This window comes from Pseudomonas sp. DY-1 (assembly GCF_003626975.1).
GTDB lineage: Bacteria > Pseudomonadota > Gammaproteobacteria > Pseudomonadales > Pseudomonadaceae > Metapseudomonas.
On sequence record NZ_CP032616.1, the window covers coordinates 5148740 to 5206410 of the forward strand.

41 protein-coding genes, 4 tRNA genes and 6 rRNA genes (2 of these 51 running past the window's edge) are annotated in these 57671 nt (G+C 60.3%); 36 read left to right on the forward strand and 15 right to left on the reverse strand.

From position 1 onward, the window contains the following. The 5 genes in view from D6Z43_RS24145 to dksA are tightly spaced (at most 60 nt apart) and all read right to left on the reverse strand, a layout consistent with a single transcriptional unit that may run on beyond the window. A protein-coding gene (locus D6Z43_RS24145) for a sigma-54 dependent transcriptional regulator (protein WP_120654535.1) crosses the window boundary here: on the reverse strand, positions 1 to 1168 show its 5' portion. 260 nt of this gene lie to the left of the window's left edge; only the first 1168 of its 1428 coding nucleotides appear in the window; its start codon is at positions 1166 to 1168; the stop codon falls past the left edge of the window. A gap of 22 nt (positions 1169 to 1190) precedes the next feature. Further along, positions 1191 to 4145 carry a sensor histidine kinase gene (locus tag D6Z43_RS24150; RefSeq protein WP_162945871.1) on the reverse strand — a complete coding sequence of 985 codons (2955 nt, stop codon included), beginning with the start codon at positions 4143 to 4145 and terminating at the stop codon, positions 1191 to 1193. Continuing rightward, positions 4129 to 4305, reverse strand: coding sequence for a hypothetical protein (locus D6Z43_RS24155; protein ID WP_003095129.1), 177 nt, complete (start codon positions 4303 to 4305; stop codon positions 4129 to 4131). Before D6Z43_RS24155 ends, D6Z43_RS24150 begins: the two co-directional genes overlap by 17 nt. Positions 4306 to 4365: 60 nt before the next feature. Then, positions 4366 to 5250: a tRNA glutamyl-Q(34) synthetase GluQRS gene (gluQRS, locus tag D6Z43_RS24160; RefSeq protein WP_120655351.1), complete on the reverse strand. Its 885-nt coding sequence runs from the start codon at positions 5248 to 5250 to the stop codon at positions 4366 to 4368. 48 nt (positions 5251 to 5298) lie between these two features. Continuing rightward, entirely contained in the window at positions 5299 to 5742 is a 444-nt protein-coding gene (gene dksA, locus D6Z43_RS24165; RefSeq protein ID WP_120654536.1) for an RNA polymerase-binding protein DksA, read from the reverse strand. Positions 5743 to 5935: 193 nt separating this feature from the next. Between dksA and D6Z43_RS24170 the strand changes: the two genes are divergently transcribed. Together D6Z43_RS24170 and sfsA are read left to right on the forward strand one after the other, a co-directional pair. Beyond that, the gene (locus D6Z43_RS24170; RefSeq protein WP_120654537.1) at positions 5936 to 7111 is read left to right on the forward strand and encodes a pyridoxal phosphate-dependent aminotransferase; all 1176 of its coding nucleotides are present in this window, start codon (positions 5936 to 5938) and stop codon (positions 7109 to 7111) included. After that, positions 7108 to 7815: a DNA/RNA nuclease SfsA gene (gene sfsA / locus D6Z43_RS24175; RefSeq protein ID WP_120654538.1), complete on the forward strand. Its 708-nt coding sequence runs from the start codon at positions 7108 to 7110 to the stop codon at positions 7813 to 7815. The genes D6Z43_RS24170 and sfsA overlap by 4 nt, the downstream gene beginning before the upstream one ends. A gap of 3 nt (positions 7816 to 7818) precedes the next feature. Here the strand turns inward: sfsA and D6Z43_RS24180 are convergent, their stop codons facing one another. Together D6Z43_RS24180 and D6Z43_RS24185 are read right to left on the reverse strand one after the other, a co-directional pair. Further along, positions 7819 to 8142: a Rieske (2Fe-2S) protein gene (locus D6Z43_RS24180; RefSeq protein ID WP_120654539.1), complete on the reverse strand. Its 324-nt coding sequence runs from the start codon at positions 8140 to 8142 to the stop codon at positions 7819 to 7821. 222 nt (positions 8143 to 8364) lie between these two features. Continuing rightward, entirely contained in the window at positions 8365 to 10662 is a 2298-nt protein-coding gene (locus D6Z43_RS24185) for a TonB-dependent hemoglobin/transferrin/lactoferrin family receptor (RefSeq protein ID WP_120654540.1), read from the reverse strand. A gap of 226 nt (positions 10663 to 10888) precedes the next feature. Here D6Z43_RS24185 and D6Z43_RS24190 point away from each other — a divergent pair, with 226 nt between their 5' ends. The 6 genes from D6Z43_RS24190 (at position 10889) to D6Z43_RS24215 (ending at position 16390) form a co-directional block, all read left to right on the forward strand. After that, positions 10889 to 11605: an energy transducer TonB gene (locus D6Z43_RS24190; RefSeq protein ID WP_120654541.1), complete on the forward strand. Its 717-nt coding sequence runs from the start codon at positions 10889 to 10891 to the stop codon at positions 11603 to 11605. A gap of 17 nt (positions 11606 to 11622) precedes the next feature. Beyond that, positions 11623 to 12687: a hemin-degrading factor gene (locus tag D6Z43_RS24195; protein ID WP_120654542.1), complete on the forward strand. Its 1065-nt coding sequence runs from the start codon at positions 11623 to 11625 to the stop codon at positions 12685 to 12687. 99 nt (positions 12688 to 12786) lie between these two features. Further along, positions 12787 to 13686, forward strand: a complete 900-nt coding sequence (locus D6Z43_RS24200) for a hemin ABC transporter substrate-binding protein (protein WP_120654543.1) — start codon at positions 12787 to 12789, stop codon at positions 13684 to 13686. Then, positions 13683 to 14720, forward strand: a complete 1038-nt coding sequence (locus D6Z43_RS24205; RefSeq protein WP_120654544.1) for an iron ABC transporter permease — start codon at positions 13683 to 13685, stop codon at positions 14718 to 14720. Before D6Z43_RS24200 ends, D6Z43_RS24205 begins: the two co-directional genes overlap by 4 nt. Further along, positions 14720 to 15487 (forward strand): heme ABC transporter ATP-binding protein, encoded by a 768-nt coding sequence (locus tag D6Z43_RS24210; protein WP_120654545.1) that lies wholly within the window; start codon positions 14720 to 14722, stop codon positions 15485 to 15487. Before D6Z43_RS24205 ends, D6Z43_RS24210 begins: the two co-directional genes overlap by 1 nt. Positions 15488 to 15505: 18 nt before the next feature. Then, entirely contained in the window at positions 15506 to 16390 is an 885-nt protein-coding gene (locus D6Z43_RS24215) for a ChaN family lipoprotein (protein ID WP_120654546.1), read from the forward strand. Positions 16391 to 16652: 262 nt separating this feature from the next. Here the strand turns inward: D6Z43_RS24215 and D6Z43_RS24220 are convergent, their stop codons facing one another. From D6Z43_RS24220 to D6Z43_RS24230, 3 genes are all read right to left on the reverse strand, one after another. Further along, positions 16653 to 17453 (reverse strand): Crp/Fnr family transcriptional regulator, encoded by an 801-nt coding sequence (locus D6Z43_RS24220; protein WP_120654547.1) that lies wholly within the window; start codon positions 17451 to 17453, stop codon positions 16653 to 16655. A gap of 105 nt (positions 17454 to 17558) precedes the next feature. Next, a complete protein-coding gene (locus D6Z43_RS24225; protein ID WP_120654548.1) occupies positions 17559 to 17831 on the reverse strand; it encodes a TfoX/Sxy family protein in 273 nt (90 codons plus the stop codon). 272 nt (positions 17832 to 18103) lie between these two features. Then, on the reverse strand, positions 18104 to 19663 hold the full coding sequence (locus tag D6Z43_RS24230) for an AAA family ATPase (RefSeq protein WP_120654549.1): 1560 nt from the start codon (positions 19661 to 19663) through the stop codon (positions 18104 to 18106). A gap of 115 nt (positions 19664 to 19778) precedes the next feature. On the opposite strand from D6Z43_RS24230, the gene mrcB reads away from it, so the two are divergent. From mrcB to D6Z43_RS24245, 3 genes are read left to right on the forward strand one after another with little or no spacing between them, the layout of a single operon-like run. Then, a complete protein-coding gene (mrcB, locus tag D6Z43_RS24235; RefSeq protein WP_120654550.1) occupies positions 19779 to 22097 on the forward strand; it encodes a penicillin-binding protein 1B in 2319 nt (772 codons plus the stop codon). 16 nt (positions 22098 to 22113) lie between these two features. Then, positions 22114 to 22887, forward strand: coding sequence for a M48 family metallopeptidase (locus tag D6Z43_RS24240; protein ID WP_120654551.1), 774 nt, complete (start codon positions 22114 to 22116; stop codon positions 22885 to 22887). Then, on the forward strand, positions 22887 to 23216 hold the full coding sequence (locus tag D6Z43_RS24245; RefSeq protein ID WP_120654552.1) for a YqcC family protein: 330 nt from the start codon (positions 22887 to 22889) through the stop codon (positions 23214 to 23216). The genes D6Z43_RS24240 and D6Z43_RS24245 overlap by 1 nt, the downstream gene beginning before the upstream one ends. A gap of 9 nt (positions 23217 to 23225) precedes the next feature. Here D6Z43_RS24245 and D6Z43_RS24250 read toward each other — a convergent pair whose 3' ends face one another. Continuing rightward, positions 23226 to 23684, reverse strand: a complete 459-nt coding sequence (locus D6Z43_RS24250; RefSeq protein WP_120654553.1) for a DUF4124 domain-containing protein — start codon at positions 23682 to 23684, stop codon at positions 23226 to 23228. Positions 23685 to 24092: 408 nt separating this feature from the next. On the opposite strand from D6Z43_RS24250, the gene D6Z43_RS24255 reads away from it, so the two are divergent. Both D6Z43_RS24255 and ilvN read left to right on the forward strand, forming a co-directional pair. Then, positions 24093 to 25817: an acetolactate synthase 3 large subunit gene (locus D6Z43_RS24255; protein WP_120654554.1), complete on the forward strand. Its 1725-nt coding sequence runs from the start codon at positions 24093 to 24095 to the stop codon at positions 25815 to 25817. Positions 25818 to 25819: 2 nt separating this feature from the next. Next, complete coding sequence (gene ilvN / locus D6Z43_RS24260) at positions 25820 to 26311, forward strand: acetolactate synthase small subunit (RefSeq protein WP_028630051.1); 492 nt, start codon at positions 25820 to 25822, stop codon at positions 26309 to 26311. A gap of 51 nt (positions 26312 to 26362) precedes the next feature. On the opposite strand, the gene ilvY is transcribed toward ilvN, so the two are convergent. Further along, positions 26363 to 27244, reverse strand: a complete 882-nt coding sequence (gene ilvY, locus D6Z43_RS24265; protein ID WP_120654555.1) for an HTH-type transcriptional activator IlvY — start codon at positions 27242 to 27244, stop codon at positions 26363 to 26365. Between the two features lie 83 nt (positions 27245 to 27327). Between ilvY and ilvC the strand changes: the two genes are divergently transcribed. The 17 genes from ilvC to D6Z43_RS24355 all read left to right on the forward strand — a co-directional run bounded on the left by ilvC (position 27328) and on the right by D6Z43_RS24355 (position 45977). Beyond that, entirely contained in the window at positions 27328 to 28386 is a 1059-nt protein-coding gene (gene ilvC / locus D6Z43_RS24270) for a ketol-acid reductoisomerase (RefSeq protein WP_256660915.1), read from the forward strand. Between the two features lie 142 nt (positions 28387 to 28528). Next, positions 28529 to 29344, forward strand: coding sequence for a CDP-diacylglycerol--serine O-phosphatidyltransferase (pssA, locus tag D6Z43_RS24275; RefSeq protein WP_120654557.1), 816 nt, complete (start codon positions 28529 to 28531; stop codon positions 29342 to 29344). Between the two features lie 60 nt (positions 29345 to 29404). Then, entirely contained in the window at positions 29405 to 30409 is a 1005-nt protein-coding gene (gene msrP / locus D6Z43_RS24280) for a protein-methionine-sulfoxide reductase catalytic subunit MsrP (protein ID WP_120654558.1), read from the forward strand. Next, positions 30409 to 31041, forward strand: coding sequence for a protein-methionine-sulfoxide reductase heme-binding subunit MsrQ (gene msrQ / locus D6Z43_RS24285; protein WP_120654559.1), 633 nt, complete (start codon positions 30409 to 30411; stop codon positions 31039 to 31041). Before msrP ends, msrQ begins: the two co-directional genes overlap by 1 nt. 504 nt (positions 31042 to 31545) lie before the next feature. Then, a 16S ribosomal RNA gene (locus D6Z43_RS24295) occupies positions 31546 to 33082 on the forward strand. Between the two features lie 65 nt (positions 33083 to 33147). After that, positions 33148 to 33224, forward strand: a tRNA-Ile gene (locus D6Z43_RS24300). Positions 33225 to 33256: 32 nt separating this feature from the next. Continuing rightward, a tRNA-Ala gene (locus tag D6Z43_RS24305) sits at positions 33257 to 33332 on the forward strand. A gap of 227 nt (positions 33333 to 33559) precedes the next feature. Next, positions 33560 to 36448, forward strand: a 23S ribosomal RNA gene (locus D6Z43_RS24310). A 136-nt stretch (positions 36449 to 36584) separates the two neighbouring features. Further along, positions 36585 to 36700 (forward strand): 5S ribosomal RNA (rrf, locus tag D6Z43_RS24315). Between the two features lie 396 nt (positions 36701 to 37096). Next, positions 37097 to 38632 (forward strand): 16S ribosomal RNA (locus D6Z43_RS24320). A 65-nt stretch (positions 38633 to 38697) separates the two neighbouring features. Further along, a tRNA-Ile gene (locus D6Z43_RS24325) sits at positions 38698 to 38774 on the forward strand. A gap of 32 nt (positions 38775 to 38806) precedes the next feature. Beyond that, a tRNA-Ala gene (locus D6Z43_RS24330) sits at positions 38807 to 38882 on the forward strand. A 227-nt stretch (positions 38883 to 39109) separates the two neighbouring features. Next, positions 39110 to 42000 (forward strand): 23S ribosomal RNA (locus D6Z43_RS24335). Between the two features lie 136 nt (positions 42001 to 42136). After that, positions 42137 to 42252: ribosomal RNA gene (gene rrf, locus D6Z43_RS24340) — 5S ribosomal RNA — on the forward strand. The 16S, 23S and 5S rRNA genes sit together here with 4 tRNA genes alongside, the layout of an rRNA operon. Before the next feature lie 168 nt (positions 42253 to 42420). Beyond that, positions 42421 to 43083, forward strand: coding sequence for a paraquat-inducible protein A (locus D6Z43_RS24345; RefSeq protein WP_120654560.1), 663 nt, complete (start codon positions 42421 to 42423; stop codon positions 43081 to 43083). Continuing rightward, positions 43070 to 43693: a paraquat-inducible protein A gene (locus D6Z43_RS24350; RefSeq protein WP_120654561.1), complete on the forward strand. Its 624-nt coding sequence runs from the start codon at positions 43070 to 43072 to the stop codon at positions 43691 to 43693. Before D6Z43_RS24345 ends, D6Z43_RS24350 begins: the two co-directional genes overlap by 14 nt. Beyond that, positions 43686 to 45977 (forward strand): PqiB family protein, encoded by a 2292-nt coding sequence (locus D6Z43_RS24355; protein WP_120654562.1) that lies wholly within the window; start codon positions 43686 to 43688, stop codon positions 45975 to 45977. Before D6Z43_RS24350 ends, D6Z43_RS24355 begins: the two co-directional genes overlap by 8 nt. A gap of 58 nt (positions 45978 to 46035) precedes the next feature. Here the strand turns inward: D6Z43_RS24355 and mksF are convergent, their stop codons facing one another. Genes mksF through mksB form a run of 3 tightly spaced genes read right to left on the reverse strand, consistent with a single transcriptional unit; the run spans position 46036 to position 50836 of the window. Then, a complete protein-coding gene (gene mksF / locus D6Z43_RS24360; RefSeq protein ID WP_120654563.1) occupies positions 46036 to 48870 on the reverse strand; it encodes an Mks condensin complex protein MksF in 2835 nt (944 codons plus the stop codon). Further along, positions 48867 to 49577 carry an Mks condensin complex protein MksE gene (gene mksE, locus D6Z43_RS24365; protein WP_120654564.1) on the reverse strand — a complete coding sequence of 237 codons (711 nt, stop codon included), beginning with the start codon at positions 49575 to 49577 and terminating at the stop codon, positions 48867 to 48869. The genes mksF and mksE overlap by 4 nt, the downstream gene beginning before the upstream one ends. Continuing rightward, a complete protein-coding gene (gene mksB, locus D6Z43_RS24370) occupies positions 49577 to 50836 on the reverse strand; it encodes an Mks condensin complex protein MksB (protein ID WP_120654565.1) in 1260 nt (419 codons plus the stop codon). The genes mksE and mksB overlap by 1 nt, the downstream gene beginning before the upstream one ends. Positions 50837 to 51072: 236 nt before the next feature. On the opposite strand from mksB, the gene D6Z43_RS24375 reads away from it, so the two are divergent. The 6 genes from D6Z43_RS24375 to D6Z43_RS24400 all read left to right on the forward strand — a co-directional run. Further along, positions 51073 to 51681 carry a hypothetical protein gene (locus D6Z43_RS24375; RefSeq protein ID WP_120654566.1) on the forward strand — a complete coding sequence of 203 codons (609 nt, stop codon included), beginning with the start codon at positions 51073 to 51075 and terminating at the stop codon, positions 51679 to 51681. 174 nt (positions 51682 to 51855) lie between these two features. Next, positions 51856 to 52902 (forward strand): DUF6160 family protein, encoded by a 1047-nt coding sequence (locus D6Z43_RS24380; RefSeq protein WP_256660916.1) that lies wholly within the window; start codon positions 51856 to 51858, stop codon positions 52900 to 52902. A 2-nt stretch (positions 52903 to 52904) separates the two neighbouring features. Then, the gene (locus tag D6Z43_RS24385) at positions 52905 to 53933 is read left to right on the forward strand and encodes a hypothetical protein (protein ID WP_120654567.1); all 1029 of its coding nucleotides are present in this window, start codon (positions 52905 to 52907) and stop codon (positions 53931 to 53933) included. Beyond that, positions 53923 to 54531 carry a DUF6160 family protein gene (locus D6Z43_RS24390; RefSeq protein WP_120654568.1) on the forward strand — a complete coding sequence of 203 codons (609 nt, stop codon included), beginning with the start codon at positions 53923 to 53925 and terminating at the stop codon, positions 54529 to 54531. Before D6Z43_RS24385 ends, D6Z43_RS24390 begins: the two co-directional genes overlap by 11 nt. Positions 54532 to 54541: 10 nt before the next feature. Beyond that, positions 54542 to 56866 carry a DUF6160 family protein gene (locus D6Z43_RS24395; protein ID WP_120654569.1) on the forward strand — a complete coding sequence of 775 codons (2325 nt, stop codon included), beginning with the start codon at positions 54542 to 54544 and terminating at the stop codon, positions 56864 to 56866. Positions 56867 to 57139: 273 nt separating this feature from the next. Then, positions 57140 to 57671 carry the beginning of a 2-isopropylmalate synthase gene (locus tag D6Z43_RS24400; protein ID WP_120654570.1) on the forward strand. Its footprint extends 1019 nt past the window's final position, so 532 of the gene's 1551 nt are visible here — the first part of the coding sequence; the start codon lies at positions 57140 to 57142; the stop codon falls past the right edge of the window.

Here is a 57671-nt window from a genome sequence, read left to right on the forward strand (position 1 = left end):
TACCCAGCAGCTCCGCCGAAATGTCCGGGCTCTCGCACAGGATCACTGCACGCTCGATGGCGTTTTCCAGCTCGCGTACGTTACCCGGCCAGTTGTAGTGGCGGATCGCTTGTTCGGCATCCGCTGCGAAGCGCAGGCTTTCGCGCCCCATCTGGGAGCACTGACGAGCCAGGAAAGAGCGAGCGATCTCCAGTACGTCGTTGCCGCGCTCACGCAGGGCGGGCAGTTTCAGGGAAATGACGTGCAGGCGGTAATAGAGGTCCTCGCGGAACTGGCCAGTTTTGGCCAGGGTCTTGAGGTCGCGGTGGGTGGCGGCGATGAGGCGCACGTCGACCTTCTGCGACTGCACCGAGCCAACGCGGCGGATTTCGCCTTCCTGCAGAACCCGTAGCAGACGCGCCTGGGCTTCCAGCGGCAACTCGCCGATCTCGTCGAGGAACAGGGTGCCGCCGTCGGCGGCTTCCACCAGACCGGCACGGCCGGCGGTGGCGCCAGTGAAGGCGCCTTTCTCATGGCCGAAGAGTTCCGACTCGATCAACGTTTCCGGGATGGCCGCGCAGTTCACCGAAATCAGCGGCGCCTTGGCGCGACGGGAAAGGTTGTGCAGGGCACGGGCCACCAGCTCCTTGCCGGTGCCGGACTCGCCCTGGATCAGCACGGTGGAGTCGGTCGGGGAGACCTTGCGGATTTTGCTGTAGAGCTCGAGCATCGCCGAGCAGGAGCCGATGATGCCAATCTCGCCATCGGCGTTGGCAGCTGCGGCCTTCTCGCCGGCGCGGCCGGCACTGGGGCGCTCGCTCGGAGTCGATCTGGCTTCCTGGCGCTCCTTGAGGATGCGCGCGACAGCCTGGAGCATTTCGTCATGGTCAAAGGGCTTGGCGATGTAGTCCACCGCGCCCATCTTCATCGAATCCACTGCCGAGCGCAGGCTGGCGTAACTGGTCATGATCAGCACGGGGGTGCCTTGGGCCAGCTTGATCAGTTCGGTACCGGGAGCGCCAGGCAGGCGAAGGTCGCTGATGATCAGGTCGAAACCGGGAATGCTGTAGCGCTCCTGGGCTTCCTGTACGGAGCCAGCCTCACTGACCTGATACTGGTTGCGTTCCAGTAGGCGTCGCAGGGCGGAGCGAATGATGGTTTCGTCTTCGACGATCAGAATATGTGGCATTAATTCGGCTCTCTAGACGGTCTCAGCTCACGGCGGATGTCGCTTCGACAAAACGAGGCAGCGTCACCCTGATTCGGGTGCCGCGCTGGCTCTCGGAGTCGGCCGGGCTTTCGATGGTTATCTGTCCATAATGCTCTTCCACGATCGAATAGACCAGTGCAAGGCCAAGGCCGGTCCCTTTCCCTGGGTCCTTGGTGGTGAAGAAGGGTTCGAACAGGCGGTCCATGATTGCCCTTGGAATGCCGCTGCCCTCGTCTTCCACGACGAGATCGACAGTGTGCTCCGAGGCTTCGCTGCGCACGCGGATGGCGCTACCCACTGGGGAAGCGTCACGGGCGTTGGACAGCAGATTGATCAGGACCTGGGCAAGGCGCTGCGGGTCGCCTTCGACGACGTGCTGCGGATCGCAGAGGTTGAAGAAACTCACCTCGATGCTGCGCTTGTTCAGCGAAAGCAGTCCGATGGCATCCTGCGCAACCTCCGCCAGACACACTGGCTCGCTGGCCTGCTGGCGGCCGCCGGCATGGGCGAAACTCATCAGTGACTGGACAATGCGGGTGACGCGCTTGGTCTGTTCGAGGATCTGGCTGCTCAGTTCCTTGATCTCGGAATCACCCTCGCGCTCTTCGCGCAGGTTCTGCGCCAGGCAGGCGATGCCGGTGATGGGATTGCCGATTTCGTGAGCAACCCCTGCCGCGAGGCGGCCGATGGACGCCAGGCGCTCGGAGTGCACCAACTTGTCCTCCAGCAACTGGGTGTCGGTCACATCCTCCACCAGCAGTACCAGGCCGCTGCTACCGGGGGCCAGAGGTTCTTCAATCGCCGCCTTGTGCAGATTGAGGGCGCGCACCTGGCCCTCCAGGGTCAGGCGCTGCTTGTGCAGGTGCTCGTCGGGCAGGTTGATGAAGCCTTCCAGTAGTCCTTTCCAAGGCTCGGCGATGGTGGACAGGCGTGATCCGACGACGCGTTGCGCGGGGATTTCGGTCAGTTCCTCCATGGCTCGGTTCCACATCAGGATCTCCTGGTCCTTGGCCAGTGAGCAGACGCCCATGGGCAGTTCTTGCAAGGTCTGACGGTGGTAGCGGCGCAGGGCGTCCAGCTCGGCGGCCAGGCCCGTGAGGCGCGAGTGATAGTCCTCCAGCCGGCTTTCGATGAAATGGATGTCTTCAGTGACGTAGCCTTCGCTGCCCGATTTGTAGGGCAGGAAAGTTTCCACCATGTCCTGGGCAACGCTCGGCCCCATCAGGCCGGAGAGGTTGGCTTCGATGCGGTCGCGCAGGCGACGCAGGGCGTAGGGGCGACGTTCGTCGAAGGGCAGGTGCAGGTCGCGCAGCGCCTGTTCCACTTCCTTCTGTGCTGTCTTGGCGCCCAGCGGCTTGGCCAGTTGGCTGGCGAACTCCTGCGGCGAGCTGGCCACCAGTTCGCGGCGTTGTGGGCGACGCACGTTGTCCACGGTGCAGGCTTCAGCGGCGCTGATCTCTTCCGGACTGGCTTCGGTGAAGAGCGAGACAAGGGTGAAGATCAGCACGTTGGCCGCCAGGGAGGCGATCGCTGCGATGTGCCAACTGGTGTCGTCGAGGACGTAGATGGCATTGAACAGCGGCAGGTACACGCCTTGCAGGTTGCCCACCAGTGGCAACAGCATGGCGAACAGCCAGACGATGAAGCCCGCCAGCAGGCCAGCGATGAAACCACGGCGGTTGGCGGTCGGCCAGTAGAGCACCGAAAGCGCACCAGGCAGGAACTGCAGGGTGGCGACGAAGGCGACGATGCCAAGGTTTGACAGGTCCTGCTCGGCGCCCAGCAGCAGGTAGAAGCCGTAGCCGGCCATGATGATGAAGGCGATCAGCGCGCGGCGGGTCCACTTCAGCCAGCGGTAGATGTTGCCTTCTGCCGGTGGCTGGTAGAGCGGTAGCACCAGGTGGTTCAGGGCCATCCCGGAGAGCGCCAGGGTAAGCACTATGATCAGGCCACTGGCCGCCGACAGTCCGCCGACATAGGCGAGCAGGGCCAGCGCCGGGTTATCGACTGCGATACCGAGACCGAGGGTGAAGTATTCAGGGTTGGTGGTGGCTCCAAGCTTGAGGCCGGCCCAGAGAATCAACGGAATGGCCAGGCTCATCAGCAGCAGGAAGAGGGGAAGGCCCCAACTCGCGCTCACCATGGCGCGTGGGTTGATATTCTCGGTGAAAGTCATGTGGTACATGTGCGGCATGACGATCGCCGAAGCGAAGAACACCAGCAGCAGCGTGCGCCACGGACCTTCCTGCAAAGGCGTGTGCAGGGTGGAGAGGGCTGCCTGATTCTGCAGCAACCACAACTCCAGTTCGCGCGGGCCGCCGAAGACGCCATAGAGCGCGTAGAAGCCGATACCACCCAGGGCCACCAGCTTGACCACCGATTCGAAGGCGATGGCAAACACCAGGCCAGCGTGCTTCTCGCGGGTGGCGATGTGGCGTGCTCCGAAGAGAATGGTGAACAGCGTGATCAGGGCGCAGAAGCTGAAGGCGACGCGATTGTGCACCGGTTCGCGGGTGAGGATGCCGATGGAGTCGGCTACCGCCTGGATTTGCAGAGCCAGAAGTGGCAGTACGCCGATGATCATGATCACCGTGGTGAGCGCGCCGGCCCAGGTGCTGCGGAAGCGGAAGGCGAAGAGGTCGGCCAGGGACGAAAGCTGGTAGGTGCGCGTGATTCGCAGAATCGGATAGAGCAATACAGGGGCCAGCAAAAAGGCACCCGAAACGCCGAGGTAGCTGGCGAGGAAACCGTAGCCGTACTGGTAGGCCAACCCAACGGTGCCGTAGAAGGCCCAGGCGCTGGCGTACACACCCAGGGACAGGGTGTAGGTCAGCGGGTGGCGGATGATCCAGCGCGGGACGAAGCCCCGGTCACTGAGCCAGGCCACGCCGAACAGGGCCAGTAGGTAGGCAGCGCTGATCAGGATCAGCTGGGTGAGGCTAAAGCTCATCAGCATCGCGTTGACTCTGCAGAATGAAGGTCACCACGATCAGGATCAGCCACAGCAGGTAGGGGCGGTACCAGGCGCCGTTGGGGTCGATCCACCAATCCATGATGGCGGGGGAGAACAGGTAGATTCCCACCACCAGGAGCAGGACCAGTCGATAGATGTACATGCCGCAATTCTCGTCGTGTCTGTCGCGATGGTAGCGAATGCCCGGTACGGCGGCGAGTGGCTAGCGCAGCTGTGTTTCGGCCAGTGTTCGGCAACGCGGTATGCGCGTGGCATCCCAGTGGGCGATCCCCCAGTCCAGTGCTTCGCGGGGGCTGCCATCGGCCAGTTCAGCCGGCGGCTCCTGGCCGAGGGTGCGCAGCGCGCGTGCCAGTAGCGGTCCGGCACTGTCGGCTGGCAGTGGCGGAGAACGATAGGACTTGCCCAGCTTGTGCCCATCCGGCTGGATGATCAGGGGCACATGCAGATAGCGTGGCTGGCTGAGCCCGAGCAGCTCCTGCAGATAGAGCTGGCGCGGCGTGGAATCCAGCAGGTCGGCGCCGCGGACGATGTCCGTAATGCCTTGCCAGGCATCGTCCAGCACTACGGCCAATTGATAGGCGTAGAGACCGTCGCGGCGGCGGATGACGAAGTCGCCCACTTCCCGGCCCAGGTGTTGCCGGTATTCGCCCTGGACGCGGTCTACGAAGTGGTATTCCAACTCCGGTACACGGATGCGTATGGCGGCATCGTGCGGGGGATGCTGGGCGTTGCGACACGAGCCCGGATAAATGCCCAGGTGGCCCTCCAGCTGCTTGCGTGAACAGGTGCAGGCATAGGCAAGCCCCATCTCATAGAGACGGTCGATGACCTTGGCGTAAGCCTCTTGGCGATCGCTTTGGCGCACCATTTCGCCGTCCCATTCAAAGCCGTAGGTTTCCAGGGTTCGGAGGATTGCCGCCTGGGCACCTTCCACCTCGCGCGGAGGGTCAAGGTCTTCCATGCGCAGCAACCAGCGACCGCCGACTGAGCGGGCATCGAGGTAGGAGGCGAGGGCGGCGACCAGCGAACCAAAATGCAGATAGCCGCTGGGCGTTGGGGCGAAACGCCCGATATAGGCAGGGGACATCATGTTGCGGACAAAGCAACGGGGCGCCATTGGCGCCCCGTATCGGCATCAGGAGCCGAGCTGCTTTTCCTTGATCTCCGCCAGGGTCTTGCAGTCGATGCAGAGAGTGGCGGTGGGGCGGGCTTCCAGACGGCGAATGCCGATCTCGACGCCGCAAGAGTCGCACCAGCCGTAATCGTTGTCTTCGATCAGCTGGAGAGTCTCGTCGATCTTCTTGATCAACTTGCGCTCACGGTCACGGGCGCGCAGTTCCAGGCTGAATTCTTCTTCCTGGCTGGCGCGGTCGGCCGGGTCGGGGAAGTTGGCAGCTTCGTCCTGCATGTGGTGCACGGTACGATCCACCTCTTCCATCAACTCCAGCTTCCACTTGTTGAGGATGTTGGTGAAGTGAGCACGCATGCGGTCGCTCATGTACTCCTCGCCCTTGGTCTCTTGGTAGGGCACGAAGCCACGAATCAACTGGCTGTTCTGTTGTTTTGCATTGGTGGGCATGGATGGCCGCCTCTCACTTTCTTAATCCATTGCGCAGGATTATGGTCCATCGCCGGCGGTGCCGGCCCTGCGGCTGCAAGCGGGCGAACTTACCAGATCAAATCCGGGTACGCCACTCCCCGGCGTCGTACATGCTGCAGCGTCCAGGGACCATTGGTTAGAATCCTCTCTTTGCCTTAATAAAGGAAGGCCAATGGCCCAGTCCTACAGTGCACGCAGCCGCGCCATCGAACCCTTCCATGTCATGGCCCTGTTGGCTCGCGCCAACGAACTCCAGGCGGCGGGTCATGATGTGATCCACCTGGAAATCGGCGAGCCGGACTTCACCACCGCCGAACCCATCATCCAGGCCGGACAGGCCGCCTTGGCCGCCGGGCATACCCGTTACACCGCCGCTCGCGGATTGCCGCAACTGCGCGAAGCTATCGCCGGCTTCTACGCATCGCGCTATCGGTTGAACATAGACCCAGATCGCATTCTCATCACCCCCGGTGGCTCGGGCGCCTTGCTGCTGGCCAGCAGCCTGCTGGTGGACCCGGGCAAGCACTGGCTGCTGGCCGACCCCGGCTATCCTTGCAACCGCCACTTCCTCCGTCTTGTGGAGGGGGGCGCACAACTGGTGCCGGTCGGGCCGGAAACCCGCTATCAGCTGACCCCGCAACTGGTCGAGCGGCACTGGGACGCCGACAGCGTGGGGGCGTTGGTCGCCTCGCCGGCCAATCCCACGGGCACCGTGCTGCACCTCGATGACCTGGCCGCGCTGTCGCAGACCCTCAGGGCCCGCGGTGGCCACCTGGTGGTGGACGAGATCTACCACGGCCTGACCTACGGGATGGACGCCAGCAGCGTGCTGGAAGTGGATGATGACGCCTTCGTGCTGAACAGCTTTTCCAAGTACTTCGGCATGACCGGCTGGCGTCTTGGCTGGCTGGTGGCGCCTGCCGATGCCGTGCCCGAACTGGAGAAGCTGGCGCAGAACCTCTACATCAGTGCGCCTTCTATGGCGCAGTATGCGGCTCTGGCTTGCTTCGAGCCGCGCACATTGGAAATCTTCGAACAGCGCCGCGAAGAGTTCGCTCGCCGTCGCGACTTCCTGCTGCCAGCCCTGCGTGAACTGGGTTTCCGCATCGCAGTCGAGCCAGAAGGCGCCTTCTATCTGTACGCGGATATTTCCGCCTTTGGCGGCGATGCCTATGCCTTCTGTAGGCACTTCATCGAAACCGAGCACCTGGCCTTCACCCCAGGTCTGGATTTCGGCCGCTATCAGGCCGGTCACCATGTGCGCTTTGCCTATACGCAGAGCCTGCCGCGCCTGGACGAGGCGGTGCAGCGCCTGGCGCGCGGCTTGAAGACCTGGGCGGGCCAATGAAGTTCGCCCCGACCCTGGAAGTGGGCAGGCTGCTCAAGCGTTACAAGCGCTTCCTCGCGGACATCGAGACCGCTTCGGGGGAGCAATTGACTATCCACTGCCCCAATACCGGCTCGATGCTGAACTGCATGAGCGAGGGCTGCCGGGTATGGTTCAGTCGCTCCAACGATCCCAAGCGCAAGCTGCCCGGTACCTGGGAAATCGCCGAGACGCCACAGGGGCGTCTGGCCTGCGTCAACACTGCCCGCGCCAATGCATTGGTGGAAGAGGCATTGCAGACGGGCGTGATCAAGGAACTTGCGGGTTTCTCCAGCCTCAGGCGCGAAGTAGCCTACGGGCAGGAAAACAGCCGTGCCGACTTCCGCTTGGACTTCGCTGCGGGGCCGGCCTTCATCGAAGTGAAGAGTGTCACGCTGGGGTTCGACGGCACGTCGGTCGCCGCTTTTCCCGATGCAGTGACCACGAGGGGCAGCAAGCACCTGCGCGAACTGGCTGCGCTCGCCCGTGATGGCGTGCGGGCCGTGCAGTTGTATTGCGTGAACCTCTCGGGTATCGATGCAGTGCGCCCGGCCGAAGAAATCGATCCGGCTTATTCGGCGGCCCTGCGTGAGGCCGTTTCTGCCGGCGTCGAAGTGCTGGCCTACGGTGTCGAACTGACGCCGGAAGAGGTGCGCGTCTGCCGCCGTCTTGATGTGAGGATCTGAGCCTCAGGCTGCGTCCAGCAGCCAGATGCCGTCGGCATCTTCGAAAATGCCCACCGGCTCCAGTACCTCGCCGACACAGGGGCCCGTGACGCATTCGCCGGACTCGATCAGGAACAGTGCGCCATGGGTAGCGCATTGGATGAGGCTGCCGCTGTGGTCGAGAAACTGGTCCGGCGTCCATTCCAGAGGAATTCCCCGGTGCGGGCAGCGGTTCTCGTAGGCATGGATCTGCCCATTCCGGCGCACCAGCAGGATATTCAGGCCATCAACGACAAAGCCCCGGCTCTGGCCTTCAGGCAGTTCGTCGGGGCGACAAAGAAGGATCATCGGCTTCTCCACAGCAGGCGCGCATTATCGCGCGCCGCTGTGGATTGCCAAGAGGGGCACGTCCTTGTGCTGAAGCGGGATAGAGCCCATTCACGATCTGCAGCGCGTCGCAGTGACTGTGTTGAAAATGGCTTCTGAATGCTCATTTACAGGCCGTAAACTCCGCCTCCTCAGCCTTTTTCGCCTTGTTCCTCGCTAGCTCGCAAAATCGTAAACCGGTTCTTAGATTTCCCAGACCAGGTTGACCGATGCGTTGCGCCCCGGCTGGGTGTAGCGACCGAGGCTGCGGCTGCTGGCGTCCAGGCCCTGGACGTCGCCCCACTGCCAGTATTCCTTGTCGGTCAGGTTGAACAGGCCGGCGTTGACCGAGAAGGCGTCGGTAACCTGCCACCAGGTGTTCAGGTCCAGGGTGCCGTAGCCAGGCGTGGCGAACTGCTCGGTGATGCGCAGACTGGCGTTGTTCGTCTGGTCGATGCGGTCCTTGCCCTTGACCAGGGTCCAGGCCAGTTCGCCACCGAACTTTCCGGTCGGCTCGGCATAACCCAGGCCAATGACCGCCTTGAGCGGGTCGATGCTGTTGATCGGCTCGCCGGTTTCCTCGTTCTTGCCCCGTGCATAGGCGATGGAACCGATAAGGCGGGTGCCGGTGGGTAGGCCGAATTGGTTGAGGAACAGCTCGCCTTTCGCTTCGGCGCCACGAATGGTCACCTTGTTTAGATTCTGCGACTGGAAGGTAAGCAGGTTGTTGCCGGTCGGGTCGGGGATGGTCACCTGGTCGATGAAGTCCTCGTAGCGGTTGTAGAACACCGCCACGCCGAAACTGCCGACGTCGTATTTGCCACGCAGGCCGATCTCGTAGCTGTCGCTGGTTTCCGGCTTCAGGCTGGTGTTGGCGATGGTCTGGTAGCCCATCCCGGCGTTGACGAACTCGCCGAAGATATCCACAGGTTCCGGCGCCTTGAAGCCTGCAGCGTACTGACCGTAAATGCTGTGGGCGTCGTCCAGGCGGTAGGTGACACCGAGCTTGGGCGAGAGTTGGTTGTCGCTGAAGTCGGAGGGGTTGCGGTTCACCGGATTGCTGTTCAGGTATTCCGCGGTCACGTCGGGCTTGAGTTCGTAGTAGTCGTAGCGCAGGCCCGGCAGCAGAGTCCAGCGGCCGATCTCGATGCTGTCCTGGACGAGCAGGGCGTATTCGTGCGTGACCGGATCGGGGAAGTCGCTCAGCGGGAAGGTTTCCGCGCCGAAGGCCGGTGGCAGGGGCTGGCCAGTGCTGACGCGAATCTCATTGCCCTTGCGCAGGTCGCTGCTTTCCAGGCGCTTGAGATCGACGCCGTAGATCAGATGGTGCTGGGTATCGCCGATGGCGAAGTTCTTGTCGAGCTGGCCGTTGAATGACCAGAGCTTCTCTTCGTAGGTCGAGTCACGGGTGCGCAGGCGTTCGAAGGCCGAGGCCGGCGGCGTCGGGTTGCGGTTGAAGGCTACCCAGCTGTAGCGGCTCTGATCGGTCTGCTGACGAATCTTGCTGTCCTGGTGATTGAGCTGCCACTTCAGTTGATCGGCAAAGACGGTATCCAGCTCCAGTTGGTGTTCCAGGCTGATGCGCTCGCGGTCGGTGCTGTCAGTGGCATTGCTCGCCGCGATCAGAGCGTTGCTGAACATGCCGCCGCCGAGGGACGTGGAAGTCAGGGTCGAGGCTTCGCTGAGTACACGGGTGTCCACGTCGTCCTGGAAGCGCTCGTAACTCAGTTGCAGGCGATCGTTGCCTGCGTAGTTCCAGCCGATCTTGGCCAGCAGGTTGTCGGTGGTGAAGTCCTGCGGGTTCGCTTCCTCGCGGCCGGCGCCAGTACCGCCACGACCACCGAAGGTCTCGACTTCGTCGCCACTGCGACGGCCCAGATGAAGCACGCCATCAACCACGCCCTGGCGGCCGACGAAGGTCGCGCTGCGCAGCCAGCTGTTGTCGGCGCTGCTGTAGCCGGTCTTCAGGCGGGCGTAGGCGTCATCGCCTTCATCCAGATAGTCGGCGGCATCCTTGGTCAGGAAGCTCACCGCACCACCGATGGCATCGCTGCCGTACAGCGAGGACGCCGGGCCACGGATGATTTCCACCTGCTTGACGATATCCGGGTCGATGTAATTGCGCTGGGCATTCAGGAAGGGGCCGAAGTTGAAAGCGTCCGGTACGGACACGCCATCCACTTGGGTCAGCACGCGGTTGCCGCCGATGCCGCGAATGGTGAAACCGGACAGGCCGAAGCGGCTACCGGTACCGCTCACCGAAACCCCCGGCTCGTAGCGCACCAGGTCGCGAATGTTGTTCACATTCTTATGGTCGATGTCGCGCTCGGTCTGAACCGAAACCGTGCTGGGGACCTCATCGAGGCGCTGCTCGCTGCGGGTGGCCGTCACCGTCATGGTGTCGAACTGAGTTGCGGCCTTTTCGGCTGCCAGTGCGAGGGAGGGGCAGAGCAGCATCAGGGCTAGCCCGGTACGGCGGGCAAAGGGAGGACGCAACGGCATGGCAAGGCTCCTGTTAGCAAGGCGTACTAGTCCCCTGACTGGAAAACGCCGTGGCTTTCCGGCGTGGTGGCATCCGTTTCCAGCGATTTTTTCCGCCTTTCTCGGGGCTCGTTCGTCAGGTCTTACTGGTGATCGCAGGTTGATATCGGCGCAGAACCATAATGGCGTTGACAGATAAATTCAAATAATAATCAAATGCATTCGTATTTAGAAATTGACCGTTGCGATGCCGCGCTTCCTGTTCTGCTTTTCGATTGTCCTGGCCCTGCACTTTGTCGCGGGTTGGCTCCTGCATGACCTGCTGGAAGAGCCGGGCACGGCATTGCAGTCGTCTGCGCCGATGATGGTCCGGCTGGTCAGCCCCGAGCCTGCCCCCGCGCCTGTTCAACCTCTTGCCTCGGTAATGCGCCGGCGGGTGCTCCCTTCCAAGCCAGCGCAGTCGGTGAAGGTCCAGCGGCCAGTATCCAAGCCTGTGTTGGCGAGCAAGCCGCGCCCGACGCCTGCCAAGCCTGTAGCGCCAGTCGAATCCGCAAAAGCCAAAGCCGTTGCACCAGCGCAACCGCAGGCCGTGGCGGCGAGCCCGGCACTCAGTCATTCCGAGTCGTCAGCCGCTGCCAGTGCCCCCGCGGCAACGGCCAAGCCGGTCGTCACCGAGGTTTTCAGTCGTGAACCTTCGTTCCTCACGTCGCCCAAACCTCCGATTTATCCGGCTCAGGCCCGGCGTCGTAACCAGCAGGGCCTTGTCCTGGTCGAGGTGCGGTTGGACGAGAAAGGCCTGCTTCGCGAGATACGGCTCCTTCGCTCCTCTGGAGTGGAGAGCCTTGATAGATCGGCCATGGATGCGGTAGCTGCGTGGCGCTTCCGCGCCGAAACCCAGAATGGCCAGCCAGTGCCTAGCCGCGTGCACATTCCCATTGAGTTCGCCCTTTCGGCGAGTCGCTGAATAACAAGGAGCTTCAGATGAGCCTGCAAACTTCGACCACCAGCCCGGCTTCTCCTCTCTACCAGGCATGGCAGACGCTGCGATCCGAGCAGCCGCGCCTGCGCACCCGCGATGCCGCCCAGCTCCTGTCCGTGAGCGAGGCCGAACTGACTGCCAGTCGCCTCGGCGTCGATACCGTGCGCCTGCGTCCGGACTGGGCAGGCCTGCTGCCGGCCCTGGGCGAGCTTGGCTACATCATGGCGCTGACCCGCAACGAGCATTGCGTGCATGAGCGCAAGGGCTACTACCGCGAAGTCTCGGTCATGGCTAACGGCCAGATGGGCTTGGTGGTATCCGCCGATATCGACCTGCGTCTCTTCATGAGCGGCTGGGCCAGCGTTTTCGCCGTGGCTGAGGAGTCCCCGCGTGGTACCCGGCGCAGCGTGCAGATCTTCGATCAGCAAGGCACTGCCGTGCATAAGGTCTTCCTCACTGACGACAGTGAGCTGGCCGCCTGGGAGCCGCTGGTGGAGCGCTTCCGTGCTGAGGAGCAAATCGACGAGATCGATCTGCACCCGCAGCCAGAACAGGTGCAGGCCAAGCCCGATGCCGAGATCGATGTCGACGCCCTGCGCGACGGCTGGGCAGCGCTGAAGGACACTCACCACTTCTTCGCTCTGCTGAAAAAGCATGGAGCCGAGCGTACCCAGGCGCTGCGTCTGGCCGGTACTGAGTGGGCCGAGCAGTTGGACACCGTCGAGTTGCCGCCCCTGCTGGAAGAAGCCGGTGCGCGTGAAGTGCCGATCATGGTGTTCGTTGGAAACCGCCACTGCATCCAGATTCACAGCGGCCCAGTTAGCAACCTGAAGTGGCTGGACACCTGGTTCAATGTTCTCGATCCGGAGTTCAACCTGCACCTGCAAACCGCCGGCGTGACCGAGCTGTGGCGTGTGCGCAAACCCAGCACCGATGGCGTGATCACCAGCTGGGAGGCCTTCGATGCCGAAGGACAATTGGTTGTGCAATTGTTCGGCGCGCGCAAACCCGGTATTCCTGAGCGTGACGACTGGCGAGCGCTGGCGGAAGCCGCGCCGGCACTCTGAGGTCGAGCATCCAGGGGAGCACGGCGCCCAGATCCAGGCCAACGCCCTGTTAAAACAGGGCGTTGGCGTTTCCCGCATTCAGCGATGGAGTTGTTTTCGATGCGTCTAGTTGTCGGTCTGGCCAGCCTTTGCGCAGGCATCCTGCTTTCTCACCAGGCCGCTGCGGCCGAGGCCTTGCCCCAGCGCTGGGTCAGCGCCGGTGGTTCCGTCAGCGAGTGGGTGGTGGTACTGGGTGGGCAGGAAAAGCTCGTGGGCGTGGACACCACCAGTCAGCATCCAGAGGCACTGAAAAGCCTTCCCAGCATCGGCTATCAGCGACAGTTGGCGGCGGAGGGCATACTCTCGCTCCGTCCAGACATCCTGGTAGGTACCGAGGAGATGGGGCCTCCGCCGGTGCTGGCGCAAATCAGCACGGCCGGGGTGCGTATCGAGCGCCTGCAGTCCACTCCCGACCTCTCCACCCTTGAAAAGAATCTCAAGCTGATCGGTAGCCTGCTGGGCAATGAGGCTCGTGCCGCCAGGGCCCTTGCAGATTACCGCCAGCGACTGCAGCGCCAGGCTGACTGGGTCGCCAAGGCACAGCAGACACAGAGGTCGCCACGGGTACTTTTCCTGCTGGGGCATTCCGGTAGCAGCCCGATGGCGGGCGGCAAGGACACGGCCGCAGCGTGGCTGATTGAGCGTGCCGGTGGGCAGAACCTTGCCGATCATCAGGGTTACAAGGCGATTTCCAATGAAGCGCTTGCTGCGCTGGACCCGGACGTAGTGGTGATCGCTGATCGCCGCCTGGAAGGTGATGCCGCCCGCGAGGCGCTGCTCAAGCAGAATCCGGCCCTGGCTGCGACCCGTGCCGCTCGTGAGGGCCGCCTGCTCAGCCTCGATCCGACCTTGCTGGTGGGCGGGCTGGGTCCACGCCTGCCTGATGGCATGGCTGCGCTTTCCGCAGGCTTCTATCCTTCGGCTCCGGCCCTTACCGAGAAAAGCCTGAGCCAACCATGATCGCGTCTGTCCCTTCCCGCCCATTGTTCATTGCCCTGGGCGTTCTGCTGTTCCTGGCACTCTGGTTGGCGCTGGCGCTAGGTCCAGTCAGCCTGCCGCTGGGCGACACCCTGCGCGCGGCCCTGCGCATGGCTGGCCTGCCGTTTTCCGCTCAGGGTCTCGAGCAGGCTGAGCTGATCGTTGGCCAGATCCGTCTGCCGCGCGCCTTGCTCGGCCTGGCGGTGGGTGCGGTGCTGGCTTTGTCTGGTGTCGCGATGCAAGGCCTGTTCCGCAATCCGCTGGCGGACCCTGGGTTGGTTGGGGTATCCAGTGGCGCCGCTTTGGGGGGCGCCGCCGCCATCGTCGGAGGTTCTGCGCTGGGTGGATTGCCGGATGCATTCGCGCCCTATCTGCTATCCATGTGCGCCTTTGCCGGCGGCTTGGGAGTGACGGTGCTGGTCTATCGCCTGGGACGTCGCGATGGTCAGACCAGTGTGGCCACCATGCTGCTCGCAGGCATCGCCCTGACGGCGTTGGCCGGCGCGGTGATAGGCCTGTTTACCTACCTGGCCGACGACGCCACCCTGCGCAGCCTGACCTTCTGGAACATGGGCAGCCTCAATGGCGCCAGCTACTCGCGGCTGTGGCCGCTGCTCATCGTCACTGTGTTTGTCATCGTCTGGCTTCCGCGCAGGGCCAAGGCGCTGAATGCCATGTTGCTGGGCGAGTCTGAGGCCCGTCACCTGGGGTTCGATGTGGAGCGCCTGAAGCGCGAGCTGGTGTTCTGCACCGCCCTTGGCGTAGGTGCCGCGGTGGCGGCGGCCGGCCTGATCGGCTTCATCGGCCTGGTCGTGCCGCACCTGGTGCGCCTGGTTTCGGGGCCCGATCACCGCGTCCTGCTGCCAGCCTCGGCATTGGCCGGGGCCAGCCTGATGCTGCTGGCGGACCTGGCTGCGCGCCTGGTGCTGGCGCCGGCAGAGTTGCCCATCGGTATCGTCACGGCGCTGATCGGCGCGCCGTTCTTCCTTTATCTGCTGGTGCGAGGTCGTAGCTGATGCTGCGCGTTGAACGGCTGGACGTGCTGCGCGGCGGCAAACAAGTGCTGACGGGCATTGACCTGGAGCTGCAGCCTGGCGAGGTGCTGGGTGTGCTCGGACCCAACGGAGCGGGCAAGAGCACGCTGCTCGCTGCCCTGTGCGGCGAGGTGTCGGCCGCGGGAGGGCGAGTAAGTCTCGATGATCGTGCGCTCGCGGACTGGAGCGGCCCGCAGCGTGCTCGGCGTCTTGCGGTGTTGCCGCAAAGCTCGACGCTGAGCTTCGCGTTTCGTGTCGAAGAAGTCGTGGCCATGGGACGCATGCCTCACGACACCGGGCGGGAACGAGATGCCGAGGTAGTCGCGCAGGCCTTGGAGGCAGCGGATGCCAGCCACCTTGCAGGTCGCAGCTATGTGGCGCTGTCCGGAGGCGAGCGCCAGCGGGTGCACCTGGCTCGGGTTCTGGCGCAGCTCTGGCCAGGAAGTGCCGGGCAGATACTGTTACTGGACGAACCCACTTCGGCACTCGATCCCTTGCACCAGCACACGACCCTGCAGGCTGTGCGGACCTTTGCCGAGCGCGGCGTGGCGGTGCTGGTGATCCTTCATGATCTGAATCTGGCCGCGCGCTACTGCGATCGCCTGCTACTGCTCGCCGACGGTCGTCCCCATGTGCTGGGCTCGCCGGAGCAGGTGCTCCAGGCCGAACCGCTCAAGGCAGTATTCGGCCTTGAAGTGCTGGTGCAGCGCCATCCTGAGCGGGGCCATCCCCTGATTGTTGCTCGCTGAATCAAACAAGGATCTTCCATGCGTGTTTTCCTGCTTGTTCTCTGCAGCTTGCTGGCTGCCTGCCAGACCCTGCCACCGCCGCCAGCCTGGCAGAGCCCCGAGGGGCGAAATCGACCGGAACTGGGTGTTATCCGTGACCTGAACACCGGGGAGCAATTGACGCCGGAGCAACTGGTCGAGCGACTCGCTGCACAGCCGCGCGTGCTGGTTGGCGAGCAGCATGACAATCCGGATCACCATGCCCTGCAGCTTTGGTTGCTGCGGGCTCTTGAAACTCGTCGTGAACAGGGCAGCCTGCTGCTGGAGATGCTCGAACCCGAACAGCAGGCCAAGATCGATGCCGTGCGCCGGGGGCCGTTGCCCAGCGATTTGCCTCAGGCGCTGGCCTGGCAGAAGAACTGGAGTTGGGAGCTGTACGGTCCGATTGTCCAGCATGCCCTGATGCAGCCCTATCCGCTGCTGGCGGCAAACCTCGATCGCAGCGAAATCAAGCGCATCTATAAGGATCGCCCGGTCCTGAAAGGCAAGTTATCCACTGCTGATTCCGTACGTGGACCGCTACTGGAGCAGATTCGCGAATCGCACTGCGGCATGCTGCCTGAATCGCAGACGCCGGCGATGCTGGCGGTGCAGCAGCAACGTGACCGCCGCATGGCCGAGAGGCTGCTGGCGGCGCCTGCTCCGGCCATGTTGTTCGCTGGGGCGTTCCATGTGCGCCGCGATCTGGGCGTGCCCCTGCATCTGGCTGACCTGGGCAAGGCTGATGGCAATGCGGTACTGGTCCTCTCCGAGGTGGGTAAGCCAGTGGGGCAGGGCGCTGCCGACTACGTCTGGTACACCGCGGCGCTCCCACCTATCGATCATTGCGCCAACCTGAAGAAGCAGATGGCACCGGCACGCTGAGGCGCGTCGGATAAAAGTCGCGAGCAAAAAAAGACCCGGCAATTTGCCGGGTCGAAAACCGTGATTAGCCTGATGAGGAGATAATCTGAAGAGTCCGACTGCTTGGAATCCCAGCTTACCGGCTGATCTCGCGACCAGTTGCTGTAATAATAACGATTATCATTTCCGTGTCAAGCGTGGATTCCGGGTTTTCTTCGCAAGCTGATTCCTCCCGCTCCAAAAGCAGAAACCCCGGCCTTCGCCGGGGTTTCTGCTATCTGCATCAGTTCCGCTCGGATGACAGCCGAAGTTGGGTGACTTCCTTGTTCAGCAGGTCGATGCGGCGCGCCATGCTCTCGATAAGGCTGTGGGCTATACGCGGATTGCTCTGCATCAGGCTGAGGAACTGCTCCTTGGGAATCACCATCACGGTGCATGCCTCGCTCGCCACTACGGTGGCGCTGCGGCGTTCGCGGGTGAAAACGGCCATGGCGCCGAAGATTTCATCTTTCTGCACGTCGCCTACTTTTTGCCCGTCGACGAAGGCTTCCGCATGGCCTTCGATGATGATGAAGACGTGGTCGGCTTCGTCGCCTTGGTGAATCAGTTCCTCGCCAGCGGAGAAGTGTTGGAAACCGGTCGACGGGCGCACGTCCGGTTGTTTCAGGCGCGCCACGGCATCCGAAAGCAGGGCGGTGTGGCCTACCAGGTACTGGATGAACAGTTCTTGGCGCTTCTCGTTGCCGTAGATGTGCTTGAACACTTCGCTGCGGCTGAACGGCAGCAGGCTGATGGGTTCGTCGCTGTTATAGCGGCAGGATGGCAGATCGATGCCCTGGCGCAGGCCGATAAGGTCGCCCTCCTGGAGATAGAAAAGCGGGCGCTCGTCGACGATGGCGTGGATCAGACCGTTCTCGATCAGGAACAGTTGGTTGCCTGGCATCAGCGGTGAAAGGTCTTCGACCTGGTCCAGTCGCAGTGCGGGGCCGCTGGGTTCAAGCCCGTCGAGCAACTGCCCGGGGATGCTTTGCAGTCTGTTGATCAGCAGGTCGGCGTAGGCCGGTTGCTCCCCGAGTAGGTACATGGCAGTAATTCCTTGAACTGTCTGGAATGGCGTCGCACACGAAGGTCCCTGAAACAATAGGGACCTGTGACCGGCTCGTAAATCTCTCTTGGTGGAGGTTGTGAGCTAGCTCTTGTTGTGGGCGGCCGAAGTATCCAGTTGGTGGTTCAGCTCTGCCTTGTGGCCGGGTGGTAGGTCGTTCCAGTGGATGTCCAGCAGGGCACCCTCGATAGCATAGAGCAGGACCTTGGAGGCCCGGAAACCCCGTGCCCGGACAGCTTTATAGGCACTCACGGCGCCTAGTCTGCGCAAGTCGGAGGCGCTGTGGATGCCGACGGCATGCAGCCACTGTGCTGAAGTCTTGCCCAGATTCTTCATGTGTTGCAGTTCGTCGTTCATCGAGCCTCCTTGCGATGGAATGGCACGAGAGGGGCTATGGATAAGTGTAGCGGCCAATCGCGGGGCGTAGCCTTGTGCTATCGCTCAATCCTCGTGCACTCCCTGCACGGAAAACGATCACTGCTGACGATAGAGTGGGACGCTTTTCCCGGCGCAGGTTTCAAGCGGCTGCTGGGGTACCGGCAGGGGGAAATTGCAGCTGCCGGCTGAGTGCGACCCAGCCGGCAGTATAGAAGCCGCGGCAGATGTTGCCCGGCGTGGAGAGGGTGCGGTCAGACGCCCGGCAGGTGCTGGCGGATGAGCTCCACCAGACCGTCGAGGCTGGCGGCCTGATCGGTATCGATCCGCTTGCTCTGCGCCTGCTCGACGGTATCCAGCGGTTCGCGGCTCAGCAGTTGCGCGCGCACCACGTCCATGGTGGCGTCGGACGGGTCATTGCCCTCGGTCTGGCGCTGTTCCAGCCAAGCTTCGATCACCGCCTCCGGCGCGTGGCAGTGAAGGATCAGGAACGGTGTTCCGGTCTCCTCAGCAACCTGGCGGGCGGCCTTGCGCTGGTCCCGTTTCAGGAAGGTGGCGTCCATTACTACCGGGAAGCCGGCATGCAGGATCGCGCGCGCCAGTTCGTTGAGGCGCTCGTAGGTCGCCTGGCTCGCGTCTGCGTTGTAGATGCCATCCTGCAGCCCTTGCGCACCCGATTGCTGTTCGCCGAACAGGCGCTTGCGTTCGACGTCCGAACGCAGGCGGATAGCGCCCAGGGATTCCACCAGACGCAACGCGACGTGGCTCTTGCCGGAGGCGGACACGCCACTGGTGATGGCCAGGAAGGGCGAGGGGATGGCGCTGTAGCTTTCCGCGAGGCCCGCATAGTTGCGGTACTGGCGAATGGTGGCGGCCTTCTGCACCGCATCGGCCTGGTGCGCCAGGCTGAACAGGGCGATCTTGGCGCGAACCAGTGCGCGGTAGGCCTTGTAGAAGTTGAGCAACTCCAGGCCCTCGTAGTCGCCGCTGTGTTCCAGATACTGGCTGACCAGTCGGCGGGAAAGGGACTTGAGGCCTCGGTCTTCAAGGTCCATGGCGATGAAGCCGATGTCGGCGTAGACGTCGGTGAAGCGGAAGGGTTCGTTGAACTCGATGCAGTCGAAAAGCACGACTTCACCGTTGATCAGCGTGGCGTTGCCCAGGTGGATGTCACCGTGGCACTCGCGAATGAAACCTTCCTGCTTGCGTCGTGCCAGCAGCGGCTTGAGTCGCTCATGGCTGCTCTCGGCCCAGGCTTCGAGCGCATCCAGTTGTTGCAGGTCGGCCTTGTCGCTGAGCAACGGGCGAATCTGCTCGAAGTTCTGCCGGACGGGCATCATCACCGCATCGGCGGTGCCCAGCGGGTGGTCAATGGCCACTTGCGGAGCGCCCTGATGGAAACTGGCGATCTGCCCGGCCAGGGCATCGACGTGGGCAGGGGTCAGTTCGCCGCGGGCCTGCAACGCGCTCAGCAGGTTTTCCTGGGGAAACTGGCGCATCTTCAGCACGTACTCGATGGCCGCGCCGTCTCCATTGATCTGGGGAGCCTCGACGCTGCCGGTGATCGGCAGGACTTCCAGGTAGAGGTCGCGTGTCAGGCGCTGGTTGAGGCGTAGTTCTTCCTCGCAGAAGTGGCGGCGGCGTTCGAGGTCGGTGAAGTCGAGGAAGCCGAAGTTCACAGGCTTCTTCACCTTGTAGACGTAACTACCGGTCAGCAGCACCCAGGAGATGTGCGTCTCGATGACCTGGAACCCGTCCACCGAGTGGGGGTAGAGGGCGGGGTTCTGCAGGGCGGCTATCAGGGACTGGCTCACGGGCGTTCCTTGTTCTGTCGCTGTGGAAGGCCGGCATTATCGCCTCTGTGGGCGGCCCTGCAAACCGTCAGGGCGTGCCTGTTGGCTGTGGACAAAGTGCGTATAATGCGCCGCCATGACTCGTCCCCGATCTCCCAAATCCCGCTCTAAACGCCGTTCCAGCGGCCTTCGCCCCTGGTTGGGCTGGGCCGTCAAACTGGGCCTGGTAGGCCTGGTAGTGCTGGCCGGTTTCGCCATCTATCTCGACGCCGTGGTGCAGGAGAAATTCTCCGGCAAGCGCTGGACAGTGCCGGCGAAGGTCTATGCCCGTCCGCTGGAACTGTTCGTCGGGCTGAAGTTGTCCAAGGACGATTTCCTGAAGGAACTCGACGCCCTGGGCTACCGACGCGAGAGCGTGTCCAACGGCCCGGGTGCCGCTTCGGTGTCCGGCAATGCCGTGGACCTCAACACCCGTGGCTTCCAGTTCTATGAAGGTGCCGAGCCGGCGCAGCGGGTACGCGTGCGTTTTTCCGGCGACTATGTGGCTGGCCTGACTCAGGCAAGTGGCGCCGACCTTGCGGTGACTCGCCTGGAGCCGCTGCTGATCGGCGGGCTGTATCCCGCCCATCATGAAGACCGTGTACTGATCAAGCTGGATCAGGTGCCGGCCTATATGGTGGAAACCCTGGTAGCGACGGAGGATCGTGAGTTCTTCAATCACCACGGTGTTTCCCTCAAGTCCATCGCCCGAGCCTTCTGGATCAATGCCACCGCCGGTGAGTTGCGTCAGGGCGGCAGTACGCTGACCCAGCAGTTGGTGAAGAACTTCTACCTGACCAGCGAGCGCAGCATTTCGCGCAAGGCCACCGAGGCCATGATGGCGGTGCTGCTGGAGCTGCACTACGACAAGCGCGAAATCCTGGAGGCCTACCTCAACGAGGTGTTCCTTGGCCAGGATGGTCAGCGCGCCATTCACGGTTTTGGCCTCGCCAGCCAGTATTTCTTCAGTCAGCCCCTGGCTGAATTGAAAGTGCATCAGATCGCTCTGCTTGTGGGGATGGTCAAGGGTCCTTCCTATTACAACCCCCGTCGCTTCCCGGAACGTGCACTGGAGCGTCGTAATCTGGTGATCGACTTGCTTGCCGAACAGGGCGTGATCACGCCAGCGGAAGCCGTCGCAGCCAAGGAGAAGCCGCTGGGTGTATCCAAGCGCGGCAGTCTGGCCGACAGCTCCTACCCGGCTTTCCTCGACTTGGTGAAGCGCCAGCTGCGCGAGGATTACCGAGAAGAGGACCTGACAGAGGAAGGTCTGCGCATTTTCACCAGCTTCGACCCTATTCTGCAGTCCAAGGCAGAAACCTCGCTGGACGAGACCCTCAAGCGTCTGGCTGGGCGCAAGGGCGTAGATCAGGTTGAGTCGGCCATGGTCGTGAGCAATCCCGAAACTGGTGAAATCCAGGCGCTGATCGGTAGCCGTCAACCTCGCTTCGCCGGATTCAATCGCGCCGTGGATGCAGTACGCCCCATCGGCTCGTTGATCAAGCCAGCTGTCTACCTCACAGCACTTGAGCGTCCGAGTCAGTACACTCTGACCAGTTGGGTCGCTGACGAGCCCTTCTCGGTGAAGGGACAAGATGGCCAGGTTTGGCGTCCACAGAACTATGATCGCCGCGCCCACGGGACCATTTACCTGTACCAGGGGCTGGCCAACTCCTACAACTTGTCGACCGCCAAGCTGGGCTTGGAACTGGGCGTTCCCAATGTGCTCAAAACCCTTGAGAGGCTTGGCGTTTCGCGCGAGTGGCCGGCTTATCCCTCGATGTTGCTCGGCGCAGGTGCGTTGAGCCCGATGGAAGTGGCGACCATGTACCAGACGCTGGCCAATGGTGGTTTCAATACGCCGTTGCGGGCGATTCGTAGCGTGCTGACCTCCGAAGGCGAGCCGCTCAAGCGTTACCCCTTCCAGATCCAGCAACGCTTCGATCCGGGCGCCATCTATCTGGTGCAGAATGCGATGCAGCGGGTCATGCGCGAAGGTACTGCCCGCTCGGTTTATAGCCAGTTGCCGTCGTCCTTGACCCTGGCTGGCAAAACGGGCACGACGAACGACTCGCGTGACAGCTGGTTTGCAGGCTTCAGTCAGGACCTCCTGGCGGTGGTCTGGCTGGGACGCGATGATAACGGCAAGACGCCGTTGACCGGCGCCACAGGTGCGTTGCAGGTATGGACCAGCTTCATGCGCAAGGCAGACCCGCTGCCCCTGGACATGCCGATGCCGGATAACGTGACACAGGCGTGGATTGATCCGCACAGCGGCCAGGGTTCTGACCCGAGCTGCCCCGGTGCAGTCCAGATGCCGTACATTCGTGGCAGCGAACCCGCCCCAGGCGCGCCTTGCGGCCTTGGAGCACCCGTGGACTCGGTAATGGACTGGGTTCGCGGTTGGATGCAATGAACCGAGAGGATGAAACGTGAGTAAAGCCTGGATTCCCGCCCTTGCGGCAGCCGCCTTGCTGGCTGGTTGTTCTACCCCGCAGCGAGGCGCCATTCCCGTGGTCGACTCCGGTGCGCCCCTGTCCGAGCTGGAACAGGGGACCTCCAATCGCGGCGGCTACAATCAGGCATCCGCAGCGCCGCGCAGCATCCCCGAAGACTCCGGTGTGGTTGTGATGGTACCGGGTGCCAGCTCCGGTGCGCCCATCGCCGCTCCGGCATCCAGCGCGCCCATCAGCGGCAGTATCACCAGCGGTGGGATCACCCCTGGTCCCATGGTCGGCGGACCAGTTGCCACTGCACCTGGCGCGTCCGGCGCACCGGGCTATGGCTCAACCAATTACAGCTCGCCCAGCTACAGCACCCAGGCACCCGCCGCTCCGACCGGTATCCCGAGCAGCGCAGGCGGTCTGTCGGCCGACGAGCAGCTCGACGGCCCAGTGCTGGCGCTGCTGACCACTGCCCAGCAGCAACAGGGCGGCGGCGACCTCAATGGCGCCGCTGCTAGCCTGGAGCGTGCGCAGCGTATCGCTCCCCGCGAGCCGCAGGTGCTTTACCGATTGGCCGAAGTGCGCCTTGCGCAGGGCGATGCCGCCCAGGCCGAGCAGTTCGCTCGTCGTGCACTGACCTACGCCAATGGTCGTCCGGCCTTGCAGGCCAGCTTGTGGGATTTGATCGCACGTTCCCGTGATCGCCAAGGCGACCCGTCCGGTGCCGCGCTTGCGCGTGACAAGGCAAAGGTCAATCTCTGATGGATCCGCGTTGCGTTGACCTGGCTGATCAGCTCCTGCTCATCGAGCGGGAGCTGCGTGCGCTGGGCTGGTGGGTCGAGACGCCGCCCAGTGCGGAAGCACTTGCCAGCCAGACACCGTTCTGTGTCGATACCCTGGCGTTTGAGCAGTGGCTTCAGTGGATCTTCCTGCCGCGCATGAAGGTCATTCTCGAGAATGGCCTGGAGTTGCCGCACGCATCCGGGATCCGCGTCATGGCGGAAGAGGTTTACCGGGAGCGGCTCGTCGAAGTCGGCAGGCTGCTCGACGCCCTGGGGGCGTTCGACCGGTTGATTGGTGGGACGAACTGAGGCGTTGCCTCAGTTGCAGTTCTCGCCGATTGCCTTCTCGGCTTCCTTGATGCGGGACTGACGCTCTTCTTCGGTCAGCCGCTGAACTTCCCCATTGACCTCTGCGCGAAGGCGCGGGTTGTTTTGTAGTTGTGCCAGGTTGGTACGTATGGTGTCGCAGTACTTGCGACGTTCCGCTTCCTGGGTTGCGACTTCTGCCTTCACTTTCTCATCAATGGCCTTCTGATCGCCTACCGGCGCGCTCTCGGGAAGTGGCGCCTGCGGCTGGGCGTTTTCGCTATCGAAGCGCGGCAGGGCGGGGCGCGGCTTCGGCACCGAGGTGTTGACGCTGGTGGCCTGCTGGCCTTCGGGCGGCTGCGCGCCGAAGTGGGTGATGCCCTGAGCGTCGACCCATTTATAGACCTGGCCGGCCGTGGCGGACGTGCTCACTGCCAGCAGCAGGCTGCCGGCGAGAATCATGCGGTGCATGCGGTTTCCTTCTGGTGGCGGAGAATCCTCCGCTAACTATAACCAAAGCCGTGGGTCTTGATCCTGCGTCGCGTCACAGCAATCCATGCAAGATTCCGTAACGGATTACTTGACTTGTACGGTGGTAATCCGAAGAATCCAAGGTTCGCTGTTCCAGTGGGCCGGCCGCAAGTCGGAAGCTGTAGCAGTCGATGAGGTGCATACCCGCGCCGACCTGTTTCACCCGCAACGCGTTACCTCGCGCTGGGTGGGAAAGCCCCGCAACAACTCTCAGGGGCCGACCCGATGCTTGTTCAGTCAGTAGCTGACGTAGTCGGCGACCACCAGTCGCTCACGCGCTGATTGCAGGCAAACCTAATCAGGCCGTCCGGTCGCGGGCGGTTATCTGGCGTTCTAGAGGTGATAAACGTGGAGCTTTTATCTGGCGCTGAAATGGTCGTCCGCTCGCTGCGTGACGAAGGCGTTAAGTACATTTACGGGTACCCGGGCGGTGCCCTCCTGCACATCTACGATGCCCTGTTCAAAGAAAATGAAGTGACCCATATCCTGGTCCGTCATGAACAGGCTGCTACCCATATGGCTGACGGCTATGCCCGCGCCACCGGCAAACCCGGTGTGGTGCTGGTGACCTCCGGCCCAGGTGCGACCAACGCCGTCACCGGTATCGCCACCGCTTACATGGACTCCATTCCGATGGTGATCCTGTCTGGCCAGGTGCCGAGCAACATGGTCGGCACCGATGCCTTCCAGGAAACCGACATGGTCGGTATTTCCCGCCCGATTGTGAAGCACAGCTTCATCATCAAGCATCCCTCGGAAATCCCTGAGGTGATCAAGAAGGCCTTCTACATCGCGCAATCCGGCCGTCCTGGGCCTGTGGTCGTCGACATTCCGAAGGACATGGGCGATCCGACCCAGAAGTTCGAATACAGCTACCCGAAGAAGGTCAAGCTGCGCTCCTACAGCCCTGCTGTTCGTGGTCACTCCGGCCAGATCCGTAAGGCTGCGGAGATGCTGCTGGCGGCGAAGCGCCCGATCCTCTACGCAGGCGGTGGCGTGATCATGGGCAACGCATCCGAGCAGCTCACCGAACTGGCCAAGATGCTCAACCTGCCGGTTACCAACACCCTGATGGGGCTGGGTGCCTTCCCGGGAACCGATCGCCAGTTCGTTGGCATGCTTGGCATGCACGGCAGCTACACCGCCAACCTGGCGATGCATCACTCTGATGTGATCCTGGCCGTCGGCGCGCGCTTCGATGACCGCGTAATCAACGGCGCAGCCAAGTTCTGCCCGAACGCCAAGATCATCCATATCGACATCGACCCGGCTTCGATCTCCAAGACCATCAAGGCCGACATCCCGATCGTGGGGCCGGTAGACAGCGTGCTGTCCGAGATGGTTGCCATCCTCAAGGAGATCGGCGAAACCCCGAACAAGGAAACGGTCGCTGCATGGTGGAAGCAGGTTGATGAGTGGCGTGCTGGTGGTGACCTGTTCCCCTACGACAAGGGCGACGGCAGCATCATCAAGCCGCAGAGTGTGATCGAGACCCTCTGGGAAGTGACCAAGGGCGACGCCTATGTCACCTCCGACGTGGGTCAGCACCAGATGTTCGCGGCACAGTACTACCGCTTCAACAAGCCCAATCGCTGGATCAACTCTGGCGGCCTGGGCACCATGGGCTTCGGTTTCCCGGCGGCCATGGGTATCAAGCTGAGCTTCCCGGAAACCGACGTCGCTTGCGTAACGGGCGAGGGCAGTATCCAGATGAACATCCAGGAGCTGTCCACCTGCCTGCAGTACGACCTGCCGGTGAAGATCATCAACCTCAACAACGGTGCGCTGGGTATGGTCCGCCAATGGCAGGACATGCAGTACAACAGCCGTTACTCGCACTCCTACATGGAATCGCTGCCTGACTTCGTCAAGCTGGCCGAGGCTTATGGCCATGTCGGCATTCGCGTGACTGATCCGAAGGATCTGAAGGCGAAGATGGAAGAAGCGTTCTCGCTGAAGAACCGTCTGGTGTTCCTTGATATCCAGGTCGATTCCAGCGAGCACGTCTACCCGATGCAGATTCGGGATGGCGCCATGCGCGACATGTGGCTGAGCAAGACGGAGCGGACCTGAACATGCGACATATCATTTCCCTGCTGCTTGAGAACGAGCCGGGCGCTCTGTCCCGCGTGGTCGGCCTCTTCTCCCAGCGCAACTACAACATCGAAAGCCTGACGGTTGCTCCGACCGAGGACCCGACCCTGTCGCGTCTGACCCTGACCACCATCGGCCACGATGAGGTGATCGAGCAGATCACGAAGAACCTCAACAAGCTGATTGAAGTGGTCAAGCTGGTAAACCTGTCGGAAAGTGCTCACATCGAGCGCGAGCTGATGCTGGTCAAGGTCAAGGCCACCGGTGCCCAGCGCGCCGAGGTCAAGCGCACTACCGATATCTTCCGCGGTCAGATCGTCGACGTGACTTCCAGCGTCTACACGATTCAGCTGGCGGGCACCAGCGACAAGCTGGACAGCTTCATCCAGGCCATCGGTACCAGTTCGATCCTGGAAACCGTGCGCAGTGGCGTCACCGGGATTTCCCGTGGCGACAAAGTGCTGACTATCTGATCGCAGTCATGAAAAGCCCCGCCTTGTGCGGGGTTTTTTATTGCCCGGATTTTACTGGCGGCGATTCCAGAAGGCTGCGATCAGCGGGTCCTTGAGGCGTTTTTCCAGGGCGAACAGGCCGATGTCGTAGGCGGCCAATGGCGGCTGGATATCGTAGATGCGGATGCGTGCGGTCAGTGGGCTGTTGTCGAGCACAATCTGCGGAACCACGCCGATGCCGAATCCCAGGCTCACCATGCTGACGATGGCCTCATTGCCGCTCACCTGGGCATAGATGCGCGGCTTGATGCCGTGGTTTTTCAGCCAACGGTCGGTCCGGGTCCTGGCCAGGCCTTCTTCCGAGAGAATCATCGGCACGTCCTTCCAGCTTTGCGCCGTGGGCTGCCTCAGTTGTTCTTCTGTCAGCAGTTGAGGTGACTGTGGCCCGATGAAGCGCAGCTCCGAACGGGTAATCGACTGGAAGTCGACGCCGGCTGGCAGGTTGTCGGGTCGGGCACCGATGGCGAGATCCTCCAGCCCTTGTTGCACCCGCTCGACAGCCTTTGCGGGGTCGCCGGTGTGCAGTTTCATTTCGATGCGGGGGTAGTCCTGGCGGAAGCTGCTCAGGATGTCATAGAGAAAGCTGTAGCTCGCCGTCACCGAGCAATACAGGGAGAGTTCGCCGTGAAGGTCCAATTGGTCCTGCATGAGTCGTTGGCGGATGGCATGCCAACCGCTCATGACCTCGCTCGCGTATTCGCGGAACTGCCGCCCCTCGCGGGTCAGCTGGACTGAGCGGCTGTCGCGCACGAACAATGGTGCGCCGAGTTCGTCCTCGAGTTGCTTGATGCTGCGACTGAGTGCGGAGGGGCTGACATGCTGCTCGCGGCTGGTTTTGCCGAAGTGCAGGTTGTCTGCCAGCGAAAGAAAGAGCCTGAGGGATTGGCTGTCCATGAGCATTTCATCTGTCGGCACATTGCGTTGCGAATATATCATTTTACGCAATGGATCAGATCGCTTAATGTGCCCTTGTCGCGGTGCGCGCACCCCATCCCTTTCGTTATAAAAGAGTCAGGAACATGAAAGTTTATTACGACAAAGACTGTGACCTCTCGATCATCCAAGGCAAGAAAGTTGCCATCATCGGTTACGGTTCCCAGGGTCACGCCCACGCGTGCAACCTGAAAGATTCCGGTGTGGACGTGACTGTTGGTCTGCGTTCTGGCTCCGCCACCGTTGCCAAGGCCCAGGCCCACGGCCTGACCGTCAAGAGCGTGCCGGAAGCCGTTGCCGCGGCTGACCTGGTAATGATCCTGACCCCGGACGAATTCCAATCCAAACTGTACAAGGAAGAGGTTGAGCCGAACCTGAAGAAGGGTGCGACCCTGGCCTTCGCTCACGGCTTCGCCATCCACTACAACCAAGTCGTACCGCGCGCTGACCTCGACGTGATCATGATTGCGCCGAAGGCTCCGGGCCACACCGTTCGCTCTGAGTTCGTCAAGGGCGGTGGCATCCCTGATCTGGTCGCGATCTACCAGGACGCTTCCGGCAACGCCAAGAACGTCGCCCTGTCCTACGCTTGCGGCGTGGGCGGTGGTCGTACCGGCATCATCGAAACCACCTTCAAGGACGAGACCGAAACCGACCTGTTCGGTGAGCAGGCTGTTCTTTGCGGTGGCTGCGTAGAGCTGGTGAAAGCCGGTTTCGAAACTCTGGTCGAAGCTGGCTACGCGCCCGAAATGGCCTACTTCGAGTGCCTGCACGAGCTGAAGCTGATCGTCGACCTGATGTACGAAGGCGGCATCGCCAACATGAACTACTCGATCTCCAACAACGCCGAGTACGGTGAGTACGTAACCGGTCCGGAGGTCATCAACGCCGAATCCCGTCAGGCCATGCGCAACGCTCTGAAGCGAATCCAGGACGGCGAGTACGCCAAGATGTTCATCCAGGAAGGTGCGTCGAACTACGCTTCGATGACCGCCTACCGCCGCAACAACGCTGCTCACCCGATCGAGCAGGTTGGCGAGCGTCTGCGTGCGATGATGCCGTGGATCTCTGCTAACAAGATCGTCGACAAGACCAAGAACTAAGGTCTGATGCGATCATGAAGAACGCGGCCTTGGCCGCGTTCTTTCGTTATGGCGGCACGGTTCTGGTATAAAGCCTGTCTGCCGGGCGACGCATCATATGGGTCGCCCACCACATATCGTATTCGTTGCAAGGATGTTGTTCATGAGTGAACGTCCCGAAGAGCCGAATCAGCCCCTCGAAGACGACAGCCTGCTGCCCATCGATGAACATGTCGAGGAAGGGCAGGACGCTGAGGGTCGTAAAGTTAGGCATCGCGGCATTTACCTGTTGCCCAACTTGTTTACCACCGCGAACCTGTTCGCCGGCTTCTATTCCATCATCAATGCCATGAGCGGCAATTTCTCGGTGGCCGCCGCCACTATCTTCGTTGCCATGGTGCTGGACAGTCTCGATGGACGGGTTGCTCGTCTGACCAATACTCAGAGCGCCTTCGGGGCCGAGTACGACTCGCTGTCGGACATGGTCGCATTCGGTGTCGCTCCCGCGCTGCTGGCATTTGAGTGGGCACTGAGCGGTTTGGGTAGTGTGGGCCTGACCGTGGCCTTCATCTATGTTGCCGGTGCGGCTTTGCGCTTGGCTCGCTTCAATACCCAGATCGGCAAGGTGGACAAGCGATTCTTCATCGGCCTCGCCAGCCCTGCTGCAGCTGGGGTGGTGGCTGGTACCGTCTGGGCTTTCAGCGATTTCGGCATCAAGGGTTCGAACATGTCGTTCATCGTTGCCCTGCTGGTTGCCCTCGCAGGCATGCTGATGGTGAGCAATATCAAGTTCTACAGTTTCAAGGACCTGGACCTGAAAGGTCGCGTACCCTTCGTGGCCATCCTGATTGTTGTACTGGCCTTTGCAGTCGTCTTCAGCGACCCGCCGCGCATTCTCCTGCTAATCTTCTTGGCTTACGCCGCATCTGGTCCGGTGCAATACTTGCTCCAGCTGCGTCGTCGCAAGCAGGTCGAGTGATGTAATTTCTTCGCGGCTCCGCAGTCCATTGGGCATCCCAGCCCGAATTGCGGAGCCGCCATGCTGATCCAGATCCCCCCTTCCTCCGCGTGCCCCGAGCACGAAGTCACTCCTGAGTCCATCTACCTCTCCCGACGTAAGTTGATTGCCGCTGCCGGTGGCTTGGCCGCAATGGCTGCATTGCCAGGTCATGCATTGGCGGCGTCGACCTATCCTGATGTTGAAGCTGCCCAAGGGCCTGCCTGGTTTAGCGAAAAGTTAGCGGGCACGTATTGGCAGGCGGTGATGCCGGGGAATGAGTCGATTACTCCCTTTCAAGATGCGACCCACTACAACAACTTCTACGAGTTCGGGACCAACAAGGGCGATCCGGCGCGCTACGCCGGTAAGATGCTGGTTGAACCGTGGACGGTGCGTATAGATGGCGAAGTGGCTAAACCGGGTACTTACTCGATAGAGGATCTGGTGAAGCCCCACGGACTGGAAGAGCGCATCTATCGGCTGCGATGCGTGGAGGCTTGGTCCATGGTGATTCCATGGCTGGGTTTCCCCTTGGCGGATTTGCTGAAGCGAGTCGAACCTACCGGGAATGCCAAATACGTCAGTTTCGAAACCCGGCTGGCACCGGATGAGATGGCTGGGGTGCGCTCGGGGTTCTCCCTGATCGACTGGCCGTACGTGGAGGGATTGCGGCTGGACGAGGCAATGCATCCGCTGACCATCCTTGCGGTGGGCATGTACGGTCGGGTCCTGCCTAATCAGAACGGAGCACCGCTTCGGTTGGTGGTGCCCTGGAAGTACGGCTTCAAGGGTATCAAGTCGATCGTGCGGATCAGTCTCGTCAGCGAGCAACCGCCAACTACATGGCAATCTATCGCCCCCGAGGAATATGGCTTCTATTCGAACGTCAATCCTGAGGTGGACCATCCTCGCTGGAGTCAGGCCCATGAGCGACGACTTCCTAGTGGGCTGTTCAGTCCAAACATAGTGCCGACGCGAATGTTCAACGGCTATGACGAGGTGGCCAGCCTCTACGCCGGGCTGGATCTGAGGAAGTACTACTGATGCGATTCAGACTTTGGCGATCGTTCGTCTTCCTGATAGCGCCGATCCCGGTCGGTTTGTGGCTCTATCAGGCCTGGATATTTGCCCTGGGCCCGGACCCGGGGAAAGTACTGGTCGATCGCCTAGGGTTGGCGGCGCTTTGGTTGCTGCTCTTGACCCTGTCCATGACGCCCCTGCAAAAACTGAGCGGCTGGGGCGGGTGGATCGCAGTTCGCCGCCAGTTGGGGCTCTGGTGCTTTACCTATGTGGTGCTGCACATCACTGGTTATGCCGTATTCCTGCTTGGTCTGGACTTGCAGCAACTCCTGATCGATCTGGGTAAGCGTCCTTATATATTCGTGGGCGCCTTGGGGTTCAGTGGTCTGCTCGTCCTGGCGGTAACCTCCAACCGTTTCAGTATTCGGCGCCTTGGCAAGCGCTGGAAGCAATTGCACCGGCTGGCTTACGCCATCCTGGCTATAGCGCTGCTGCATATGCTCTGGGTTGTTCGTGCCGACATGGCCGAATGGGCTGGCTACGCAATTGCTGGTACTTCGTTGATGCTGTTGAGGCTCCCGCTGGTAGTGCGTTTTCTGCCTAGGGTGTTCGCGTCTTTCAGGCGGAATGACAAAAAGGTTTCAGAAAGGTGTTGACGGCAGATTCTGCATCCCTATAATGCGCACCTCTCCCAGCGAAGAAGCAGCAGAAATGCTTGAAAATCAAGCGCTTAGCTGTAGTTTGACGCGGGGAGAGGTGATCGGCAGGCGGTGGTAGTGCTTGTCGCTTCGGTCTTCCGAGAGGTCGGCCAGAAGATGATCGCCGAGGTGTTGACAGCGACTTTCAACGCTGTAGAATGCGCCTCCCGCTGACGAGAAGAGTGAATCGGATCGAAAGCGCAAGCGGTTGAGTAGAAAAGAGATTTTCGAAAAACAGCTTGACAGTAAGAAAGGCTGCTGTAGAATGCGCGGCCTCGGTTGAGACGAAAGACTTGATCGAAACGCTCTTTAACAACTGAATCAAGCAATTCGTGTGGGTGCTTGTGAGGTAAGACTGATAGTCAACTGATTATCAGCATCACAAGTAACACTCGTGAATTCGAGAGTTTATTTGCGATTGCTGAGCCAAGTTTAGGGTTTTCTCAAAACCCAAGCAGTATTGAACTGAAGAGTTTGATCATGGCTCAGATTGAACGCTGGCGGCAGGCCTAACACATGCAAGTCGAGCGGCAGCGGGTCCTTCGGGATGCCGGCGAGCGGCGGACGGGTGAGTAATGCCTAGGAATCTGCCTGGTAGTGGGGGATAACGTTCGGAAACGGACGCTAATACCGCATACGTCCTACGGGAGAAAGTGGGGGATCTTCGGACCTCACGCTATCAGATGAGCCTAGGTCGGATTAGCTAGTTGGTGGGGTAATGGCTCACCAAGGCGACGATCCGTAACTGGTCTGAGAGGATGATCAGTCACACTGGAACTGAGACACGGTCCAGACTCCTACGGGAGGCAGCAGTGGGGAATATTGGACAATGGGCGAAAGCCTGATCCAGCCATGCCGCGTGTGTGAAGAAGGTCTTCGGATTGTAAAGCACTTTAAGTTGGGAGGAAGGGCAGCTAGTTAATACCTGGTTGTTTTGACGTTACCAACAGAATAAGCACCGGCTAACTTCGTGCCAGCAGCCGCGGTAATACGAAGGGTGCAAGCGTTAATCGGAATTACTGGGCGTAAAGCGCGCGTAGGTGGTTCAGCAAGTTGGAGGTGAAATCCCCGGGCTCAACCTGGGAACTGCCTCCAAAACTACTGAGCTAGAGTACGGTAGAGGGTAGTGGAATTTCCTGTGTAGCGGTGAAATGCGTAGATATAGGAAGGAACACCAGTGGCGAAGGCGACTACCTGGACTGATACTGACACTGAGGTGCGAAAGCGTGGGGAGCAAACAGGATTAGATACCCTGGTAGTCCACGCCGTAAACGATGTCGACTAGCCGTTGGGATCCTTGAGATCTTAGTGGCGAAGCTAACGCGATAAGTCGACCGCCTGGGGAGTACGGCCGCAAGGTTAAAACTCAAATGAATTGACGGGGGCCCGCACAAGCGGTGGAGCATGTGGTTTAATTCGAAGCAACGCGAAGAACCTTACCTGGCCTTGACATGCTGAGAACTTTCCAGAGATGGATTGGTGCCTTCGGGAACTCAGACACAGGTGCTGCATGGCTGTCGTCAGCTCGTGTCGTGAGATGTTGGGTTAAGTCCCGTAACGAGCGCAACCCTTGTCCTTAGTTACCAGCACGTTATGGTGGGCACTCTAAGGAGACTGCCGGTGACAAACCGGAGGAAGGTGGGGATGACGTCAAGTCATCATGGCCCTTACGGCCAGGGCTACACACGTGCTACAATGGTCGGTACAAAGGGTTGCCAAGCCGCGAGGTGGAGCTAATCCCATAAAACCGATCGTAGTCCGGATCGCAGTCTGCAACTCGACTGCGTGAAGTCGGAATCGCTAGTAATCGTGAATCAGAATGTCACGGTGAATACGTTCCCGGGCCTTGTACACACCGCCCGTCACACCATGGGAGTGGGTTGCTCCAGAAGTAGCTAGTCTAACCGCAAGGGGGACGGTTACCACGGAGTGATTCATGACTGGGGTGAAGTCGTAACAAGGTAGCCGTAGGGGAACCTGCGGCTGGATCACCTCCTTAATCGAAGACTTCAGCTTCTTCATAAGTTCCCACACGAATTGCTTGATTCAATTGCGAAGGCGATTGGGTCTGTAGCTCAGTTGGTTAGAGCGCACCCCTGATAAGGGTGAGGTCGGCAGTTCGAATCTGCCCAGACCCACCAATTGTCGCGGGGTCGTATGACCGGTTGACATTGGGGCCATAGCTCAGCTGGGAGAGCGCCTGCTTTGCACGCAGGAGGTCAGGAGTTCGATCCTCCTTGGCTCCACCATCTCCAGGCTGACCAAGAGTCCAGAATTGAATATCCCGGGTGGGATATTGAATTCTGAACTTTGCTTCAGAATCGTTCTTTAAAAATTCGGGTATGTGATAGAAGTGACTTGTTGAGTGTTTCACTGCACTCAATAATTCAAGGTAAAATTTGCGAGTTCAAGCGCGAATTTTCGGCGAATGTCGTCTTCACCCCTATGATCACGAGCAGATTGCTTGGGGTTATATGGTCAAGTGAAGAAGCGCATACGGTGGATGCCTTGGCAGTCAGAGGCGATGAAAGACGTGGTAGCCTGCGATAAGCTTCGGGGAGTCGGCAAACAGACTTTGATCCGGAGATCTCTGAATGGGGGAACCCACCTAGGATAACCTAGGTATCTTGTACTGAATCCATAGGTGCAAGAGGCGAACCAGGGGAACTGAAACATCTAAGTACCCTGAGGAACAGAAATCAACCGAGATTCCCTTAGTAGTGGCGAGCGAACGGGGATTAGCCCTTAAGCTTCTTGGATTTTAGCGGAACGCTCTGGAAAGTGCGGCCATAGTGGGTGATAGCCCCGTACGCGAAAGGGTCCAGGAAGTGAAATCGAGTAGGACGGAGCACGTGAAACTTTGTCTGAATATGGGGGGACCATCCTCCAAGGCTAAATACTACTGACTGACCGATAGTGAACCAGTACCGTGAGGGAAAGGCGAAAAGAACCCCGGAGAGGGGAGTGAAATAGAACCTGAAACCGTATGCGTACAAGCAGTGGGAGCCTACTTTGTTAGGTGACTGCGTACCTTTTGTATAATGGGTCAGCGACTTATATTCAGTGGCGAGCTTAACCGAATAGGGGAGGCGTAGCGAAAGCGAGTCTTAATAGGGCGTTTAGTCGCTGGGTATAGACCCGAAACCGGGCGATCTATCCATGGGCAGGTTGAAGGTTAGGTAACACTGACTGGAGGACCGAACCGACTACCGTTGAAAAGTTAGCGGATGACCTGTGGATCGGAGTGAAAGGCTAATCAAGCTCGGAGATAGCTGGTTCTCCTCGAAAGCTATTTAGGTAGCGCCTCACGTATCACTCCAGGGGGTAGAGCACTGTTTCGGCTAGGGGGTCATCCCGACTTACCAAACCGATGCAAACTCCGAATACCTGGAAGTGTCAGCGTGGGAGACACACGGCGGGTGCTAACGTCCGTCGTGAAAAGGGAAACAACCCAGACCGTCAGCTAAGGTCCCAAAGTTCTAGTTAAGTGGGAAACGATGTGGGAAGGCTTAGACAGCTAGGAGGTTGGCTTAGAAGCAGCCACCCTTTAAAGAAAGCGTAATAGCTCACTAGTCGAGTCGGCCTGCGCGGAAGATGTAACGGGGCTCAAACTAGACACCGAAGCTACGGGTTCGTCGTAAGACGAGCGGTAGAGGAGCGTTCTGTAAGCCTGTGAAGGTGAGTTGAGAAGCTTGCTGGAGGTATCAGAAGTGCGAATGCTGACATGAGTAACGACAATGCGAGTGAAAAACTCGCACGCCGAAAGACCAAGGGTTCCTGCGCAACGTTAATCGACGCAGGGTGAGTCGGCCCCTAAGGCGAGGCAGAAATGCGTAGTCGATGGGAAACGGGTTAATATTCCCGTACTTCTAGTTATTGCGATGGGGGACGGAGAAGGCTAGGCCAGCTTGGCGTTGGTTGTCCAAGTTTAAGGTGGTAGGCCGAACACTTAGGCAAATCCGGGTGTTCAAGGCCGAGAGCTGATGACGAGTGTTCTTTTAGAACACGAAGTGGTTGATGCCATGCTTCCAGGAAAAGCCTCTAAGCTTCAGATAACTAGGAACCGTACCCCAAACCGACACAGGTGGTTGGGTAGAGAATACCAAGGCGCTTGAGAGAACTCGGGTGAAGGAACTAGGCAAAATGGCACCGTAACTTCGGGAGAAGGTGCGCCGGTGAGGGTGAAGCATTTACTGCGTAAGCCCATGCCGGTCGAAGATACCAGGCCGCTGCGACTGTTTATTAAAAACACAGCACTCTGCAAACACGAAAGTGGACGTATAGGGTGTGACGCCTGCCCGGTGCCGGAAGGTTAATTGATGGGGTTAGCGCAAGCGAAGCTCTTGATCGAAGCCCGGTAAACGGCGGCCGTAACTATAACGGTCCTAAGGTAGCGAAATTCCTTGTCGGGTAAGTTCCGACCTGCACGAATGGCGTAACGATGGCGGCGCTGTCTCCACCCGAGACTCAGTGAAATTGAAATCGCTGTGAAGATGCAGTGTATCCGCGGCTAGACGGAAAGACCCCGTGAACCTTTACTGTAGCTTTGCACTGGACTTTGAGCCTGCTTGTGTAGGATAGGTGGGAGGCTTTGAAGCGAGGACGCCAGTTCTCGTGGAGCCATCCTTGAAATACCACCCTGGCATGCTTGAGGTTCTAACTCTGGTCCGTCATCCGGATCGAGGACAGTGTATGGTGGGCAGTTTGACTGGGGCGGTCTCCTCCTAAAGAGTAACGGAGGAGTACGAAGGTGCGCTCAGACCGGTCGGAAATCGGTCGCAGAGTATAAAGGCAAAAGCGCGCTTGACTGCGAGACAGACACGTCGAGCAGGTACGAAAGTAGGTCTTAGTGATCCGGTGGTTCTGTATGGAAGGGCCATCGCTCAACGGATAAAAGGTACTCCGGGGATAACAGGCTGATACCGCCCAAGAGTTCATATCGACGGCGGTGTTTGGCACCTCGATGTCGGCTCATCACATCCTGGGGCTGAAGCCGGTCCCAAGGGTATGGCTGTTCGCCATTTAAAGTGGTACGCGAGCTGGGTTTAGAACGTCGTGAGACAGTTCGGTCCCTATCTGCCGTGGACGTTTGAGATTTGAGAGGGGCTGCTCCTAGTACGAGAGGACCGGAGTGGACGAACCTCTGGTGTTCCGGTTGTCACGCCAGTGGCATTGCCGGGTAGCTATGTTCGGAAGAGATAACCGCTGAAAGCATCTAAGCGGGAAACTCGCCTCAAGATGAGATCTCACTGGGATCTTGAATCCCCTAAAGGGCCGTCGAAGACTACGACGTTGATAGGTTGGGTGTGTAAGCGCTGTGAGGCGTTGAGCTAACCAATACTAATTGCCCGTGAGGCTTGACCATATAACACCCAAACAATCTGGTGATTGTGGGTGCGACTGGTTGAAGTCGACAGACCGAAAATTGGCCTGAACCGCAAAAACAGACTGTCACATACCTGATTCGGGATCGCGTCGCAGACGAGATCCCAACCGAATTGCTTGACGACCATAGAGCGTTGGAACCACCTGATCCCATCCCGAACTCAGCAGTGAAACGACGCATCGCCGATGGTAGTGTGGAGCTTCTCCATGTGAGAGTAGGTCATCGTCAAGCTTCTATCCCAAAGCCCCGATATGCCTTGTGCATATCGGGGCTTTGCCTATTAGTGAAAGCCCTCGAAATGTAGGCTTCGCAGTTACCCTGGTGGTACTGCTGGGTTGAATCCCTGGTGGAATCAGCTCGAGTTTGCAAGCGGTTGAGTAGAAAAGAGATTTTCGAAAAACAGCTTGACAGTAAGAAAGGCTGCTGTAGAATGCGCGGCCTCGGTTGAGACGAAAGACTTGATCGAAACGCTCTTTAACAACTGAATCAAGCAATTCGTGTGGGTGCTTGTGAGGTAAGACTGATAGTCAACTGATTATCAGCATCACAAGTAACACTCGTGAATTCGAGAGTTTATTTGCGATTGCTGAGCCAAGTTTAGGGTTTTCTCAAAACCCAAGCAGTATTGAACTGAAGAGTTTGATCATGGCTCAGATTGAACGCTGGCGGCAGGCCTAACACATGCAAGTCGAGCGGCAGCGGGTCCTTCGGGATGCCGGCGAGCGGCGGACGGGTGAGTAATGCCTAGGAATCTGCCTGGTAGTGGGGGATAACGTTCGGAAACGGACGCTAATACCGCATACGTCCTACGGGAGAAAGTGGGGGATCTTCGGACCTCACGCTATCAGATGAGCCTAGGTCGGATTAGCTAGTTGGTGGGGTAATGGCTCACCAAGGCGACGATCCGTAACTGGTCTGAGAGGATGATCAGTCACACTGGAACTGAGACACGGTCCAGACTCCTACGGGAGGCAGCAGTGGGGAATATTGGACAATGGGCGAAAGCCTGATCCAGCCATGCCGCGTGTGTGAAGAAGGTCTTCGGATTGTAAAGCACTTTAAGTTGGGAGGAAGGGCAGCTAGTTAATACCTGGTTGTTTTGACGTTACCAACAGAATAAGCACCGGCTAACTTCGTGCCAGCAGCCGCGGTAATACGAAGGGTGCAAGCGTTAATCGGAATTACTGGGCGTAAAGCGCGCGTAGGTGGTTCAGCAAGTTGGAGGTGAAATCCCGGGCTCAACCTGGGAACTGCCTCCAAAACTACTGAGCTAGAGTACGGTAGAGGGTAGTGGAATTTCCTGTGTAGCGGTGAAATGCGTAGATATAGGAAGGAACACCAGTGGCGAAGGCGACTACCTGGACTGATACTGACACTGAGGTGCGAAAGCGTGGGGAGCAAACAGGATTAGATACCCTGGTAGTCCACGCCGTAAACGATGTCGACTAGCCGTTGGGATCCTTGAGATCTTAGTGGCGAAGCTAACGCGATAAGTCGACCGCCTGGGGAGTACGGCCGCAAGGTTAAAACTCAAATGAATTGACGGGGGCCCGCACAAGCGGTGGAGCATGTGGTTTAATTCGAAGCAACGCGAAGAACCTTACCTGGCCTTGACATGCTGAGAACTTTCCAGAGATGGATTGGTGCCTTCGGGAACTCAGACACAGGTGCTGCATGGCTGTCGTCAGCTCGTGTCGTGAGATGTTGGGTTAAGTCCCGTAACGAGCGCAACCCTTGTCCTTAGTTACCAGCACGTTATGGTGGGCACTCTAAGGAGACTGCCGGTGACAAACCGGAGGAAGGTGGGGATGACGTCAAGTCATCATGGCCCTTACGGCCAGGGCTACACACGTGCTACAATGGTCGGTACAAAGGGTTGCCAAGCCGCGAGGTGGAGCTAATCCCATAAAACCGATCGTAGTCCGGATCGCAGTCTGCAACTCGACTGCGTGAAGTCGGAATCGCTAGTAATCGTGAATCAGAATGTCACGGTGAATACGTTCCCGGGCCTTGTACACACCGCCCGTCACACCATGGGAGTGGGTTGCTCCAGAAGTAGCTAGTCTAACCGCAAGGGGGACGGTTACCACGGAGTGATTCATGACTGGGGTGAAGTCGTAACAAGGTAGCCGTAGGGGAACCTGCGGCTGGATCACCTCCTTAATCGAAGACTTCAGCTTCTTCATAAGTTCCCACACGAATTGCTTGATTCAATTGCGAAGGCGATTGGGTCTGTAGCTCAGTTGGTTAGAGCGCACCCCTGATAAGGGTGAGGTCGGCAGTTCGAATCTGCCCAGACCCACCAATTGTCGCGGGGTCGTATGACCGGTTGACATTGGGGCCATAGCTCAGCTGGGAGAGCGCCTGCTTTGCACGCAGGAGGTCAGGAGTTCGATCCTCCTTGGCTCCACCATCTCCAGGCTGACCAAGAGTCCAGAATTAAATATCCCGGGTGGGATATTGAATTCTGAACTTTGCTTCAGAATCGTTCTTTAAAAATTCGGGTATGTGATAGAAGTGACTTGTTGAGTGTTTCACTGCACTCAATAATTCAAGGTAAAATTTGCGAGTTCAAGCGCGAATTTTCGGCGAATGTCGTCTTCACCCCTATGATCACGAGCAGATTGCTTGGGGTTATATGGTCAAGTGAAGAAGCGCATACGGTGGATGCCTTGGCAGTCAGAGGCGATGAAAGACGTGGTAGCCTGCGATAAGCTTCGGGGAGTCGGCAAACAGACTTTGATCCGGAGATCTCTGAATGGGGGAACCCACCTAGGATAACCTAGGTATCTTGTACTGAATCCATAGGTGCAAGAGGCGAACCAGGGGAACTGAAACATCTAAGTACCCTGAGGAACAGAAATCAACCGAGATTCCCTTAGTAGTGGCGAGCGAACGGGGATTAGCCCTTAAGCTTCTTGGATTTTAGCGGAACGCTCTGGAAAGTGCGGCCATAGTGGGTGATAGCCCCGTACGCGAAAGGGTCCAGGAAGTGAAATCGAGTAGGACGGAGCACGTGAAACTTTGTCTGAATATGGGGGGACCATCCTCCAAGGCTAAATACTACTGACTGACCGATAGTGAACCAGTACCGTGAGGGAAAGGCGAAAAGAACCCCGGAGAGGGGAGTGAAATAGAACCTGAAACCGTATGCGTACAAGCAGTGGGAGCCTACTTTGTTAGGTGACTGCGTACCTTTTGTATAATGGGTCAGCGACTTATATTCAGTGGCGAGCTTAACCGAATAGGGGAGGCGTAGCGAAAGCGAGTCTTAATAGGGCGTTTAGTCGCTGGGTATAGACCCGAAACCGGGCGATCTATCCATGGGCAGGTTGAAGGTTAGGTAACACTGACTGGAGGACCGAACCGACTACCGTTGAAAAGTTAGCGGATGACCTGTGGATCGGAGTGAAAGGCTAATCAAGCTCGGAGATAGCTGGTTCTCCTCGAAAGCTATTTAGGTAGCGCCTCACGTATCACTCCAGGGGGTAGAGCACTGTTTCGGCTAGGGGGTCATCCCGACTTACCAAACCGATGCAAACTCCGAATACCTGGAAGTGTCAGCGTGGGAGACACACGGCGGGTGCTAACGTCCGTCGTGAAAAGGGAAACAACCCAGACCGTCAGCTAAGGTCCCAAAGTTCTAGTTAAGTGGGAAACGATGTGGGAAGGCTTAGACAGCTAGGAGGTTGGCTTAGAAGCAGCCACCCTTTAAAGAAAGCGTAATAGCTCACTAGTCGAGTCGGCCTGCGCGGAAGATGTAACGGGGCTCAAACTAGACACCGAAGCTACGGGTTCGTCGTAAGACGAGCGGTAGAGGAGCGTTCTGTAAGCCTGTGAAGGTGAGTTGAGAAGCTTGCTGGAGGTATCAGAAGTGCGAATGCTGACATGAGTAACGACAATGCGAGTGAAAAACTCGCACGCCGAAAGACCAAGGGTTCCTGCGCAACGTTAATCGACGCAGGGTGAGTCGGCCCCTAAGGCGAGGCAGAAATGCGTAGTCGATGGGAAACGGGTTAATATTCCCGTACTTCTAGTTATTGCGATGGGGGGACGGAGAAGGCTAGGCCAGCTTGGCGTTGGTTGTCCAAGTTTAAGGTGGTAGGCCGAACACTTAGGCAAATCCGGGTGTTCAAGGCCGAGAGCTGATGACGAGTGTTCTTTTAGAACACGAAGTGGTTGATGCCATGCTTCCAGGAAAAGCCTCTAAGCTTCAGATAACTAGGAACCGTACCCCAAACCGACACAGGTGGTTGGGTAGAGAATACCAAGGCGCTTGAGAGAACTCGGGTGAAGGAACTAGGCAAAATGGCACCGTAACTTCGGGAGAAGGTGCGCCGGTGAGGGTGAAGCATTTACTGCGTAAGCCCATGCCGGTCGAAGATACCAGGCCGCTGCGACTGTTTATTAAAAACACAGCACTCTGCAAACACGAAAGTGGACGTATAGGGTGTGACGCCTGCCCGGTGCCGGAAGGTTAATTGATGGGGTTAGCGCAAGCGAAGCTCTTGATCGAAGCCCCGGTAAACGGCGGCCGTAACTATAACGGTCCTAAGGTAGCGAAATTCCTTGTCGGGTAAGTTCCGACCTGCACGAATGGCGTAACGATGGCGGCGCTGTCTCCACCCGAGACTCAGTGAAATTGAAATCGCTGTGAAGATGCAGTGTATCCGCGGCTAGACGGAAAGACCCCGTGAACCTTTACTGTAGCTTTGCACTGGACTTTGAGCCTGCTTGTGTAGGATAGGTGGGAGGCTTTGAAGCGAGGACGCCAGTTCTCGTGGAGCCATCCTTGAAATACCACCCTGGCATGCTTGAGGTTCTAACTCTGGTCCGTCATCCGGATCGAGGACAGTGTATGGTGGGCAGTTTGACTGGGGCGGTCTCCTCCTAAAGAGTAACGGAGGAGTACGAAGGTGCGCTCAGACCGGTCGGAAATCGGTCGCAGAGTATAAAGGCAAAAGCGCGCTTGACTGCGAGACAGACACGTCGAGCAGGTACGAAAGTAGGTCTTAGTGATCCGGTGGTTCTGTATGGAAGGGCCATCGCTCAACGGATAAAAGGTACTCCGGGGATAACAGGCTGATACCGCCCAAGAGTTCATATCGACGGCGGTGTTTGGCACCTCGATGTCGGCTCATCACATCCTGGGGCTGAAGCCGGTCCCAAGGGTATGGCTGTTCGCCATTTAAAGTGGTACGCGAGCTGGGTTTAGAACGTCGTGAGACAGTTCGGTCCCTATCTGCCGTGGACGTTTGAGATTTGAGAGGGGCTGCTCCTAGTACGAGAGGACCGGAGTGGACGAACCTCTGGTGTTCCGGTTGTCACGCCAGTGGCATTGCCGGGTAGCTATGTTCGGAAGAGATAACCGCTGAAAGCATCTAAGCGGGAAACTCGCCTCAAGATGAGATCTCACTGGGATCTTGAATCCCCTAAAGGGCCGTCGAAGACTACGACGTTGATAGGTTGGGTGTGTAAGCGCTGTGAGGCGTTGAGCTAACCAATACTAATTGCCCGTGAGGCTTGACCATATAACACCCAAACAATCTGGTGATTGTGGGTGCGACTGGTTGAAGTCGACAGACCGAAAATTGGCCTAAACCGCAAAAACAGACTGTCACATACCTGATTCGGGATCGCGTCGCAGACGAGATCCCAACCGAATTGCTTGACGACCATAGAGCGTTGGAACCACCTGATCCCATCCCGAACTCAGCAGTGAAACGACGCATCGCCGATGGTAGTGTGGAGCTTCTCCATGTGAGAGTAGGTCATCGTCAAGCTTCTATCCCAAACCCCCGATCCGTGAAAACGGTTCGGGGGTTTGTCTTTGGGCGCGAAAAAGTGTGCGGTACCGCGTCGAAGCCGGTAGCGCCCGGAAACTCTTGAATCGCCACCGCCAGTGCTGCGCTCGTCTAGAATAGCCGCGATACCTAAAGAGCCTTACCACCATGCCCGAACAGGCGGAACAACGCCCCCTTTCCGAACTTCCTCTGCACGACCTGATTGCCTGTCACGAGTGCGATCTATTAATGCGCCACCCACACATCGGCGAAGAGCAAAAGGCCTGTTGCCCGCGCTGTGGCTATGAATTGGTGGTGCACCGCTCGCAGATGGAGCGTCGCGCCCTGGCGTTGGTGCTGACTGCACTGTTCTTGTTCGTACCGGCAAACTTCCTTCCGATCATGAAGCTCAACCTGCTTGGGCAGACCAGCCACGATACGGTTTGGACAGGGGTTTTAGGCCTCTACAACACGGGCATGGAAGGTGTCGCGGTGTTGGTGTTCCTGTGCAGCATGGTTATTCCGCTGATCAAACTGCTCTGTCAGCTGATTGTGTTGGTTTGCATCAAGACTCGGCGCGCCCTTGGCCTGGGGCTGATGCTCTATCGCCTGTATCACCACCTTCGGGAGTGGGGAATGCTCGAGGTTTACCTCATGGGCATCCTGGTTTCCATCGTCAAGTTGATCGATCTTGCAGACCTCCATCTGGGCATCGGTCTGGCCTGTTTCATTGGCTTGCTGCTGGCCCAGGTATGGCTCGAGGTGACCATGTCGCCACACCAGGTGTGGGATGCACTGGACGCCGAAGGAGACGCCCATGCGAGCCATTGATGCCGGCATCATCGTCTGCGACGAATGCCATCAGTTGAACCGCCCTGAGTCCGATGAGGATCACGGTTCCTGCAGCCGCTGCGGTGCACGCCTGCACCCTCGTCGCCCCAACAGCCTGACCCGCACCTGGGCATTGCTGATTACCGCGGCCATTCTCTATGTGCCGGCAAATGTGCTGCCAATCATGACGGTGAACTTCTTAGGCAACGGTGCGCCCTCGACCATCATGGGGGGTGTGCTTGAGCTGATTCACGCCGAGATGGTGCCCATTGCCCTGGTCGTTTTCGTCGCCAGCATCCTTGTGCCCACTTTCAAGTTGGTGGGCATCGCGCTGCTGCTTTACTCAGTACAGCGACGACTGCCCATGTCACCGCGACAGCGCATCCTGATGTACCGCTTCATCGAATGGATAGGTCGCTGGTCCATGCTGGATATCTTCGTCATCGCCATCCTTGTGGCGTTGGTGAACTTCGGCAACCTGGCCAGCATCGAAGCCAACCTGGGAGCGGCTGCCTTTGCTACCGTCGTGGTGATAACCATGATCGCGGCAGTGACTTTCGATCCCAGGCTGATCTGGGACAACACCGATATGGACGACGAGAATGCCTGAGTTGCCAACGCCTAAAACCCGTAAAACCACGAGTTGGTCTGCCATCTGGGTGCTACCTCTGCTGGCGCTCATCATTGGCCTCTGGCTCGCATGGAAGGCCATGAGTGAAGCAGGCATCGAGATCCAGATCCGTTTCGAGAACGGTGATGGCATTCAAGTCGGCAAGACCCAACTGATGTACAAAGGCATCCAGGTCGGCAAGGTGATCGACCTGCATGTCAGCAACGACATCAAGGGCGTGATTGCGACGGTCGAGGTGATGAAGGAGGCCGAGCCCTACCTCAGTAAGGAAACCCGTTTCTGGCTGGTACGCCCGCGGGTATCGCTCGCCGGCGTTACGGGACTGGAAACCCTGGTTTCCGGTATCTACATCGCCATCGATCCGGTCAAAGGCGAGCCCGCGCGACGCTACACGGCGCTCGCTGAGCCCCCACCACTGTCCGATTCGCTTCCCGGCCTTCACCTCACTCTGAAGGCCGAGCGCCTCGGTTCGCTTGAGCAAGGGAGCCCAGTCTACTACCGGCAGATTCAGGTCGGTCAGGTGAAGAGTTACCAGTTGGCGGAAGACCAGCGCACCGTCGAGATCAAGGTGCACATCGAACAGCCCTACGCGCATCTTGTGCGCAAGCACACTCGTTTCTGGAATGCCAGTGGCCTCAGCGTCACTGCGGGTCTGTCGGGCGTGAAGATTCGCACCGAGTCCGCGCTAAGCATCATGGCCGGCGGCATCGCTTTCTCCACGCCAGAGCACCGCCAAGACAGTCCGCCCACTGACCCGAGCATCCCGTTCCGGCTGTATGACGGCTTCGAGTCCGCCGAGGCGGGCCTTCGCGTATTGCTGCGGATGGACGACGTCAGTGGCCTCAGTCCGGGCAACACCCCGGTGATGTACAACGGTGTCCAGGTCGGCACCCTGAAGAAGCTGGACATGGACAAGGACTTCACGGGCGCCACTGCCGAACTGACCATGGAACCACGTACCGAAGACTTCCTCGTCGAAGGCACCGAGTTCTGGACGGTGAAACCGTCGATCTCGCTGGCGGGCATCACCGGCATCGAAGCCCTTGTGAAGGGGAACTATATTGCTGTGCGCTTCGCCAAGGAAGGTACGCCGACCCGTGAATTCAAGGTGCGCCCCAAGGCGCCTCCACTCAACACCGATGCGCCCGGTCTGCACCTGGTGCTGACCAGCGAGCGACTCGGCTCCCTGGAGGTCGGCAGCCCGGTGCTGTTCCGTCAGATGCGCGTGGGCAGCGTGCAGAGCTACCAGCTCTCGCGTAACCAGCAGCGTGTGGTGATTGGCATTCACATCGAGCCCGAGTTCACCAAGCTGGTCAACGAGTCCACCCGCTTCTGGAACTCCAGCGGTATTACTCTCAAGGGCGGCCTGTCGGGGGTCGAGGTGAAGAGTGAATCCCTGCAGACTTTGCTGGCGGGCGGTATCACCTTCGACACCCCAGATCCGAAAGCCAAGCCGGTCACCCGGCCGCGTCGCTTCACCTTGTATGACGATGAGACTCAAGCCGTCGTCAAGGGCACTCTGGTCGACATCATCATTCCGCAGGCCGAGGGCGTGAAGGCCGGTACGCCGATCCGCTTCAAGGGCATCGATGTGGGCGAAGTGGAAACCGTGACCCTGAACAGTGATCTATCCGGCGTAACGGTCAAGGCACGTCTGACCCAGGCGGCGGATCGCATTGCCCGCGCCGGAACCCAGTTCTGGGTGGTGCGTCCGGAGCTCGGTCTGCTGCGCACGGCCAATCTGGAGACACTGGTCAGCGGCCAATACCTGGAGGTGCTGCCAGCTGCCAAGCCTGGCGCAGCCCAGACCCGATTCACCGCGCTGGATCAGGCGCCGGATGCACTTGCGCGCCAGGAAGGCCTGCGCATCACCCTCAGCGCGCCGCGACGTGGCTCGATCAAACCGGGTGTGATCGTCAGCTATCGCGAGGTTCCCGTTGGTAAGGTGCTCTCCTACGAGCTCGGCAAGACCGCCGACCGCGTCTTCATCCATGTACTCATCGAACCGCACTACGCGCCCCTGGTGCACAGCGGCAGCCGCTTCTGGCACACCAGTGGTGTCGGGGTGGATGCCAGCCTGTTCGATGGTGTGAAGGTGCGAACTGGCTCCCTGGAGTCCTTGGTGGAGGGCGGGATTTCCTTCGCCACACCGAACGAAGGGCAGATGGGCAACGCCGCGCTCAATGGCCAGACCTTCGCCCTGCATGACGATGCCGAGGACGAGTGGCTGACCTGGGCGCCGAAGATTCCTTTGGCGAAGTAAGCACGTAACAAACAAAAGGGCCGCAATCCGCGGCCCTTTTGCTTTTCTGGCGAACGGATCAGGCGGGTTCGGCCGCCTCGTCCTTCGCATCCTGGGTGGCGGTAGCCACGTCGCGACGCTTGATGAACTTCCAGTCCGCCTCGTCGATGTAGATGCCGTTCGGGCCACTGCCGCCTTCCAGGTCGATGGCGACGTTGGCCGATACCTGCGGCTTAACCGACGCGAGGATGGGGGTGAAGCCCAGTTGCTGGCTGGTTTCGATCAGCGCCTGCTGGTTGCGTTCGTCGATGTCTGCCGCTTCGTCCAGGTAGTAGGGCAGTCGAATTCGCCCGGCTTGCTCGCGGTCCATCAGATGCAACAGCAGGTACATGTTGGTCAGCGCCTTGATGGTCATCGTAGTGCCGTTGGAAGCGGCGCCATCGATGTCCGTGTGGATGACCGGCTGGCCGTGCACCTTGGTGATCTCGAAGGCCAGCTCGAACAGGTCTTTCAGGCCCAGCTGGTTGCCGTTGGCGGCCACCAGGCGCGCCAGGTATTCCTTGGCCTCTTCGTTCTTCGCATCCTGATCGCTCGAGTTGGTCAGGTCGAAGACAGATAGGGTCTCGCCCTCCTCGTACTGGCCGGCGCTGTGGATGATCTGATCGATGTGACGCAGGGCTTCCTTGTTCGGCGCAAGGACGATGCGGAAGCTCGACAGGTTGGAGACCTGGCGCTTGTTGATCTCGCGGTTGAACAGCGCCAGCTGGTGTTCCAGGTTGTCGTAGTCGCTGCGGATATTGCGCAGGGTCCGGGCGATGTCGGTGACTGCGGCGCGGCGTGCCTTCGCTAGGGTCAGGGCTTCGTCCTGGCGGTGTGCGTAAGCGTTGATCAGCAATTGCAGGCGGCGCTCGGCGTCGTCTTCGCTGTCGAACTTGGCCACACCCTTGAGGCGGACCTGGGCGTAGAGCGCTTCGATCTGGCCGTCGATGCGCTGCAGTGCCTGCCAGGTATCCTGGTAGTCATTGAGCAGCGGCAGCAGGTTGTCGAGGCTGTCGTCCACCGGGTCCATGAACGGCTTGCCGAAGGGCAGGTCGGCGGGCAGCAGCTGGCGACGGCGCAGGGCGTCTTCCAGGGTGCGTTCCTTGGCTTCCAGGTCGGCGAGTTGACGCCCTACCAACTGCAGCTTGGCGGAGAGTTGCTGGACGCGTTCGGTGAAGGCATCGGCGGAGCGCTTGAGCTCATCCTGGGTGGCTTCCAGCTGCGCCAGCTCTTCCAGCTTGGCGGGCTCTTCGGCAGCCAGGGTCTGGCTCTTGCGGAAATCTTCCAGGGCTTTCTGCGCGTCGAGCACGTCCTGGTACAGCTTCTCTGCCTGGGCCTTGCTCGCCGCGCGGTCGGCGGCAACGGACTGCTGGGTCTTGAGCTGCTTCAGCTCGCGTTCCAGGCGGTCTTTCTGGTCGCGCAGGGCTGCACGGTCGGCCAGGGCCTGGAGGGCTGGCGGTTCGATGTGGGAGAGGTCGATGGACAGGCCCGGTACTTCGAACTGGCTGCCTTTGAACTGGTCGAGCACGGTTTCCAGGGTCTTCACCCAGGCTTCGCCGTCGTCCAGCTGAATACCTTTCTCGCCCAGCGGGAGGCTGAACAGTTGGCCGTTGAACAGGCGCATCAGGCGGTCCACGTCGGCCTGGGAGAACTCTTCGCGCAGGCGGGAGTAGCTGTTGTTGTCGGCGTGGTCGAGCTGCTGTTTTACCGCCTTCAGACGCTTCTCCAGATCGCGCAGGCGCTCGTCCAGGTCTTCGGCGGAGAACTGGCGGGACTGCGCGAGGGCGCCGGCCAGTTCGTCGTGGGCATCCTTGGCGGCGAGCAGCTGCTGCTCCAGCACTTTGGCATTTTCCACCAGGGCAAAGCGGTTCTTCAGCACTGCCAGCTCGCCCAGCCAGCGCTGGTTCTCGGTGATGGCACGCTCCAGGCGCATCATTTCCTGGGTGCCGCCACGCTGTTCGCTCTGCAGACCGTCCTGCTCGTTGCGGTAGTGCTCGGCCTGGATCACCAGCTCCTCGCGGCGGGCGCCGGAATAGTCCTGCCAGGTCCCCAGCAGCGAATCCAGCAACGGCGAGATTCGGTGCAGCTTGCCGCGCAGGGTCTCGCGTTGGGCCACGCCGTTGGCCAGGGCCTCGACCAGCGGACCGGCGGAAACCAGCGCCTGGTAGTCCTGCTCCATGCGGCGCACGTCGCGGAAGGCCTCTTCGCAGGCGGCGATGTAGTCCACGCTGCCCGAGCGCAGGCTGTGCTCGAAGGCATCGAGGAACAGCTGCTTGAGCTTGGCCGCGGTGATCTCGCGCATGTGCAGCAGGTTGATGAACAGCGAGCGGAAGGTCTTCAGGCTCTGTTCGCTGGTGGAGCGCAGCGGGATCAGGGTCAGGTCCAGCGGGATGGAGGTATGACCGCCCACCAGCAGGCGGCGAAGTTCATCGGGCTTGAGCTCGTAGGCCTTGATGCCTTCGCGCTCCAGGCTGTTGAACAGCTCGCGCTGACGCAGGCAGGTGCCGTCGCGCTGGTAGTGCTCCAGGTTCAGTTCGCCCCGGTAGGCGAAGAACTGGTGACCGAAACCACCGCCCGGGCCGCGACCTGCAACGCCGATGACGTGCGGGCCATGGGGCAGGGAGACTTCAACCAGGATGTAGCTGGTATCGGTGGCGAAGTAGAACTTGCGCGACTGCTCCAGGCTGTACTTGCCGAAGCTCATGTCCGACATGCGCGCCAGGATCGGGAACTGCAGCGCGTTGATCGAAGCCGATTTACCGAGGTTGTTGGCGCCGTAGATCGACAGCGGGGTTTCCAGCGGGAACAGGCCTAGGCTGTAACCGGCCGTGTTCAGCAGGGCGAAGCGGCGGATGCCGTAGCGTTCCTGGCTCATGCGTCTTCCTCCTGGGCGGCGCGTTCTTCGACCATGGCACGGGCCAGGGCGTCTTCTTCGGACTCTGCGGGCGCATCGACGGTTTCAGGCTCGTCGATGGGGATGATGGCGTCACCGCTGTCGTCGTCCAGCAGTACCGGGGCATGCAGCTCCAGGTCAGTGCTGTGCAGGCTGGCAGCCAGGTCGCGGTCATGCTGTACCGCCAGGCACACATCGAGGAAACGGTGCATCGGCGGCAGGAAGCGGTAAACACCGTTGCTGTCTTCGGCAAAGCCGAGTTGGGTGAGCCGGCGGATTACCTTCTCTTCCAGTTCTTCATGGGTGGTCACCTCGGCCTGCATGAACAGGTCGCGGTACTTTTCCAGCAGGGCTGGCAGTTCGTCGCGGCCGATGCTGCCGCCATCGAGTACCGCAAGCGGGTCGCGGCCCTGGTCGGCCAGGTGCTCCACCAGGATGAAGGTGAACAGAGCCAGGCGCTGGGCGGTCTTGTTCACCTGGGCACCCATCTGCTCGGGCACGAAGTAGTAGAAACCACGCGGGTCGCAGACCAGCTCGAAGCCGAGGCCCTTGAACAGGGCGCGGTACTGGTCCTGCATGGTGGACAGCTGGGCGTAGCACTCCGGCTCGCTGCGGGAGAGGTGATAGCCCTTGAACAGCTCGCGGAAGATAGGCGCCAGCTGGGTCATTTCTTTCAGGTCGATATTCATCAGGAAGTCTTCTCGGCCGCGGCGTTGGGGCTCTTGATCAGGGCGTAGGAGCTCAGGCTGACCTGGTGCTCGGCGGTCAGGTAGTCACGACGCTCCAGGCGATCGCGCGAGAAGCGCGAATCGCGGGAAAGACGCGAGAACCAGTAGAGGAGTTCGTCGGTGGCGCCTTCGGGTTCCTGCTCCAGTAGCCAGACCATCAGGTCCGGTAGCGGCAGGGCCTGCTCGCAGCGGTCGAGCATTTCCCGAGCGGTCTTCGGTGAGCGCGGTGCAGTGGCCTTGCGCGCCCCGCCGGATTTCGGGAAGTGCGCCGGTTTCGGCTGGAAGCGTGCCAGGGCGTAGACATAGGCCTCCACCTGCGAGCCACTGCCCAGGAAGGTGGTCTGCGGGCGGGTGAACAGCGGCATCGCGGCCTGGGGCACAGCGTCCAGGCCCTTCTTGCGGATCACCGACAGCGCCAGGGCGGCGCCACGGGTCACGGCATTGTGCCGACGCGCTTCTTCGCGCAGCGGCAGCAGGAGCTCGCGGGCCTTGCGCAGGGTGATCTGGGCACTGGTCTGCATCTCCAGGATGCGTGCATGGGTGCGCAGCAGCAGGTCGTCGTCTACCAACTGGCCAAGGCGTTGCTGTTCGCCCAGGAGGCGCAGCAACACCTGCTCGACGCGTCGCACACCTTGCTCGAAGGCACCGTCGGCGGCCACCAGCTGGATCATCGGCTCGACGTACTCGTCCCAGGTGGCCAGCACTTCAGCGTAGCGCTGGCGCAAGGGAATCTGCCGGTCGCTGGTTTTGGCGCGGTCGGCCACGGCCACCAGGGCCTGCTCGTCGTTGTCGAGCTTCTTCAGGACATCGCGTACACGCATGTCGAGCAGACGCAACTGGCGCGCCAGGTCGTTGCCGTCACGGATTTCGAAGGCTTCCTGGATATAGCCGGCGAGGCGTTCCAGGTGACGCAGGTAGGCTTCGATCTCCAGGCACAGGCCGAGGCGGTGTTCGCGCCGCAGGTAGGCGAGGAAGTCGTGGATCTGCGCGTTCAGCTCGAAGCGGTTCGGACTCTTGGCCACGGGAACCAGGATGTCCAGGCGCACCCAGAGGTCGAGCAGGGCAGTCACGTCGGTGGGCGTGCCCTCCGGCAACTGGCCGGCGAGCTGCACGCGCAGTTCCACCAGGCTCAGGGTGCCGGCATCGAAGCGCTCGCAGAGCGGCTCGAGCAACGTCCAGTGTTCGGCTAGGGCGCGCAATACGCGCTTGGGATCGATCATCGATTGGCCGGGGTTCGCTGAAAAAAGAGGCGATTGTACTTCAGGTTGCTGGCAGCGATTGAGCTTCAACCGATCAGAGGAGCGACACCCGTCGCGGACTGACATTTTTTGGCAGTTTGCGACTGGCATCGTGCTATCAGATAGCCGAAAAAGGCTGGAAAGCCTTGTGCAAGTGATTGAATTCCCTGGCATGTTTTCTGCGTTAGGGAAGCGTCCGCTGTATGACCGCAGGAACCATGAGCCCCGAATCCGCACTTCTCGCCGACGCCCGCTGGGCCGAGCTGGAACGCCAGACCGACCTGGCCTGGGACCTCGACGCCATCACCAACCGGCAAGAGGCCATCGACTTCCTGCTGCACTTCGAAAACCGCCTGTGCGTCTATTCGGGGTACGTGGAAAAGCTCTATAGCCGCTACAGCTTCGTGGTGCCCGAAGAGGAACATGGCAGCATCACCATCCTTCCCGACGAGATGGCCTGGTACGACACCTTCCATGACATTCCTGCAGACGCCGTGTTGCCTACCGGTATCCATGTCCTTCCCGGTGAAGTGCTCGGCTCGACCGGCCTCTACCTGAAGATCCCCGGCGAGCACCGTCTCAGCGCTTCACACGAACTGCCCTTCCTGGACGGCCTCAAATTCCTGATCCAGCGTTACCAGTCCCGTGGCGAGCAGTTCCTGCCAGTGCTGGTCAAGGGTGACCTGCGCGAGTACGAGGCGCGCATGCCTTCGTTGCACCTGCATCGCATCGATGCGAGTCGCCTGGGACGCAATTCCCGGCTGGAGGTCTCGAACATCAAGGGCGCCATCGCCGATCACCTGGTCGGACTGTTCCGCCAGGGCTGACCTCGGCGTTACCCCTTTGTTGCGATGGGTAACAGCCATCCATCGCCGACTTCCTGGCAAGCACCCTCAACTCGACTATGGGTCGGGACGCTTCCCGGCCTGCCTCCCTATAGTGGCTAAAAAGGGGACGAGTCTTCGTCGCTTGCCCATACAAGAACAATCAGGGATGTCGCCATGCGTTCGAATCCGCTGCCCGCCTGGTCGCTGAAGGCCATTCTTCTTGCCGGGGTGTTCTCCTCGTCTATCGCCCAGGCGCGAATGGAGGAGCTGGCCGACAGCGAACTGTCCGACATCACCGGCCAGGCATTCATCAACCTGACCACCGACGCCAATGCCGGGATCAACTACACCCGCGTCAACTTCGGGGTGAACGTCGACACCCAGCTGAACATGAAGAAGCTCCAGCTCGGCCAGTATGACGACTCCGTTACTCGGGCGGGGGAAGTCGCCGGTTCGTCCGACATCCTCATCAACAACTTCGCCCTTGGCACCGTGAATGCGGACGGCTCGGTTAACCCATTCCGTATTGCCGATCCCTTCGTCGAACTGGCCTATTCCGGCAACAAGGTGGTGGGTGTGCGCATCGGCTTCGGCGAGGCCAAGGGCGTGTTGTCGGGGGATATCCAGAGCCTGACCGGGAATATCCCGGTGCACATCACCGGCACCGCCAAGCCCATCATCGACAAGGCTTCGGGGTTCGATCAGTTCCTCCTGGCGCTGGCCGGTATCAGTGACTCGACCAGGCTACAGGCCGACGCCACCCTGGTGAACTCCAGCGGCAACGCCGATCCGGTACGCGGTGGCATGGCCGGCCTCACCAATGGCACGGCGCTGAGTTGCGTCAGCGGTTGTAACCTCGGCGGCCTCTCCGATGCTCTGCTCAGCCTGTTCAAGTCCAGCGGTTGCGGCATCCTCTCCCTTAATACCTGCTTCCCGCTCAGCGACTTCAAATCCCTGCCGGTGGGCAACATCAGCAACATGAACACCATGGAGGGCGCGGCGAAGGGCTTCTTCATCTCCTTCCAGACCCAGGACCTGGCGTGGGAGGACATGGACCAGAACGCCTTCATGACCGCCCTCAAGGGCGCTTTCATGAACATGCCCAAGTACCGCGACGCCAACGGCAACTTGGTGTCGCCGATCAACATCGACTTCGAGCAGGCGTTCAATGGCATCCCGCGGCAGGACACCTGCCTGGGCACAGCCACCGCGGGGTGTTGAGCATGCGCAGAACCATCGTGATCCTGCTGTCGTTGGCCGCCGCCACAGCGCAGGCTGAACTCAAGGCGCTGGATGACGCGGAGCTCTCCAATGTGGACGGTGCCGGAATCGGCTTCGTGCTGGATCAGGTCCTGCTGGACGCCAACAACGCGACCATCACCATCAACGACATCACAAACGCCGCCAAGCAGAACGTGCCGATCTCGGTGAAGGAGTTCTACCTGGGCGCCGCCGGCAGCAACAAAGGGGCGAATCTGAGCCCGGTTACCATCGGCCGGCTCGACCATCCCTTCGCCCTCAATCTCGCCAAGGGCGAAGCCATGCGCACCCTGCGCGACGATGGGCAGTGGGTGCAGACCACCCCGAGCAATGTCACTGTCCTCGAATTCATGTTTCCGGAGCGCCTGACCGGCGCCGCCGGCCAACCCTGCATCGCGGGTTTGGCTGCCGCCGGCAACAACTGCTCCAGCCGCGCCAGCGAGAAGGTCGATCTGGGCATCCGCTTCGATTTCCAGGTGGCCGCCGGACGCACCGATATCCTTAACCTCGACTTCGCCGAGCTGGCGATGGACGGCTCCTACTTGCGTCTGTGGGGGGATAGCAGCCGCAGCCAGATGGTCGGCGAGGCGCGTATCAATCTGTTCACAAAGAGCCTGCAGATCATGAGCTGCGCAGCCGGCACCACCGGTTGCACGACTGCCACCGAGCAGCGCGACCGCACCATCTTCCTCAACAACGCCTTCGCCAACATATCCCTCGGCTACGGCAAGACCCAGCCGCTGCTGTTCGACGTGAGCAGCAACGGCCAGTTCGTGCTCGAACTGCCCAACCCCACGGCGTCCGGTACCTCCCAGGCGCAGAAGGATGCGCTGGCCGCTGACTTCTACGCCAACGCGCCGCGCACCAACATCGTCATCAACAGCCTCCAGACCGGCAGCGGCAGCTTTTCCAGCGGTGGCTACAACTTCGGTTACAACGCGCTCCAGGGGCTCAGCATCAATTACCTGAAGGTGACCAGCCATGACCTTTAGGGCGCTCTACCTGGCGGTATTGCTGGTGCTACCGTCGATGGCGCGAGCCGAGTTGCAAGCGCTGGAGGACGCCGACCTGAGCCAGATGAGTGGGCAGGGCGGGGTGTACCTCTCCGGCGAGTTCAGCATCAACAAGAATGGCGGCGTGCTCTGGAACACACCGGTGTCCAATAATCCGGCCACATGGACGGCCAACGAGCGCAGCTGCGCCATCGCTGGTGCCGCCACTCCGGAAAGTTGCGGCCTGCGCATCGCCATCCGCTCCGAGGCCAATGGCGGCTGGTATGTGCTGGACAACCTCAAGGGCATCTTCAGTTTCGAGGGCCTGACACTGAACACCCGACTGATCAGCAGTGGTTTCGGCGGCGACGGTGCGGCCTTCAACCAGGATGTGCTGGCGCTGGGCCTGCCCAACGAGATGCGCTTCAAGAACGGCAGCTTCGCCTTCGGCGTGGCCAACCAGGGTGGCTGGCAGAACAAGTCCGGCACCGTCGCCAACGGCGGCAATCCCAGCTACCAGCAGACGAATATCTTCTCGGCGAAGATCGACGGCACCATCCGCATGCAGGGCAGCGTGCTGATCTTCCCGAAGAACTGAGGAACCGCCCATGCGCCCAGCCCCCTTGCTGTTCGGCATGCTCCTCGCTTCCCAGGCCCAGGCCATGGAAGCGCTGGACGACTCCACCATGGCTTCGGTCAGCGGCCAGGGCGGTATCAGCCTGGAGGCTTCCAGCAAGGGCTGGTCGGCCAGCAACGTCAGCTACACACAGGACGGCCGCAGCCTGAACCTGCGGGATGTGAGTAATCGCGCCGCCACCGGCACCACCGGCACCTCACAGTCGACCATCGATGTGCAGGGCGGCCAGTTGGAGGTCCAGCACAGCTCCACGCCGCAGGTGCTGGCAGTGAACAACATCGAGATGGATGGCAGCAGCAAGAGCTTTGGCTCGTTCCGAGCCTTCTATACCTTGGGCGCCACCTTGAAGCTCAAGGGAGGCGGGGCCAGCGGCGTAAGCGGCATCGCGGTGAACGACAGCCGGCTGTCCCTTAGCGATGTGACCTTCTACTACCGCGACAACGGCTTCGACCTCATTGTCAAAGGCCTGTCCTTCGACACCTACCTGAACAACGCCTACCTGGACATCGTCAGCGGTGGCAGTGGTCAGGAGGTCAAGCTCAACCTCGGTGACGCGCGCTTCATCGGCACTGTCGGCGGTATCAGTCTCGACCTCGCCCACGGCGATCCCACGGTCTCCCCCGTGACGCCCGGCGCGCCGGACCTGCGGGACCCCAACGCCAGCCGCAGCTTCGGCAAGCTGAACATGGACCTGCGCCTGGGCGGCAGCCTCAGCGTCGCAAGTGGCGGTGCGAGCGGCGATGGCATCCGCGTCCGCCCGGACCTGAATATCGGTAGCAGCCTGTTCCAGTATCAGGACGAAGGCATCCTTCGCGCCGAGAACTTCTCCGGCACCCTGCGCAGCCTCGGAGGCCTGACCATCGACTTGGCCCAGGACGCAGGCAGCAGTTATGCACAGGTGGCCTTCCAGGACCTCAAGCTCAACGCCACCCTGGGCGGCTTGATCATCGGCAACCCGATCAACCAGAAACTGGGCAGCCTGGCCATCGACCTCAACTTCGCCGACGACGGCGCCAAGCAGAACTGGCTCAAGCTACGTCCGGGCGGCGACCCCAACTCCGGGGCGAAGGGCCTGACTGCCGATGTCAGCTGGAACATGGCCAACAGCTCGGTTTCCCTCACCGATAACGGCAACAGCATGTGGTTCAGCGGCCTGCGCACCAACGGCACCGGCCAGCTCACCCTGGACCTGACCAAGAGTTGCGCGGGCGGGGTCAGCACCGGTTGCTACGCCGGCACCCAGAGCGACATGGGCAAGGGCAACTACAACGGTCATTTCGACGGCCTACGCCTGGGGCTTTCCAACATCAAGGGCGGTTACAGCTTCGACGGCCTGCGCGTTGGCTCGGCCGATGCGCCGTTGCAGGGCGGCACCGAACTGCTGGTGCTGATGGAGATCTTCCCGGCCTACGACTTCACCCTGAATGGCCAGATCACCCTGCTGCCGGGGGGGGGCAGTGGCGACGGTGTGCGTTACAACGCCGACTTCGTCTTCAGCGATGCCCGTGCCGCCATCACGGTGGATGAAACCGGCAAAGGCCTGTGGCTGGCCGGCACCACCTACGACATGCACTTTCGCGATGGCTCGGTGGACGTGAGCAACAACGGCATCGAACTGCGCAAGGGTACCTACTGGTCGAAGCTGGAGGTCAGCGACCTGCGCTGGGGGGATCGTGCCACCGGCACCAGCCTTGGCAGGTTGGTACTGAAGCGCTTTGAGCTGGGCTCCACGCTGGCGGTGAGCTCCGGTGGTGCGGGCGCCCTATGCGTCGGCGGCAGCGGCCCCAATGCCGGTGCCTGCTCGGCCAGCGGCGGGCGCTGGGAGGATCGGGGCAATGAAGGTGTGTCGGTGAAATTGAAGAACGTCTTCGTCCGTGACACCGCGATCGACAGCACCACCAATGGCGTGGCCACCGACGAGAAGCGTAACCAGATCGTCTGGGAAACCAATCGCGTCAACGGCGCCGCCGGCACCGGCAGCCAGCTGGTTGTGGATAACTTCTCCACCTCGGATGGCAACCCCAGTGACCCGAACGCCAACACCTACGGCTTCAACGCCGACCTCAACCTGGACGTGGCGCCCACCAAGGTGTGCACGAAGAACGGCGGCAACTGCACCCCGGTTTCCCCGGACCCGCTGGGCTTCGCGGTGAACGGCCGCATCCACTTCAAGGAAATCAACGTCGACCGCCTGCAACACGTCCACCCAACCGGCGGCGCCGTCACCTCCATGTATGGCATCAAGGTGCAGAACGCCGACATCAGCGCCAACCTGACAGCGACGCCGATCAATTGAAGCCCCCAGGGGGCTTTCATTGTGGGAGCGAATTCATTCGCGATTGCAGGATGCAGTCCTGCCCAGGAACCCCGGGGGAGCGCTTCGCGCTCCTTTCGCGAATGAATTCGCTCCTACCAGGTTTCCCTGACCCTTCCATCACCCGCCCGCCGACCTTTCCGCCCACCGCTTTTCACGCCACAATCCTCTGATCGGGTGCCGTCGCCACAAGCAGTCCGGCACCATCAGCCTGAGCCCCGGCCGCACGCACGGTGGGGCCGTGAGGAGCAAGCCATGAGCAGCCAAGATCGCGTCATCATCTTCGATACCACCCTGCGGGACGGCGAGCAGAGCCCCGGCGCTTCCATGACCAAGGAAGAAAAGCTGCGAATCGCCAAGGCCCTGGAGCGCATGCGGGTGGACGTGATCGAGGCCGGCTTCGCCATCGCCAGCCCCGGCGACTTCGAGGCGGTAAAGGCCATTGCCGACAGCATCAAGGACAGCACCGTGTGCAGCCTGTCGCGGGCAGTGGATGCCGATATCGACCGCGCCGCCGAAGCCCTGGCCGGCGCCAACTCCGCGCGCATCCACACCTTCATTGCCACCAGCCCCATCCACATGCAGTACAAGCTGCGCATGCAGCCGGACCAGGTGGTGGAGCAGGCCATTCGGGCGGTGACGCGTGCACGCAACCTCTGCGAAGACGTGGAATTCTCCTGCGAAGACGCCGGCCGCTCGGAAATCGATTTCCTCTGTCGCATCATCGAAGCCGCCATCGATGCCGGTGCTCGCACCATCAACATCCCCGACACTGTTGGCTACGCCA

What these genes read in the sequence shown, in the direction of transcription:
- D6Z43_RS24150 (WP_162945871.1), bottom strand. Translation starts at nt 4,145, where the DNA reads ATGCTGATGAGCTTTAGCCTCACCCAGCTGATCCTGATCAGCGCTGCC.
- D6Z43_RS24155 (WP_003095129.1), bottom strand. Translation starts at nt 4,305, where the DNA reads ATGTACATCTATCGACTGGTCCTGCTCCTGGTGGTGGGAATCTACCTG.
- gluQRS (WP_120655351.1), bottom strand. Translation starts at nt 5,250, where the DNA reads ATGTCCCCTGCCTATATCGGGCGTTTCGCCCCAACGCCCAGCGGCTAT.
- dksA (WP_120654536.1), bottom strand. Translation starts at nt 5,742, where the DNA reads ATGCCCACCAATGCAAAACAACAGAACAGCCAGTTGATTCGTGGCTTC.
- D6Z43_RS24170 (WP_120654537.1), top strand. Translation starts at nt 5,936, where the DNA reads ATGGCCCAGTCCTACAGTGCACGCAGCCGCGCCATCGAACCCTTCCAT.
- sfsA (WP_120654538.1), top strand. Translation starts at nt 7,108, where the DNA reads ATGAAGTTCGCCCCGACCCTGGAAGTGGGCAGGCTGCTCAAGCGTTAC.
- D6Z43_RS24180 (WP_120654539.1), bottom strand. Translation starts at nt 8,142, where the DNA reads ATGATCCTTCTTTGTCGCCCCGACGAACTGCCTGAAGGCCAGAGCCGG.
- D6Z43_RS24185 (WP_120654540.1), bottom strand. Translation starts at nt 10,662, where the DNA reads ATGCCGTTGCGTCCTCCCTTTGCCCGCCGTACCGGGCTAGCCCTGATG.
- D6Z43_RS24190 (WP_120654541.1), top strand. Translation starts at nt 10,889, where the DNA reads ATGCCGCGCTTCCTGTTCTGCTTTTCGATTGTCCTGGCCCTGCACTTT.
- D6Z43_RS24195 (WP_120654542.1), top strand. Translation starts at nt 11,623, where the DNA reads ATGAGCCTGCAAACTTCGACCACCAGCCCGGCTTCTCCTCTCTACCAG.
- D6Z43_RS24200 (WP_120654543.1), top strand. Translation starts at nt 12,787, where the DNA reads ATGCGTCTAGTTGTCGGTCTGGCCAGCCTTTGCGCAGGCATCCTGCTT.
- D6Z43_RS24205 (WP_120654544.1), top strand. Translation starts at nt 13,683, where the DNA reads ATGATCGCGTCTGTCCCTTCCCGCCCATTGTTCATTGCCCTGGGCGTT.
- D6Z43_RS24210 (WP_120654545.1), top strand. Translation starts at nt 14,720, where the DNA reads ATGCTGCGCGTTGAACGGCTGGACGTGCTGCGCGGCGGCAAACAAGTG.
- D6Z43_RS24215 (WP_120654546.1), top strand. Translation starts at nt 15,506, where the DNA reads ATGCGTGTTTTCCTGCTTGTTCTCTGCAGCTTGCTGGCTGCCTGCCAG.
- D6Z43_RS24220 (WP_120654547.1), bottom strand. Translation starts at nt 17,453, where the DNA reads ATGTACCTACTCGGGGAGCAACCGGCCTACGCCGACCTGCTGATCAAC.
- D6Z43_RS24225 (WP_120654548.1), bottom strand. Translation starts at nt 17,831, where the DNA reads ATGAACGACGAACTGCAACACATGAAGAATCTGGGCAAGACTTCAGCA.
- mrcB (WP_120654550.1), top strand. Translation starts at nt 19,779, where the DNA reads ATGACTCGTCCCCGATCTCCCAAATCCCGCTCTAAACGCCGTTCCAGC.
- D6Z43_RS24245 (WP_120654552.1), top strand. Translation starts at nt 22,887, where the DNA reads ATGGATCCGCGTTGCGTTGACCTGGCTGATCAGCTCCTGCTCATCGAG.
- D6Z43_RS24250 (WP_120654553.1), bottom strand. Translation starts at nt 23,684, where the DNA reads ATGCACCGCATGATTCTCGCCGGCAGCCTGCTGCTGGCAGTGAGCACG.
- ilvN (WP_028630051.1), top strand. Translation starts at nt 25,820, where the DNA reads ATGCGACATATCATTTCCCTGCTGCTTGAGAACGAGCCGGGCGCTCTG.
- ilvY (WP_120654555.1), bottom strand. Translation starts at nt 27,244, where the DNA reads ATGGACAGCCAATCCCTCAGGCTCTTTCTTTCGCTGGCAGACAACCTG.
- pssA (WP_120654557.1), top strand. Translation starts at nt 28,529, where the DNA reads ATGAGTGAACGTCCCGAAGAGCCGAATCAGCCCCTCGAAGACGACAGC.
- msrP (WP_120654558.1), top strand. Translation starts at nt 29,405, where the DNA reads ATGCTGATCCAGATCCCCCCTTCCTCCGCGTGCCCCGAGCACGAAGTC.
- msrQ (WP_120654559.1), top strand. Translation starts at nt 30,409, where the DNA reads ATGCGATTCAGACTTTGGCGATCGTTCGTCTTCCTGATAGCGCCGATC.
- D6Z43_RS24345 (WP_120654560.1), top strand. Translation starts at nt 42,421, where the DNA reads ATGCCCGAACAGGCGGAACAACGCCCCCTTTCCGAACTTCCTCTGCAC.
- D6Z43_RS24350 (WP_120654561.1), top strand. Translation starts at nt 43,070, where the DNA reads ATGCGAGCCATTGATGCCGGCATCATCGTCTGCGACGAATGCCATCAG.
- D6Z43_RS24355 (WP_120654562.1), top strand. Translation starts at nt 43,686, where the DNA reads ATGCCTGAGTTGCCAACGCCTAAAACCCGTAAAACCACGAGTTGGTCT.
- mksF (WP_120654563.1), bottom strand. Translation starts at nt 48,870, where the DNA reads ATGAGCCAGGAACGCTACGGCATCCGCCGCTTCGCCCTGCTGAACACG.
- mksE (WP_120654564.1), bottom strand. Translation starts at nt 49,577, where the DNA reads ATGAATATCGACCTGAAAGAAATGACCCAGCTGGCGCCTATCTTCCGC.
- mksB (WP_120654565.1), bottom strand. Translation starts at nt 50,836, where the DNA reads ATGATCGATCCCAAGCGCGTATTGCGCGCCCTAGCCGAACACTGGACG.
- D6Z43_RS24375 (WP_120654566.1), top strand. Translation starts at nt 51,073, where the DNA reads ATGAGCCCCGAATCCGCACTTCTCGCCGACGCCCGCTGGGCCGAGCTG.
- D6Z43_RS24380 (WP_256660916.1), top strand. Translation starts at nt 51,856, where the DNA reads ATGCGTTCGAATCCGCTGCCCGCCTGGTCGCTGAAGGCCATTCTTCTT.
- D6Z43_RS24385 (WP_120654567.1), top strand. Translation starts at nt 52,905, where the DNA reads ATGCGCAGAACCATCGTGATCCTGCTGTCGTTGGCCGCCGCCACAGCG.
- D6Z43_RS24390 (WP_120654568.1), top strand. Translation starts at nt 53,923, where the DNA reads ATGACCTTTAGGGCGCTCTACCTGGCGGTATTGCTGGTGCTACCGTCG.
- D6Z43_RS24395 (WP_120654569.1), top strand. Translation starts at nt 54,542, where the DNA reads ATGCGCCCAGCCCCCTTGCTGTTCGGCATGCTCCTCGCTTCCCAGGCC.